Source organism: Pseudolabrys sp. (genome assembly GCF_050250095.1).
GTDB lineage: Bacteria > Pseudomonadota > Alphaproteobacteria > Rhizobiales > Xanthobacteraceae > Pseudolabrys.
The window spans coordinates 223,406-278,608 of sequence record NZ_JBFWPH010000002.1; the positions used below are offsets into that span (position 1 = coordinate 223,406).

Consider the following 55,203-nt stretch of genomic DNA (forward strand, 5'->3'; position numbering starts at 1 on the left):
GGGGCGGAGGCGGCTACGGGCTGCCCTAGTTCTTCGCAAAAACGCCGACGATCTCGATATGCGGCGAGTAGCGGAACTGGTCGACCGGTGTCACGCTTTTCAGCCGATAACCGCCGTCGACGAGAATGCGGGCGTCGCGCGCGAAGGTCATGCGGTCGCATGACACGGCAACGATGCTCGGCACTGTGCTGCGGGCCAGTTCGCGCGCCTGCGCCTCGGCGCCCTGACGCGGCGGATCGAACACCACGGCGTCGAAGCCCTTCAACTCGCTTGCGACGAAGGGCCGGCGGAACAAGTCGCGGGCGGCGGCTTCAAGCGGCTTCAATCCGCCGGTGTTCGTCGCGGCGGCTTTCAGCGCGGCGATCGCGTTAGCGTCGCTGTCGGCCGCGGTGACGCGGGCCTTTTCGGCAAGCTGCAGCGCGAAGGGGCCGACGCCGCAGAACAGGTCCGCGATTTTCCTGGCGCGGCCGGCGCCCTCGCGCACAAGCTCGGCGAGCACCGCTTCCGCCGTGGCAGTCGCCTGCAGAAATACGCCAGGCGGCAGCGTCACGGTGGCCGGGCCGACCTTGAGCGTCGGCGGTGCGCGCTGGATCACGAGTTCGCCGTGCCGCGTGATGCGGGCGAGGCGATGTTTGTTTGCGATTGCGGCCAGCGCCGTGCGCCGCGCCATATCGAGCGGACCGGAGCCGCGGACGTCGATATCGAGGCCGTTTTCCGTTGTCGTGGCCTGGATGTCGAGCGGCTTGCGGGCCGGCGCGATCACCTCCGCGATGGCCCATGCGGCGTTGATGATGCCATTGAGACCGGGCGCGAGAATGGGGCACTCGTCGATCGCGACGACATGATGGGCGCGCGGCGCGGCAAAGCCGACCTCGAGAATGTCGTGCGCGCCCCGCCTTGCATGCAACGTCGCCCGCCGCCGGCCCTCGCCATGCGCGTCGAGCGTTTCGGCGACCGGCGCGTCGAGGCCGGTCGAGCGCAGCGCTTCGATGACGAGATCGCGCTTCCACGCGAGTTGCCGGTCGAGCGCCCAGTGCTGCAAGGCGCAGCCGCCGCAGATCCCGAAATGCTTGCAGACCGGCACGACGCGCTCGGGGCTTGCCGTGTCCACGGCGAGGAGATGTCGGCGGTCCGGGTGGCCGGCGACCGGCTCCACCGTCACCGTCTCGCCCGGCAAGGCATAGGGGACGAACGACGGCCCGTCCGATGTGTCGGCAATGCCGTCGCCGCGCTGGCCGAGGCGGGAGATGACGAGACGTTCGGTCATCCCCCGGCTTACCACGAACCGCGGCGATGCGGAGTTCTCGCGAGGGGCATGATCTTGTCCGAGAACCGGATCCCACTTTTCGGGATCATGCCCTAGTGCGGCACCGGGGCGTGAGGCGCGGCCGGCATGACGCCACGCTGCGTCAGCACGGCAAAGCGCCAAACCAGCAGCACGGCATAAAGCAGCAGGCCGATGGTGAAGCCGGCCCAGACGCCGGCAACGCCGTAGCCGGCATGGAATGCCAGCGCGTAACAGCAGGTGAAGCCGACCACCCAGAAACTCGCCGCGGCAAACAGCATTGGCAGGCGGGTATCGTTAAGGCCCCGCAGTGCGCCGTTCGCCACCGTCTGGATGCCATCGGCGATGAAGAAGGTCGCGCCGAACACCAGCAGCGTCGCGACCAGCGCGGCGGTCGCCTCGCTTGCCGCGTCGCTCGCGTTCAGAAACGCCCAGGGGATCGCGTGCCGGCACGCGATGATGACGACCACCATGGCAGCCATGAAAACGGTGCCGAGCGCGATCGCCGCGATGCCGGCGCTGCGTACACCGTCACGGTCGACGCGGCCGACCGCGTGGCCGACGCGCACGGTCGCCGCCATCGAGATGCCGAACGGCACCATGAAAACGATGGCCGCGGTTTGCAGTGCGATCTGGTGCGCGGCAAGCTCCACCGTGCCGATCCATCCGACCATGATCGCGGCGCTGGCGAACAGGCCGTATTCCAGCAGGAACGAGCCGGAGATCGGCAGACCGACGACAATCAGTTTCCACATCAGCGGCCAGTCGGCGCGCCAGAGGCGGCCGAGTACGCGATATTTACGGAACGGCCGCTGCCGGTAGCAGACCCAGACGCAGGCGACGCACATGCCGAGATTGACCAGCGTCGTCGCGATGCCGGCGCCGAGCAGTTCGAGCTGCGGCAGGCCGAAAGCGCCGAAGATCAGCGCATAGGCGAGCAGCGCATTGGCCGGGATGGCGGCGAGCGTGATCCACAGTGCGGGCTCCGGCCGGTTGACCGCGCCCATGAAGCCGCGCATCGCGATGAACCACCAGCCGGGGATCAGGCTGAAGCCAAGCCCCAACAGATACTGGCCGGCAAGATGCGCGGTCGCGGAATCCTGCCCGAGCATGAGCAGCAGTCCTTCGCCGTGCCATTGCACGGCTGTCATCGGAACGCCGAGCAGCACCGAAATCCACAGGCCGACGCGCAACGCGCGGCGCACCATGCGCGGTTCACGCGCGCCGAAGGCCTGCGCGGCGAGCGGCGCGACAGCGGACACGAGGCCCATGCCGAGGACGAATACGGCGAACAGCACGATCTGTGCGAGCGCGGACGCGGCGACCGCCTGGCCGCCGAGCCGGCCGACCAGCACCAGGTCGCTCGTCATCATCGCGATCTGGCCAACCTGCGTCAGCGCGATCGGCAGTGCGAGACGGATCGTCTCGGCCGCCTCGCGGCGCCAGAAGGCTGCGCCGGCCGGTGGCGAAAGGCCGGCCGCGATGGGGGATTCAGCATGGGACATGCGCGCGAGTTCTAGAGGTGATTGCGGCGAACGGAAGGCTGCCTGCCGTCGCAGGCAGCGGTTTGCCGGCAAGTGTTGCGCGGCCGCCTCCATCATCGGAAGCGATGAAGTTGATCGCTTCGATTGATGCGTCAGCTCGCGTGCGCCGCACCGAGCAGGAATTCACGGTTGCCGTCCCCGCCCTCGATCGGCGAGGAGACGACGCCGTGCACGGTCCAGCCGAGACCGGTCACGAAGGCAGCGATGTCGTCGCAGACGGCGGCGTGGATCGCGGCATCGCGCACCACGCCTTTCTTGACCGCATCGCGGCCGGCCTCGAACTGCGGCTTGATGAGCGCGACAAGCTGTGCGTCCCGTTCGGCGAACTTGAGTGCCGGCGGCAGCGCGAGTTTTAATGAGATAAAGCTGACGTCGATGACGACAAGTCGCGGCGGCTCAGGGAAAGCCTCGGCGTCGAGCGACCGGATGTCGGTCGTCTCCATCACAACGAGCTTGTCATGACCTCGCAGGCTGGCGTGGAGCTGAGCGGTGCCGATATCGACGGCATAGATACGCGCCGCGCCGCGTTCCAGCAGGACTTGGCTGAAGCCGCCGGTCGAGGCGCCGACATCGAGACAGATACGATCCGCGGGATCGAAACCGAAATGGTCGAGCGCCGCGGCGAGCTTCACGCCGCCGCGCGACACATAAGGGTGCGCGGGCGTCGCGTCGATCGTCGCGTCGATAGGGATTTCATCGGAGGCCTTGCGCACCGGCTTGCCGTCGGCGCTGACCAGTCCTGCAGCGATGGCCGCCTGCGCCCTGGCGCGGCTGTCGAACAGTCCGCGCTCGACCAGCAAGCGGTCGGCGCGTCGGCGGGTTGTCATGGGTCTCGGCTCGTTTCGATCAGGCGAGCTTTACGGTCCCGGCGGCGACGTTCTTGCCAAGCGCTTCGAATACCTTGGCGACAATGGACTTGGCGTCGAGCCCGGCCTTGGCATACATCGCGTTCGGCGAGTCCTGGTCGATGAAGACGTCCGGCAGCACCATCGCGCGGAACTTGAGGCCGCGGTCGAATACGCCGTGCTCGGCAAGCGTCTGCATGACATAAGCGCCGAAGCCGCCGACCGAGCCTTCCTCGATGGTGATCAGAACTTCGTGGTCGCGGGCGAGGCGCAACACCAGATCGGTGTCGAGCGGCTTGGCGAAACGGGCGTCCGCCACGGTCGCCGAAAGGCCGAAAGCGGCCAGCTCATCGGCGGCCTTGAGACACTCGGCGAGCCGGGTGCCGTAGGACAGGAGCGCGATCTTGCCGCCTTCGCGGACGATGCGGCCCTTGCCGATCTCGAGCGGTACGCCTTCTTCCGGCATGGTGACGCCGACGCCTTCGCCGCGCGGATAGCGCAGCGCGGAAGGCCGGTCGTCGATCGCAACCTGCGTCGCGACCATGTGGACGAGTTCGGCTTCGTCGGCCGCCGCCATCAGGACGAAGCCGGGCAGGCAGCCGAGATAGGCGACATCGAACGCGCCGGCATGGGTCGGGCCGTCGGCGCCGACGAGGCCGGCGCGATCGAGCGCGAAACGCACCGGCAGCTGCTGGATCGCGACGTCGTGGACGACCTGATCGTAGCCGCGCTGGAGGAAAGTCGAGTAGATCGTCGCAAACGGCTTGAAGCCCTCAGTCGCGAGGCCGGCGGCGAAGGTGACGGCGTGCTGCTCGGCGATGCCGACATCGAAGCAGCGCGCGGGAAACGCCTCCGCGAACAGGTCGAGCCCGGTGCCGGACGGCATCGCCGCGGTGACCGCGACGATCTTGTCGTCCTTGCGCGCCTCCTTGATGAGGCTCTGCGCGAAGATCTTGGTGTATTGGGGCGCGTTGGACTTCGACTTCTGCTGAGCGCCCGTCGCGACGTCGAACTTGACGACGCCGTGATACTTGTCGGCGGAGGTTTCCGCCGGCGCGTAGCCCTTGCCTTTCTGCGTGACGACGTGGACGAGGATCGGCCCAATGTCCGCGTCGCGGACGTTGCGCAACACCGGCAGCAGATGATCGAGGTTATGGCCGTCGATCGGGCCGCAATAGTGGAAGCCGAGTTCCTCGAACAGGGTGCCGCCCATGACGTAGCCGCGGGCATGCTCGACGGCGCGGGTGATGGCGCGGTCGAGGGCTTTCGGCAGACGCTCGGCGAGCTGCTTGCCGACGTCGCGCAGCTTCAGGAAGGTGCGCCCCGAGCCGAGCCGCGAGAGATAGGCCGACATCGCGCCGACCGGCGGAGCGATCGACATATCGTTGTCGTTGAGGATGACGATCAGGCGTTCGTTGCGCGCGCCGGCATTGTTCATGGCCTCGTACGCCATGCCGGCCGACATCGCACCGTCGCCGATCACGCAGACGACGTTGTTGTTGCGGCCGGCGAGGTCGCGCGCCACCGCCATGCCGAGGCCGGCGGAAATCGAGGTCGAGGAATGCGCAGCGCCGAACGGGTCGTATTCGCTCTCCGCGCGTTTGGTGAAACCGGACAGGCCGCCACCCTGACGCAGCGTGCGGATGCGGTCGCGCCGGCCGGTCAGGATCTTGTGCGGATAGCTCTGATGGCCGACATCCCAGATCAGCCGGTCGTCGGGCGTGTCGAAGACATAATGGAGCGCAATGGTGAGCTCCACCACGCCGAGCCCCGCCCCGAGATGGCCGCCGGTCTTTGCCACCGCGTTGATCGTCTCCCGCCGCAGTTCTTCGGCGAGCTTCGGCAGCGCGGAATCCGGCAGCTTGCGCAGATCGGCCGGCGTGTGAACGCCATCGAGCAGGGGGGTATCGCTGGGCTCAGACACCACGGCTCCGAGGTGGGATAAAGGGGCTGTTTTCGAGCCCTGTCGGATTTGATTACACCACATCCGGCAGGTGCGGCAAACCGGCGATTCTCACGCCGGCCCAGCGGTTTGAGCGGACAAATCGGGCGATGTCGTGAAGCTCGCGTCCGCGCCGAAGCGCCCGAGCAACTGCCACTCGCCGGACGGCCAGTCGGCTACCGGCGCTGGACCGAGCAGATAGAGGAAATAGTCGTAAGAGGCCCGGCGGTCGTTCGCCATGATGAACTGGAAGTGCATCCGGAAGAAGTTGTTGCGGAAGCGCATATAGGTCTGCGGCTCGAGACAGTCGGCAAAGCGGACCGCGACGATGACCGGATTGTGGCGCGGCCCGTGCAGCGGTGTGTTCAGCGCCGTGACCGGGTCGAACTTGAAGACATTGATGACGTCCTTGCGCGATTGAAATTTGAGCCATGCAATCGACGGCGTGTTGGCGAGCCGCTCGATGGCGCGGCGGACTTCGTGGCCGGCCGGGTGCAGCGCCGCCGCCGGCATGATCGAGCCGAGGCTCATCAGCACGATCTTCGGACCGTGTTCGCCCAGCTTCGGATCGCGCTCGAGCGCGCGGTTGACCGCCAGCATCGCGACCAGCCCGCCGCAGCTGTGACCGACGATGACGATCTCGTCGGTATCGGCGGCTTTGGCGCGGGCAATGATGCGGTCGGCGAACTCATCGACGCGGCGGTCGAAATCGGTCCGCCGGCCCTTGATCTGGTCGCGGACGAACACCCACATCTGCGCGAGCTGAAGCACGAAATACTGTTTGAGAAGCGGGACAGCCGCGACGGCGACCGCGATCGCGGCCAGGGTTCCGGCCGTCCTGGCGATGCCGCTGCCATATGACGCGAGAAGTTCCGACACCACCGATGCGATGACGGCGGCAATGCCGAGCGTCAGCAGCATCATCAGCGCCGGGTACATGAAGAACAGCCCGAAGCGCCACGACGCGCGAAAAATCCGGAACAGCGCGCCCGACAACAGGAAGCTGCCATAGGTCGTGACGATGCCGGGTAATCTTGCGAGGAATGGTCTTGCGAGATCAGCCTGGGCGAGATCGTGCCAGGCCATCATCTCGTAGCGGGTTTCAACCTGCCAGTTCGGCGCGGCGGCGGTCATGGTCCAACGCGCGGCGTGTCCGGCCGGATCGACATCGGGCGCCGTCATCGTCGTTTGCAGAGGCCACAGCTTCAGGAAGCGGCGGAACTCCCGCTGGAACAGCGCGATGTAACCGTCGAAGCCTTGCGGATCGTAGCCCTCGACATAGAAAACGTACCGGCGTCGCACCATGTCAGCGGACAGCTCCTGGATTTTTGGTTTGTCGCGTTTTCTTGACGCGAACCGGAATCCACTTCGCTTGAAAACGCTCTAGTCGACCTCCATCGGCGACGTTCCGGCCGGTTTGCCGCCGGAGTCGAGCGTGATCTTCTCGACGCGGGCTTCGGCCTGCCGCAGCAGTTCCTCGCAGCGCCGCTTCAGCGCCTCGCCGCGCTCATAGATCGCGACGGACTCCTCGAGGGGAACCTTGCCGCCTTCCAGCCGCTGGACGATCGATTCCAATTCCTCGATCGCGCGCTCGAACGGCATTTTCTTGATGTCGGTATTGGTGTCGGCCATGGGTCGTGTCCGCGTGGTGTCTTGATCCGATCCTAGAAGTACTGAAGGCGTGGAGCAGGGGCAACCCGCCGTTTTTTTGCCTGGCCGACCGCCGGAAAACGCTTTATCCGTGCATCAGCGTCGAAACATGCGCGCCGACCGAGCGCGACAGGCCCTCGAGATCGTAGCCGCCCTCGAGCAGCGAGACGATGCGGCCCTCGGCGCACTCGCTGGCGACGTCCATCAGTTTGCGGGTGACCCAGGCGTAATCGGCCTCGACCAGATTGAGATTGGCCAGCGGGTCGCGCATATGCGCGTCGAAGCCCGCCGAGATCACGATCAGATCGGGGTTGAACTGGCGCAGCCGCGGCAGGATCGCGGTCTCGACCGCGTCGCGGAACACGTCGCCGCCGTCGCCCGCCGATAGCGGCGCGTTGACAATGGTGTTGAAATCGCCGCGCTCGCCGACCGCGCCGGTGCCGGGATAAAGCGGCATTTCGTGGGTCGAGCAATACATCACGCTCGGGTCGCGCCAGAAGATGTCCTGCGAGCCGTTGCCGTGATGAACGTCGAAATCGACGATGGCGACGCGCTCCAGGCCATGCTTCTTCTGCGCGTAGCGGGCGGCGATTGCGGCCGTGTTGAACAGGCAGAAGCCCATTGGGCGGGCCGTTTCGGCGTGATGGCCCGGCGGCCGGGCGGCGAGGAAGGCGTTGTCGACCTTATCGGCCAGCACCTCATCGACCGCGAGGGTCGCGCCGCCGACTGCGCGCAGCGCCGCCTCGAAGCTGCCGGGAGACATCACGGTGTCGGCATCGATGCGCACCATGCCTTCCTTCGGCGCGTGTTCGCGCATGGTTTCGACGAAGTCCATCGGATGGCAGAGCGCGACCGTATCGAGGTCGGACATCGGCGCCTGTTCGCGCAAGAGTGGCTGGAATTTCTCGTCCTCCAGCACGCGCTCGATCGCGCGCAGCCGGTCGGGGCGCTCCGGATGGCCTTGCGGCGTGATGTGATTGAGGAAGGAGGGATGAGTAATGAGAAGAGTAGACATTGCTGACCGCGTTTCCTTTCCGGGCAGTGTAGCAGAGTTGGGCGCGCGCGGGCGAATAAGGCCGGTCAGCGCTTCGCGGCGAGGCTGACGCCGGGCGGGGGCGGCACGTCCTCCGGCACGAAGAAGTCGGGCTGTAGCGGCTCGGTGGGATCGACGCGATAGCGGTCGAAATCGATGACGCCCTCGGCAGCGAGAAACGTGTCGTCGATCAGGAAGTGTCCGGTGAAACTCGCCGGTTTCTCGAAAATGCGCGCCGCGGCATCCGCGACAATCTCCGGCTTGCGCGACCGGCGCATCACCTCATCGCCGCCCAGCAGATTCCTGATCGCGGCGGTGGCGATGGTGGTACGCGGCCACAGCGCATTGACCGCGATGCCCTTGGAGCGCAATTCGCCGGCAAGGCCCAGCACGACGAGGCTCATGCCGAACTTCGCCATCGCATAGCCCGTGTAGGGCGCGAACCACCGCTCCTTCATGTCGAGCGGCGGTGAGATCATCAGAATGTGCGGACTGCCGGAATGCTGCAGATAGGGGAGCGCCAGTTTCGACACCATAAAGGTGCCGCGCGCGTTGATCTGGTGCATCAGGTCGAAGCGGCGCATGTCGGTGGCGGCGACCGGCGTGGTCTGGATGGCGCTCGCGTTGTTGACGACGATGTCGATGCCGCCGAAGGTCTCGGCGGTTCTCGCCAGTGCCTGCGCGACCGCTTCGTCGTCGCGAACGTCGACGACGAGCGGCAGCGCGCGTCCGCCGGCCTTGGCGATCTGCTCGGCAGCGGTGTGGATCGTGCCTTCGAGCTTGGGATGCGGCTCGGCGGTCTTGGCGGCGATGGCGATATTTGCGCCGTCCGATGCGGCGCGCAGCGCGATGGCGAGGCCGATACCGCGCGACGCGCCGGTGATGAACAGTGTCTTGCCCTTGAGCGACATGGGTTCGCCCGCCCGGTTATGCCAGCGCGGCGTCCGCGCCGTTGACGCTTTTCTCAGCCGTCGTCACGGCGCGCTCCAGCCCGTCCGCCTGCACGCAGATGTTCTCGGCGAGGAAGCGGGCGAGTGCGACGCGCGCGGCCGTATCGTCGCCGGACCGTAGCGCCACCATCGCCTCGTTGGCGATCATGCACCCGCCTGCCGAGTTGCCGAACAGCCGCAGATAGGGCGTTGCGCCGGCGAGCACCGAATCCGGGGACTTCTGCGACAGGATCCATTGCGTCGCGCGCTCGAGACTGTCGAGCGACTCGTTGAGCCGGGCACCCGTCTCGCCGAACGCCGGATCGTTCGTCTGCGACACTGCCTTGGCGGTGGCACGCAGCTCGGCGATCAGCGCCTTGACCGTTTCGCCGTTGTTGAGCGGCACCTTGCGGGTGGCGAGATCGATCGCCTGGATGCCGTTGGTACCTTCGTAGATCGCGGCGATACGCGAGTCACGATAATGCTGCGCCGCGCCGGTTTCCTCGATGAAGCCCATGCCGCCATGGACCTGCACGCCGAGCGAGGATACCTCGACGCCGATATCGGTCGAGAACGCCTTGGCGATGGGCGTGAGCAGGGAGGCGCGCTCATGCGCGGCCTTGCGCTCGGCTTCGGTTTTGGCGCGGTGCGAACGGTCGAGCGCGATGGCGGTCGCAAAGCAGATGCTGCGCGCGGCCCGCGTCAGCGCGCGCATCGTCAGCAACATGCGTTTGACGTCGGGATAGTGGATGATCGCCTGCGGGCCTTGCTTGCGATCACGCGCGTATGCGAGCGCCTGCTGGGTCGCGCGCTCGGCGATCGCGACGCCCTGCAGGCCGACCGCGAGACGGGCGCGGTTCATCATCGTGAACATGCAGAGCATGCCCTTGTGCTCTTGCCCGATCAGGTAGCCGACCGCGCCGCCGTCGTCGCCGTAGACCATGGTGCAGGTCGGCGAGGCATGGATGCCGAGCTTGTGTTCAATCGAATGCGCGCGGGCGTCGTTGCGCTTGCCGGGCGTGCCGTCGGCGTTGAGCAGGAGCTTCGGGATCAGGAACAGCGACAGGCCCTTGGTGCCGGGCGGCGCATCCGGCAGCCGCGCCAGCACGAAGTGAATGATGTTGTCGGTGAGGTCGTGCTCGCCGTAGGTGATGAATATCTTCTGGCCGAAGATGCGGTACGTGCCGTCGCCCGCGCGCTCGGCCCGCGTGCGTAATGCGCCGACGTCGGAACCGGCCTGTGGTTCGGTGAGCTGCATCGTGCCCATCCACTCGCCGCTGACGAGCTTGCCGAGATAGGTTTGCTTCAACTCGTCGCTGCCATAGGCGGCGAGCGCATCGACCGCCGCCATGGTCAGTACCGGACCGATGCCGAACGCCATCGAGGCCGAATTCCACATTTCGACACAGGCGGCGTTGACTGCGTGAGGCAGGTCTTGTCCGCCCCATTGCGCCGGGGCAGCGAGGCCGTTCCAGCCCGCGCTGGCCCATGACGTATAGGCGTCCTTCCAGCCGGGCGGCGTGGTGACGGCGCCGTCCTTGAACGGGGTACCGAACTTGTCGCCGACCGTGTTGAGCGGCGCGATCACGTCGCTGGCGAATTTGCCGGCTTCCTCCAGCACTGCATCGATGGTGCCGAGATCGAGATCGCCGAACAGTCCGCTTTCGACGGCTTCGGTGAAACCGGAGGCATTCCTGAGGGCGAAGGCGATGTCTGCAACCGGGGCGCGATAGGTCATGCCGGTAATCTAGGGCATGACCCCGAAAAGTGGGAACCGGTTTTCGGAGTAAGGTCATGCCCCTGTAAAAAGTCTTTCGGGGGCAGGGCGCAATCGCGGTTCTGCCGTGGTTTTCCACGCCAGATTGATCGGTTTTTGGGGTGCCGCTATGGTCCGCCGCGCCGCCGTGCCTGCGAACGTGCTAAGGCGGTGCTCATCCCGGATGGTCTGTTGGGGCGTAGCCAAGCGGTAAGGCAGCGGATTTTGATTCCGCCATTCCCAGGTTCGAATCCTGGCGCCCCAGCCAGCCAGTCCGGTCTCTCTGCTGGACTTCCGAATTGAATGCAGAAAGGCCGCAATTGCCGGCGAATTGCGTCACGATAGAGTCTCTGGTGCCTTTGAATTCTTACGAACTAGGGCCGCACGGGCTAATTGTCTCCGCGATAGCTGGCCGATATTCCCAAATTGGGGAGACGCGTGTTGGAGACTCTTTCGGTTCAACACTGGCCGGGGAGGGCGGTAGCGTTCTGCAGAAGTTTGAGCGAAACATTGTCTACTTCACGAGCCATTTGGCATAGGCGTCGACATCAATCATCGGCACCGTGCCGCTGAATTGCAGCTTCTCGATCAGTTTGAACAGAAACGCCGTCGCAGGCTTGCCCTCGGCCAAAAGCTGGTACCGCCCAGATTTCTCGTCGAAGACAAAGTGTCCGTGCGTTGCAACGCAGCCGATGTCGAGGCGGCCGTCACCCAGATTTGCTTCAAGCGCTTTCTGAAATGACGGGCCTAGCGGGGGACTCCAGTCGCTCTCGACTGTCAGTAGGCCGCCCATGATTGGGATGAGCGCTTTTGGTGGATAGGTGCCGCCCGCGTGGGGGATAGGCAGGCTTGTCCGATGCAGTGCCCGAACACTGGCCACCTTTTCTTGCGCATAGGTGACAAGCCCGGCATTCGCCGTCTGCTTGGCCTCGAACACGGCGTAAACACTTTCCGCCGGTATTATCGTCTGGCCCTGAAAGTTGAAGATGAACGGCGAGTACTGACGATCGAATACGACCACATCGATCTGCTGGCTAAATTTGCCAAGGCTGTCGACGACATGCGCGGTAGCCGCCTGGTAGCGCTTTGGCAGGTAGGTGTTCAGTAGTTCGAGCCAAACACCTTCGCTGGCGTCGCCCATAGTGCCGGGATGGCCGAACGCGGACCGCACGGTCGCGAGGCGCCGCTGGATGTCGTCATGCAGGGATGACAACAGTACTTGAAGAGACCAGTCCGCCATGCGCGTGCTCCTTACGAAAGGGGAAATTTCGGGCCGAACAGCGCACGCCACGCCTTCAACGCTTCGCCGTTCTGTCCTTGCCGCGCCTCATTGATTGCAAGGCTTGCCTCGCGGCTCGCGGCCCGCAGCAGTTCGCGCGCTCTCTTCTTGCGAGCCGCATCCATCCCATTGCTGATGGAAGGGCCAAGTCCGGCCGGGTCCGGCCACACGTCCATGATCCGGTCGGCCATGGTCGAGAATAGCGCTTGCAGCTCATAGTCGTAACGCCCGCCCCAGCCGCCGTGCAAGCACTCGAGCGCCATGACTTCGATGAGGAATGACGGTTTCACCGGCTTCTCGCCGTGACGCGGGTTGTTGTGCCAACTGTCGGCAGTTTGCTATATTTGAGAAAAATCCGTCTATCCGCGAAAAGTCAGATGAACTACTTGCGCCGGAGGCGGGCCGGATTTCTCCACCACGAGATGACCGTGGTCGGATCTACATAGTAGTTGGGAGCGATTTCACTCGCCGCCTGCTGGATCGCGTCGTCGCGGCGAAGCCCCTCGGCCTGTAGTTCGAGTCTGCGAGAATCAAACTGAGCAACGGCCGTCTGTTCCCACCGGCGCGACCACCAGTTTTTCCTCGGGCGATGTTTGGGCTTAAGCGACCGGCCCTGCAACTGTGCTTTCAGATCAGCCAGCATACGCTGAGCAATCGCCGGCGGCACCAACACCACGCTGTCGCCGCGGATGAAGGCTTCGCCTGCGGCGAGCGCGAGCGCGTGTTTCATCCCTTCAACATCGATCTGATCGAGCGGGCCCGCTTCGTCTTCGATTTCTGTCCATAGCGCCGTTGGACTGCGCGTCGGGATATTGAATCTGCGTTGGGCGGACATCGCTCAAATATATGTGGTGTAAGCTAAATTGCGATGTCTAGCGCCAACGCTGGCCGCAAAATGCTTATCCCCGCTATGGACCCGCTCGGCACACGGAATTCTGCTAAAACATCCGGTAGTTAGAAGCGGTCAAAGCTGATCGGGAGGGGGGCGATGCCATTGCGTGACGTGCTGACACGCATCTTAAGTGATTATCAGATCGCCAAATCGCAGCCGCTCGAGGGAGATCCTTTGGCGCAGTTTATCCGTGGCGATGCCGCAACTGCCGTGACGGCTGGGCTCGGCGAGCAAGCAACCGGGATGGTCGTGCAGGGTAGCCCGGGGCGGGGGAATTGGGCGGCTGTGCCCTGGGTTTCGGTGTTTGACCCAGTGATCACAACAAGCGCGACGCGTGGCTATTACGTTGTCTATTTATTTCACGGCAGCGAAGCTGTTGTCCATCTCTCGCTCAATCAAGGAACGACCGCGGTCCGCGAAGAGTTTGGCGCGACGGCCCGCGCGGTGCTCGCCGATCGGGCGCAGTTCATACGCCAGCGTATTTCAGAATTTCAGAGCGAGCTCCCGGTCACCGCGATTGATCTTGGTTCTGAGGCTCGCTTACCAGGTGATTATGTGGCGGGTCACGCCTTGGGCGTCAGCTATCATCTCGACACCTTGCCGGATGAAGCGAAGCTGCGCTCCGACCTTCAGAATGTAGTTCGCGCTTATCGCGCGCTGACGTTTCGCGGTGGCATTGAAGGCGATGTGGAGGCTCAGCAGAGTGAGATCACCGAGGAGTTTAGCCAGCCGGCGCTGGCCTCCGTGACCGAAACTCGCAAATATGTTTATCATCGTAAAATTGAACGCAATCGCACCGCTGCCAAAAACGCCAAGAAATTTCACGGTACCGTGTGCCAGGCCTGTGAGCTCGATTTTGCTAAGCGCTATGGTGCGATCGGCGAGGGATTTATCGAAACGCATCATCTCAAACCGATCAGCAAGCTCGAGGAGGGTGTTCCGGTTCAATATGACGTGGCGGCCGATTTTGCGGTGCTATGTGCCAATTGCCATCGCATGATCCATCGCACCGACGATCCCAGCGATCTGGTGGCTTTTCGAAAGCGTCTTCAGGGCGAGTCTTAACATCCGTGATGGCGATGGAAAGGCGGACCTGCTAGCCTGTTGAAGACCATAATGGATGCGCGAGATGGTTCGGGGCGTGGCTGTTTCGACGATCGCAATGACAGCGATTTTGGGCGTCACGCTGGCAGAAGCTGCCTGTGGCACGCGGGGCGGGCCAGGTTATCGCGGCCCTAATGGCAAGTGCGTCGGTTGGGCCCAGATTGGACGCGTGTGTGGCAACCCGCCGACATTGAGATGTACGGCGGAGCGTGAGCACCCTGACGCGGCGACCGCGGCGGGGCTCGGTCAAAAGATTGAGGGCTTGCGCCCGATGAACCGCCAGGAGCGGAAATGACCCGCCGTCCAAGCGCGCTTCCGGGGCGTTTAGGCCAGCAGATCCTGGGGGCACCTCTTTTGTCGGCGACAGAGCAGGACAGAATTGCGGCCGACATGAAAGCGCTTGCCACCTTGCTCGGACAGAATGAGCCTGGAGAGCTGCCACCGAAGCCGATAACGCAGCCGACACATGCTCCGGACTGATCGGGTTATGGCGCAGCATCGAGGTGCTGACAGCTTTGAATCAAATTGCGCCGTGGATTCGCAGAATGAAAGATTATGGGAAGCCGTAGCAGCGCAACCCTATCCAGGCTAAGATATTCCGCCAGTGCGCACCCTGCGGAAAATCATCTTTCGCTTGGTCAGTTGCGCCGCCCCAGCGTAAATCTGGGCTCAACGAGCCTACATCGGCGGGATGCCCGCTTTGGTGATGATCTCGCCCAACTTGACGGTTTCCGACGCCATGAACTTCGCCAGTGCTTCGGGTCCGCCGGCGGTCGGTTCGGCGCCTTGTTCGGTAAAGCGGGATTTTAACGCCGGGTCCTTCATCGCTTCGGCGAGTGCCTTGTAGAGCGTGTCGATGATCGGCTTCGGTGTGCCGGCCGGCGCCAGCAAGGCCAGCCACGCGCCGGTCTCGTAATTCTTGACCCCGGCCTCCGCCGCCGTCGGCACGTCGGGCAGGGCGGTCATCCGCTTGTCGCTGGTGACGGCGAGCGCGCGCGCGTCGCCGGACTTTAGCAAGTTGAGCACGTTCGGCAGAAGCTGAAATCCCAGCGGAACCTGGCCGGCGAGAAAATCCGGGGTGTACTGGGCGATGTTGCGGTAGGGCACGTGCGTGAGCTGCGCCCCCGTGAGTTGCTCGAAATAGACCGCGGCCAGATGTTGCGAGCTGCCGACGCCGACAGTGCCGTAATTGAGCTGCTTCGGATTGGCTTTCGCGTAGGCGACGAGCTCCGTGAGCGTTTTCGGCGGCAGCTTGGAATTGATCACGATGACGTTCGGCAGAATCGCGAACAGGGAAATCGGCGCCAGTTCCTTTGCCGGATCGTACCCGAGCGTCTTGAACAGGGTCTTGTTGGCCGCCAGAGGTCCGGACGTGCTCATCAGGTATATCCGTCCGGCGCGGCCTTGGTGGCGGCGGCCGTGCCAGTGTTGCCGCCGGCGCCGGGGCGGTTGTCGACCACGAATTGCTGGCCCAGAGACTTGGACATCTCGTTCAGCAGGAGACGGGTGACGACGTCGCTCGCGCTGCCGCCAGCGAAGGGGACGATCACCTGGATCGGTCTGGTCGGGTAGCTCTGGGCGCGCGCCGTGACGACGGCGGCGACGGAGAGGGCGAGGCAGAGAGCCTTTAGAAGTCTTGTTCGCACGGCGGTTCCTCCAGGCTTGTTTGGTTTGATCCAATCACACGGCAAGGGTTGCCATCAGTCTTTCGCAATCGGCTTTGTCGCTGGCGCGGCCGCTTACGACGATGCGCCCGCGTTCGATCACCGCGAAGCGGTCGCACACCGCGAGTGCCTGATGCACGTTCTGCTCCACGAGCAGGATGGTGCAGCCGGCTGCCTTCATTTCCTGGATGATGGCGAACAGGTCGGCGACGATCATCGGCGCGAGACCTTCACTCGGCTCGTCGATCAGCAGAAGGGTCGGCTTGCCGATCGTGACGCGCGCCATCGCCAGCATCTGCTGTTCGCCGCCCGACAATGTCGTGCCGTTCTGATTGCGCCGCTCCGACAGGCGAGGGAACCGCTCGTAGGTTCGTTGTAGCGCGGCACGGCTTTCTTTGGACGAGCGTCCGGGCACTTGTAGGAAACCTAGCGTCAGGTTCTCCTCGACTGAAAGGCCGGGGAAGATGCGCCGATCCTCCGGCACGAACCCGACGCCACGCCGCGCGATGCGGTCTGCGTGCAAGCCGTGGATCGGCTCGCCGTTGAATTCGATGGCGCCTTCGGTCGGCTTCACCCAGCCGGCGATGGTCTTGAGCAGCGTTGTCTTACCCACGCCGTTGCGCCCGAACACGCCGAAGACTTCGCCCTCGCGCAGCGTGAGGTCGATGCCCTGGATGATGTGGCTCGGGCCGTAATGCGTATGGAGGTTGCGGATCTCGAGCATGGTCAGGCGTGCCCGAAATAGGCGGTCTGCACCGCCGGGTTGCTGCGCACCTCGGTGGGCGCGCCTTCCGCCAGCACTTGGCCCTGATGCATGACGATAACATGATCGGAAAGGCTCATCACCAGCCCAATATCATGCTCGATCAGCAGGACCGTCACGTCGCTGGCGAGCGACCGGATCAGCGCCGCGGTATCCTGCGTGTCGCCGTGACTCATGCCTTGGGTCGGCTCGTCCAGCAGCAGCACCTTCGGTTTGCAGGCGAGCGCGACGGCGACCTCGAGCCGCCGCTGCTCGCCATGCGACAGGTCGCCGGCCAGGTCGAAGGCGCGGCCGGCGAGGCCGAATCGCTCGAGCAACTCATCGACCCGCGCCTGCGCCGTGCGGCTCGCCCGCACCGGGCGCCACGCCATGCTCAGCGGCTCGAGGATTTGCGCCGCCAAGCGCAGGTTTTCGGCCACCGACAGTTCGAAGAATAAATTGGTGATCTGGAACGATCGCGCGAGCCCTGCCGCTTGCATCCGGTAGGGCGGCTGCGCCGTGTAGTCGATGCCCTCGATCAGCACATGGCCGGTCCGCGGCCGCAGCGCGCCGGAGATCAGGTTGAACAACGTCGATTTGCCCGCGCCGTTCGGGCCGATCACGGTGGTGATGCGGTTGCGCTCAACCGTGAAGCTTACCGCGTCGACGGCGCGCAAGCCACCGAAGTTCACCGACAGGTCGCGCACTTCCAGGATCGGCGCAGTCATGGCTTCGGCCTCCGACCCAGCATCCGCTCCACCGCCGGCCGCACAATGCCCATCATGCCCTTGGGCAGGAAGATAACCGCGCCCATGAACATGAGGCCGATGACGATCAGGTGGTGCTCGGTGTAGCTGCCGATCACCGACTTAAGCACCGTGAGCAGCACGCTGCCGTAGAGGGCGCCGACCAGGGTGCCGACGCCGCCGGTGACCACGGTGATGACGGCGTTTCCCGACGTAGCGAAGAAAAAGAGCTCCGGCGACACGAAGCCGCGCAGCATTGGATAGAGCGCGCCGGACAGCGCCGCGATCACAGCTGCGAGGACGTAAGCCGTGAGCCGCATGGTCATCGTGCGATAGCCGAGGAAGGGGATGCGCGCCTCGTTGGCGCGTGAGGCAATTAGCAGGCGGCCGAACGGCGTGTCGAGCAGGTAAGCCGACAGCGCGTAGAGAATGACGATCAGTGCCAGCACGAAGATGAAGAATCCGGCCGGCGAGGCGCTCGACACCGAAACGATGCCGAGGTTGATCTCGATGACCGGCACCCCGATCAGCCCGTCGGAGGCGCCGAGCGCACGCGTGTTGTAGACGACCTTGGCGGCGACCTGCGCCATGCCGAAGGTGATGAGGGCGAAATAGACGCCGCGCACGCGGTTGACGATGAAGCCGCCGATCAGCCCGGCCACAGTCGCCGCAACGGCGGTGGCGCCGAAAGCTGCCCAGAAAGAAGGAACGGCCATCAGCACTAGCGCCGACAGATACGCGCCGAGGCCGAAATAGAGCGCCTGGCCGAGCGACAGGAGGCCCGTATAGCCGAGCAGGATATCGACCGACAGCGCGAGCCCGCCGAAGATCAGCGCTTCGGTGGCGAGCCGCAGATAGAAGGTATCGCCGACGGCGACGCCGATACCGGCGCAGATCAGCGCGGCGGCGACCAGAACAGCGGCGAGCACATGGCTCGCCCGCATCGACCGCGTGAGGGCGTCAACCATGGCCGAGCCTGCCGAATAGGCCTTGCGGCCGCACCATCAACATAATGACCATGATCCCGAAGACGATAGGGTCGGACCACACCGGCGAGATGTAGAGCGAGACGATCGCCTGCACCTGCGTTAGCACGAGGCCCGCCACCACCACGCCGGCGATTGAGCCCATGCCGCCGACGATGACGACGGTGAAGGCCATCAGGATGAAGTCGCGGCCCATGGTGGGAAAGACGGAATAGAGCGGCGCCAGCAGCACGCCGGCGAGGCCGGCGAGCGCAACGCCGAAGGCGAAGGCGCCGGCATAGACATGCTGCACCGGCACGCCGAGCGACGCCGCCATGTTTCGATCGTAGGCGGCCGCACGAACCATGGCCCCCAGCCGCGTCTTGTAGACGACCAGCGCCACGCCGGCGATGATCGCGGCGCCGACCAGGATCAGGAATAGCCGGTAGGACGGAATGAAGATGCCAAGCGCCTCGACCCCGCCAACGATCGGCGTCTCGGGCTTATAGGGGTTCGGCCCAAACACCAGGCGGAAGACGTCTTCCAGCACCAGGCCGAGGCCGAAGGTCAGCAGCAGGGTCGTGACGTGACGCTCACCGGAATGGAATACGCGCTGGATCAGCCCGCGCTCGACGATGTAGCCGACCGGCAGCATCAGCAGCGGCACCAGCATCAAAAGCAGCCAGAAGGGCAGTCCCACGGCGGCGAGCGCCAGCGCGATGAAGGCGCCGAGCGCGTAGAATTCGCCGTGCGACATGTTGATGACGTCGAGCAGGCCGAAGATGATCGTGAGGCCGAGCGCGACGAGGATCACGGCCACGCCGAGCACGAGGCCGATGAGCATCTGCGGCGCCAGTACGAACTGGAAATATTCGATCGCCGCAGACATCATCGTGCCTCGTGACCCGCGTTATCCGCTTAGAACTTCGTGCAGGCGTCGGGGCCGATGGCATCTGAGCCGTTGACCTGTCCGACAATCTTGAACTTGCCGCCGGTGACGCGGACGACATACATCGTCTGCGCCGCCTGGTGGTCTGCGCCGCGCAGCGTCTTCTCGCCCTGTGGCGTCATCCACTTGAGGTCCTTGAAGGCCGCGCGCACCTTGTCGGTGTCGGTGCTCTTGGCCTTCTCGACGGCGGCCTTGTAGGCGTAGATCAGGCCGTAGGAATCCGCACCGTACAGATCGGGGTCGATCTTATTGGCCGCCTTGAAGGCCGCGACGAACTTCTTGTTCTCCGGCGTGTCGATTTCCGCCGAATAGCCGACGCCGGTGACGAAGCCTTCCGCCGCCTTGCCGATGGCGCCGAGGTTCTGGGCCGTCACGGTGCCGGAAGCGCCGACGACGGTCAGGTTGTTGAGCAGGCCGAATTCCTGCAACTGCGTGAACAGGCGCACGGTGTCGTTGCCGGCGACCGAGGTGTAGAGCACCTGCGGCTTGGCGGCGCGGAGCTGGCCGAAATATTGCGTGTAGTCCTTGCTGTCGAGCGGCGCGAAGACCTCGCCGGTCGAGTTGGCCCCGACCTTTTCCGCGCTCGACTTGAAGGCGGCCACGGTGGAGCGGCCCATCTCATAGTCGGGGCCAAGGTAGAACACCTGCGCCTTCGGCTTCTCCTTCGACAGCCAGACGGCGAGCGCTGCCGATTGCTGGCCGGCGCGCGCGTTCACGCGGAAAACGTTTGGAGAGCATTTGTCGCCGGTGATGGAATCGGCGAACGACACCGTCGTCGCAATCAGCTTGCCGGCGCGCTCGGCGACCTGCCCGACGGCCAGCGTCGAACCGGAATTCACCGTGCCGGTGAGGAAATCCACCTTGCCGACCTGGAACAGCTTGTCGGCCTTCTGCACCGCCACCGACGGATTGGCTTCCTCGTCTTCGAAGGTCAGCTCGACCTGGCGGCCCATGATGCCGCCACTCGCATTGACTTCCTTGGTCGCCAGCTCGAGGCCCCATTTCACCTGTTGGCCGATGCCGGCATAGGTGCCGGAGAGCGGCGTCACCACGCCGATCTTGATCGGATCGGCGGCGTAAGCCGCGCTCAAGGCGGTCGCCGACATCAGCGCCGCCAGAATGGTCGTCTTGGTATGCGTCATGTTTTCCTCCGGTTGGGTTTTGTTTTCAGGTGCCTTTGAACTTCGCGGGGCGCTTGCCGTGGAACGCCTCCACGCCTTCGCGGAAATCGTCAGACTGCCGCAGCCGGCTGTAGCAATGCCCTTCCAACTCGACTGCAATCGAGAGCGTCGAGTCTTCCGTGTCGTTGAGTAGTTTCTTGGCCGTGCGCTGGGCGAGCGGCGAGAAGGTCAGCAGTTCGTCGACCAAAGCGTCGGTCGCCGCCTCCAGTTTAGCGTCAGGCACGCATTCGGTCGCGATGCCCCAATCGAGCGCCTGTTTGCCGGGTATGCGCTTGGAGCGCATGACGATGTCCTTGGTGCGCGTGATCCCGACGATCTTTTGCAGGCGCGCCGAGCCGCCGGAACCTGGGATCTGGCCGAGCTTCTGTTCCGGCAGCGCGTAAAAGCAGGTTTCCGAGACGATGCGGAAGTCGCAAGCGAGCGAAATCTCGAAGCCGACGCCGAAGCAGTAGCCGCGGTTGGCGGCGATCACCGGCTTGGAGCAGCGCGCGGGGGCGGCGATGTTCCAGGCGAGCTTGGAGACGTGCTCGGGCGAGGCTTCCATGAAGCCCTTGATGTTGCCGCCGCTGGAAAAGTGCTCGCCGATGGCACGCAGCACGATGATCCGAACGCGCTCATCCTCGTCTAGCGCCTCGAAGACGAGGCGCAACTGGTCGCGCTGCGTCATCTCGATCACGTTGAGCGGCGGGCGGTGCAGGATAATATCCGCGCGCTGCTTTTCGGCGTTCAGTTCGACCTTGAAGCCGTTGAGCGTAGCCAGGCGCGGGTCGTTGAAAGTCATCGTTGTCATGCGGCTGTTCCCTGTGAGCGTGTGGTGCCTTCGGCTTCGAATTCGCCCGCGACGAGCTTGCGGCGCAGGAGCTTGCCGACCGGCGATTTGGGGATTTCATTGACAAAGACGTATTGCCGCGGGCGCTTGAAATTGGCGAGCCCGGACGTGCGGCAGAACTGGTCGAGGTCGTCGGTCTCGACCGGGCCGCGGCGCTTGATGAAGGCGGCGATGATTTTGCCCCAACGGTCGTGCGGCAGGCCGACGACGGCCACCTCCGACACGGCCGGATGCAGCGACAGACAGCTTTCGATTTCGACCGGCGAGACGTTTTCGCCGCCGGTGATGATCATGTCGTCGACACGGCCGGTGACGAACAGGTCGCCGTCCTTGTCGACGTATCCGGTGTCGCCGGTGAAGTACCAGCCCTGCTTGAGCGCCTTGGCATTGGAGTCGGGCCGGCGCCAATAGCCTTCGAACGCTTCGTCGCTGAGCAAGAGCGCGATGACTTCGCCCTCTTCGCCGACGGCGGCGAGATCGGCGGGGGAATTCGCGTTGAGTTTCACCACCCGGACGCGTTGGTTGATGCCGGCGCGGCCAGCGGAGCCGGGTTTGGCCGGCGCATTCTGGTCGATGGTGAAAGTGTAGATTTCCGACGAGCCGTAATGGTTCACGAACAGGTCCGGCTTGAAGGCGGCGTTGAGCTCCTTCAGCAGGCCGTCCGTCATTGGGGCGCCGGCGAAACCGAGCTTACGTACCGAGCTGACGTCGGTTTTCGGGAACACGTCGTTATGAATGAGGTCGTGATAGAGCGTCGGAACGAGGTAGAGATTGGTTATCTTCTCGTCGGCGATCATCCTCAGTGCCTGGATGGCGTCGAAGCGGGGCAGGCAGACGAAGGTGCCGCCGATCAGGGACATTGCCAGCAGAGAGCGTACGCCCATGGTATGGTAGAGCGGCATGACGCCGAGGGTGCGCTCGCCATTGGCATATTGGTTCTGCGCGACGTGGGCGACGGCCGCTGCGCGTTCGGCGCGCTGCCGGCGCGGCACGCCTTTCGGCTTGGCCGTGGTGCCGGAGGTGTAGAGCATCACTGACCAGGCATCGGCGCCGACGCGCGGCACGGCGTCGGCAGCCTCGCGTTCCAGCATGGTGGAGAATTTGATCTCGTCGCCCTCGGCGGCGCCGAGTGCAATGCGGGTGAGCGATTTCGCTTCGCTCGACTGGCGCAGCGCCTCGGCCGAGACCTGCTCGAACACGATCGCCTTGGCTTCGGAATTCTCGACGCAGTAGTCGATCTCGTCGGTCTTTGAGCGCCAGTTGATCGGCGTGATGACGATGCCGGCGAACTGGCACGCCCAGTGGATGGTCGCCGCCTCCCAGCGGTTTTGCAGTACCGTCACAAGATGGTCGCCCGGCATCAGGCCGATGTCGTCGAAGGCCGCCGCCACCGCTGACACGCGCCGATACCATTGCGCGTAGTTGAGACGGACCGAACCGTCGACGATGGCGAGCGCGTGGGGATCGCGCTCGACGCTGGAGAGAAAGCTATTGCCAAGGTCAAGCATTGGCAGGGACCTCCCGCAATCTTTTTGCTGCGTCCATGGCCGCAGCCAGGATCGGTACGTAACCAGTGCAGCGGCACAGATGGCCTCCGAGGAACACGCGTAAGTTTTCTTCGGTCGGGTTCGGCCGCTGCCGGAGATAGTTGTCGAGCGACATCAGGATGCCGGCCGTGCAGAATCCGCATTGCAGCGCATGATGGCGGCGAAAAGCCTCCTGCAATATGGACAGGCGGCCCGGCTCCGGCGCCAGCGCTTCGACGGTGCGGATGGTCGCGCCGTCGGCTTGAACGGCGAGTGTCAGACAGGCGCGCGCCGGCACGCCGTTAATTTCGATGGTGCAAGCGCCGCAGACGCCGTGCTCGCAGCCGACATGGGTGCCGGTCATGCCCAGCTCATGGCGGAGGAAGTCGGTGAGCAGCATGCGGGGCTCAGCCTCGGCCTCGACGGCGCTGCCGTTGAGGGTGAAGCGCACGCGGTGGCGGCGCTCGGCGCTCAGGCGAGGCATCGGCGCGCCTCCTCGATGGTCGCACGGCCCATGCGGCGGACGAGTTCGCGACGATAGGGGGCGGTGGCATGCAGGTCCTCGCGCGCGTCCAACTCCCAGGCGAAGGCATCGATCGCATCGTCGAGCGGGCTTCCGTCGAGCGCCGGAAAGTCGCGCCGCTCGGGCTTGTCGGCGACGCCGCCGACGGCGAAGGTGATGCCATCCGGCGAGACCACGGCGGCGCAGGCGACGATGGCGAAATCGCCGTGGCGGCGGCCGAATTCCTGGAAGGCGGTGCTGGTGTCGGGGCGTTTGGCCGGCAGCACGATGGCCTCGATCATTTCGTCGTCGGCGCGTGCGGTCGACATCATGCCGGTGAAGAAATCGGCGGCGCTGACGCTGCGGCGCTTCCGGTGCGAGGACAGCGCGACGCTGCCGCCGAGCGCCAGCAGCACCAGCGGGATCTCGGCGCTCGGATCGGCATGGGCGACCGAGCCGCACAGCGTGCCACGGTTGCGCGTCTGCGCATGGCCGACCCAGGGCAGGGCGGCGGCCAGCAGCGGCGCCTTCTCGGCGACGTCGCGCGAGGCCAAAGCCTCGGCCTGCCGCACGCCGGCGCCGATGCGGAGAGCGTCGCCCTTGGCGGCGATGTCTTTGAGTTCGGCCAGATGCATGATGTCGATGAGCACTTTCGGCCGTGCGAGGCGCATCGACAGCATCGGAACCAGCGTCTGGCCGCCGGCGATGACGCGCGCCTCCCCGCCGTATTCGGCGAGCGCCGCATGCGCCTCAGCCACGCTTTCGGCGCGGATGTAATCGAAGTTGGGGGGCTTCATGCGCCCCTCCCGAACAGGCGGGCGAGGTAGCCGGGCTTCTTGCCGCCGGTGTGGCGGGCAAGTGCGGCGAAGAACTGGCGGATGACGATCCTGGCCGCGCCGTCGAGCAGGCGGCCGCCGATGGCGGCGACCTTGCCGCCGACCTCCGCGTCGTATTCGTAAGCGAGCGTGGTGCCGCCGTCGTCGGTAGCGGCGAGCGTGATGCGGCCCGTGCCGCCTCCGTTGCCGAGCGCGCCGGTGACGACGCCCGTGAGCGTTACAGCTTTCGGCGCCGTCAGGTCCGACAGCACGATGTCGGCCTTGTAGCGGCCGGTCACCGGCCCGACGCCGAGCGTGACCTCGGCGCGGAAGTGCGTATCGGACAGTCTCTCGACGCCGTGGCAGCCTGGAATGATCGCCGCCAGCGTTTTCGGATCGAGCAGCATCGCCCAGACTGCTTGCGGCGGCGCTGCGGCTTGGGCTTGCCCGCTGCCATGCAAGGTGCGGCCCTTGCCGGCCACGGGCTTGGCTTGCGGCTTGCGCGGCGTCCTCTCGGCGCCATGCAGATGGGCGGCGATCTTCGCCGGCGACAGCGGCAGGTTAATTTCCGCGACGCCGAGCGCGTCTGCCACCGCGTTGGCGATGCAGACTGGCGTGCTCATGCAGTTGCCTTCCCCGACGCCCTTGGTGCCGAGCGGCGTGAACGGCGAGGGCGTCTCCAAGTGCAATATCACCGGGTTCGGCACTTCCATCGCGGTCGGCACCAAGTAGTCGGCGAAAGTGCCGGTGAGAAAGCTCCCGTCCGGCCCGTAGGCATATTCTTCGTAGAGCGCCGCGCCGAGCGCATGCGCGAAGCCGCCGGTAATCTGCCCCGCCACCATGCCCGGATGCAGGATGCGACCGCAGTCGTGCATGGTTACGTACTTGTCGATGCGCACGGCGCAAGTGGTGCGGTCGATCTCGACGCCGCAGAAATCGAAGATAAAGGCGTGGCAGAGCGAGGAATTGATCTCGTCGTTCGCGCTCGGCGGCGTTAGCTCCGGCGGCGTCCAGAAGACGGTCTCGCGTAGCGCCTGGTTCTCGACAGGCACCAGCCCGGGTGACCAGTGGCTCGCGGCGGCGAGGCGCGAGAACGCCACGGCGTTGTCGGGATTGCCACGCGCACGAGCTTTGCCGTCGGCGAATTCGACCTCGTTCGCCGCGACGTTGAGTTGCGCGCCGGCGATACGCGCGAGCTTGGCCTTGATCTTGCCGGCTGCAAGATGCGCCGCGCCGCCGGTCGCGGCGGCGAAGCGACTCGAATAATTGCCGGAAGCGATCGACCAGGCGTCGCGCGCAGTGTCCATTTCGGTGATGACGCGGATGTCAGCGGGCTTGAGGCCGAGTGCGTCGGCGACGATCTGCGCCAGCACGGTGCGGTGGCCCTGGCCCTGCGGCACCGAGGCGACATGCACCGAGACGCCGCCAAGCGGGTCGAGCGCCACGGTGGCGGTCGCTTGCGCGCCGTTCTTGGGGCCGGCCTTGCGGCGCTCCTCCGGCGTTAGCACCGTGGTGATGTATCCCATGTTCGACACGCTGGGCTCGACCGCGGCGGTGAGCCCGATGCCGTAGACCCTGCCCTGCGCGCGCGCCTCTTTCTGCTTCTCGCGCAGCGCGGCAAATCCGCCGTCGGCGAGCGCGTTCTCGAAGGCCTTGGCGTAATCGCCGGAATCGAGCGTCGCGCCGGTCGCGGTCTTGTAGGGGAATGCGCCGGAGGGAATGAGGTTGCGGCGGATCACCTCGACCGGGTCGAGGCCGAGCTCGATGGCGATGCGCTGCATCAGCCGCTCGAGCGCGTAATAGACCTGGGGGCCGCCGAAGCCGCGGTTGAGGCCGGTCGGCGCCTTGTTGGTGAGCACGACGCGGTTGCGCACCGACACGTGGCGGATGTCGTAGGCGCCGGTGAGGTTGCCGTGCATGCGGTAGAGGGTCGCCGGCTCGGGCGCGCGGATATGAGCGCCGACGTCCTCCACCTGGTCCCACGCGAGCGCGCGCACCCGGCCGTCGGCGTCGACGGCGGCGTCGAGCACGGTCACGCGGTTGGTCGCCGAGACGGAGGCGGCCAGATGCTCGAGCCGGTCCTCGACCCACTTCACCGGCCGGCCGGTGGCGCGCGACGCGACCCCCATCAGCACGATGTAGGGGAACACGCCCTGCTTGACGCCGAAGCTGCCGCCAGAGTCGGGTGGCGTGCGCAGGCGGAAACGGCCGCCGGGCACCTTCAGCGCCCGCGCCATCACCGCGTGCAGGCTGAACGGACCCATGAAATTCGCGAGCACGTCATAGGCGTCCTCGCCGACGTCGTATTCGGCGACGACGCCGTAGGTCTCCATCGGCGTGCAGGAATTGCGCGGGTAGCGGATGGTCACCGACACGCGGTGCGCGGCGTGCGCGAAGGTGCCCTCGGGGTCGCCGTAGCAGAAGGAGCGCTCGCTGGCGAGGTTGCCTCGCAGGCCTTCGTGCAGGACCGGCTGCGCGGTGTCGAGCGCGGCGAGGGGATCGACGACCGCAGGCAGCGCTTCGTAATCGACCTCGATCAGATCGACGGCGTCTTCGGCTACGTAGCGGCTCGCGGCGACGACCACGGCGACGGGCTCGCCGACATAGCGGACGCGGTCGGTCGCGATTGGCCAGCATTCGATCGGCGCCTTCACGCCGACGACGAGGCTCGCGCACAGTTTGGTGACGTCTTCGCCGGTCAGTACGGCCGCGACGCCCGGTGCCTGGCGCGCGGGGTCGGCGCGGATCGCCTTAACGCGCGCGTGGGCATGCGGCGAGCGCAGGATGGCGGCGTGCAGGGTGCCGGGCTTGACGCCGAGGTCGTCAATGAATCGGCCGCGGCCGGTTAAGAGCGCGGCGTCCTCCACGCGCTCGACCGATTGGCCGCACCACATCGCTGGCGTTGACATGTCCCTGGCGTTCCTCGGCGTGCTCTTGGCGGCACGGTTTCGAAGAAAACGCTGTCATATCAGGCGGCGAGGTACGATCCCCTGCCGTCTCACCACTTACCAAACAGTCTCATTCGGGCCCGCGGCGCGCGCATCACGCGCTGACCGGCGAGCCCATGCGGGCGACGCGGCGGAATTCGCTCGGGCTGACGCCGGCGTGGTCGCGGAAGAAACGGGTGAAATGTCCCTGTGCGCTGAACCCGAGCTTGTCGCTCACGGCGGACAGGCTTTCCTCGCTGTAGACCACCGATTTTACCGCCAGCTCCATTCGCACCAAATTGAGATAGACGTGTGGCGTCATGGAGGTTGAGCGCTCGAACAGACGGTAAAAATGCGCACGCGACAGGCCGGCTTCCTTGGCCAGCGACTCCACGTCGCGCGTCGTCTGCGGGTCGAGCCGGATCAGGTTGACCGCGCGCCGGATGCGCCAGTCGAAACGGCTGCGGTCATTCTCGATGTCCTGCAGGCGGCGTGAAATCGTTTTCCAGGGCGTGAATCGCTCGATCACCGAGATCATCAGATCCGACAACAACTGCTCTTGCGTTGAATTGGCGCCCGGATCGGCCAGCATCACGGCGGCCAGATCCATCGCCAGGCGGCGGATGCGCGGGGATACTTCGCCGGCCGGCTTTTCGAAAAAGCCGGGCAGTCCGCTCGCTGTCCAGTTCGGCCGGAAATTCTTCAACCAACTCGGCTCGATGTAGAGCGCGAGGATGATCGTGCGCGGGCGGTTCTGGTCGTGCACATAGGCGTGCGGCTCCCAGGTATTGACCAGCACGGCTTGCGTGTCGGTCAGCAGCACCAGGTTGTTGCCAACGGCGAATTGCGTGTCGGCGCCGTCCGCCTTGATCAGCACGTGGCAATGCGGGTGCGCATGCCGCACGAGCGAGCGGTCCATGTCGAGCAGGGCGACACGGCCAAACGCGCCATGAGCGATGCGCAGCGCTGTCGACATTAAGGGCCCTTGCACTCCGGAAGAGGGGAGGTGCTCATCCCAGCAAATACGAATGATGCCATTCTCGCTTAAATCGCGCCCCACGCAAAGAGGCGAAATGACGCTGATTTAAGTAGGTATTCCGGGGGTTATCGCGGCGCCAATGCCCGACGCCCGCGCCGGCCAGACGAACCGATCCAGGGTATGAAGCGCCGCCGCGCCGATACCGGCGCGCGGCGCGGCTAGATCATTCTCGCTACCAACGGCGCGCCGCGGCGGTAATCCGCGCTGCACAAAGCGCTAGAGAATACTTCCAAAAGGGATTATCGGGACGCCCTTTTGAACGACAAGAGCTTCAGCAGCAAGTTCCTCGGCCTCGACTGAACCATCAACGACGGAGTGACATGTGGGACGCCTGAGCGGCAAGGTAGCCATCGTAACTGGCGCGGCGCAGGGCATCGGCGCGGCTTACGCCAAGGCGCTGGCGGCGGAAGGCGCAAAGCTGGGGCTTTGCGATCTCAAGGCGCCCGATGCGGTGGTCAAGGAGATCACAGCCGCGGGCGGCGAGGCATTGAGCCTGGCCTGCGACGTCACCGATGCGCGCGCGGTGGCAAATCTCGCCGCCGAGACCGAGCGCGCCTTCGGCGGCATTCATATCTTGGTCAACAATGCCGGCATCTTTGCCAGCCTGGCGCTCAAGCCGATGAGCGAGATCGACAGCAAGGAATGGGATCTGGTCATGGCGGTGAACGTGCGCGGCTCCTTCGAGTGCGCCAAGGCCGTGTTGCCGGTCATGCGCCGGCAGAAATACGGCAAGATCATCAATATCGCATCCGGCACGGTGTTCAAGGGCGCGCCGATGCTATTGCACTATGTGTCGTCGAAGGGTGCGGTGGTGGCGATGACGCGGGCGCTGGCACGCGAGGTCGGCGGCGACGGCATTCGGGTGAACTGCCTCGCGCCCGGCCTAACCATGAGCGAAGGCGTGCTTGCCAACAGCGATTGGGCCGGCGCGGTGGTCGCCAACAACGTGGCAAGCCGTTGCATCAAGCGCGACGCGACGCCCGAAGATCTCACCGGCGCCGTCGTATTCCTGGCCTCGGCGGAGAGCGACTTTATGAGCGGCCAAACCATGGTTGTCGACGGCGGTTCGGTGACGCATTGAGCCGGCGGCGCACTTCCCGCCGCTCACGTTCCGAAAGCGTCGTCCGGCGATGAATGCTTCAATTTATCATGCCTGGGCATCAAGTCGCCCAGTCAGGACGCCAAGAGCTTCAAGCAAATAATAGTCACCCCATATCAATTCGTTCGCCGGGGCCACGCCGTTATTGGGATCGAAGCACCCGTCTGCAAGGATGCCAGGCGGGCGCTTATCGGCAGGCGTCGTCGGCGTGAGATGTCTCTGGACAAGGGCCAGAACTGTGTCCTGTGCGACTTGGGCGAGATGTGCGGCCTTGTTGCGATCCGGGTGCAAGGCGGACAGCTTCAGCAGCGCGGCCGCCGCGATGGCTGTTCCAGATGTGTCGCGTTTGGTGTCCGCGGTCTTTTGAACGCTAAAGTCCCAATAGGCCACGAGATCTGGGGGAATGTTTTCGATCCACCAATCGGCAACCTTCTCGGCGAGGGCAAGGAGCCGCTTTTCCTCCGGCGCAAGCATCGCGCAGAGCGAAAATCCAAGCATTGCCCACGCCTGAGCGCGGGTCCAGATCGCAGAGGGCGACGAACCCTTGTGCGTATAGCGGCGGACGACGCGACCGTTTGCCGGATCGAAGCTGGCCGACTGGATGACCGAGCCGTCCGGTTGCACGCAGAATTCGGCATTTTTGTAAGCATGCGCGAGCGCGATCTTGCGGATGTTTTCATCCCGCGTCGCATTCGCCGTCCATAAAAGGAGGGGGCTGGCGATGACACCGTCGATATTGCTTTCGTCATCGCCGACTTTGTGGGCTTCCTCGGCCTCGGTTCCAAGCGGAATCAAGCCGACCGTCGGGTTGAAGGCTTTCGCCAAGGTCTGGCCGGACCTCACGGCGATTTCGTACGCGGCGCTGCTGTTCGCCAGCTGTGCGCCAAGCACGGCGCCATAGTAGAACAGAAATCCGCGAAATACCGATTTCGAATGTATTCTGGGCGCGAGCCTTCTCAGTGCGTCTTCCGCCGCATGAAAATAAGCAGGCTCGTTCCAGTATCGGCCGGCCAGCCACAATTCTCCGATCCAAAATCCACCAGTCCAGAATCCATCCGCCGACGTGACCCACTGGCCTGTAGTCGGGTCGGCATAATGGGGAAAGCCGGGCAGCGATGACTGCATCGTTTCGTCGATGCGGACTTTCATCCGGCCGAGTGCATTCTCCCAAATCGGGGTGGAAGCGGCGATGTCGTGCGTTGGATTCATTATCGATCAACCTTGCAGGCTGGTGTCGGATGCCCTCGTGCGCAGAGTTCTGCTTCAATGCTCGCCGGCATGCACAATACTCATCTTACGATGCTGGCGCCGCGAAGGGCCTGGATCTCTTCCGGCGAAAATCCGAAGGAAGCGAGAACGCCGTCGCTGTCCGCGCCAAGTGCCGTCGGCTGGCGATAGACTTTCGGCGGCGTTCGCGAAAGCCGAACGGGATTTCCCGCGAGCCGAGCCGCCTTCTGCCCGGGAATCGGGACGTCCCAGATCGTGCCGTTATGGATTGTCTGCGGATGATCGACGACGTCGGCGACGTCGTTGACCGGCGCGCACAGAATGTCCACCTTCGCCAGCCGTGCCATGCAGTCCGCCGATTTGAAGCGGGCAAACACCGGGACGAGCATTTTTTCGATCTCGCGGAGGTGCTGGATTTGCAGATCCGTCGTCGCGAACTTCGGATTTTGACTGAGGTCTTCAATTTCGAACGCGCTGCAGAGTTTTTGCAGGGGATTATCCCGGAACAGCGTCAGCACGGTCAGCCAGCCGTCTTGCGTGCGATAGACCATGGACTGCCGGAGCCAGCTGGTGCGGTATCCATAGATTTCCTGGCTCGAAATTTCGAGCGTCTGCATCGCCAAGGCGACGTCGAAGAGCGAGGTCGAAACCATCTGCCCGCGGCCGGACCGCTGTCGTTCGACCAGCGCGGCAAGAATTCCCTGCGTCAACGACACGGCGGTGACGTAATCGACCGCTGGCGTGTTGTTGAGACGCGGGGATTCGCCGGGCTCTACGCCGCTCATGGCCAGCCCGCTAAACGATTGAGCCAGCATGTCCTGGCCGGGAAGATCGGCCATCGGCCCGCTCTCGCCGAAGGCCGAGCCGGCGGCGTAAATCAACCGAGGGTTGCGCCGGTGAATATCGGCGAATCCAAGTCCCAGACGTTCCATCACGCCGGGACGAAAATTATGCAGCAACACGTCGGCGCGGTCGACCAACCGCAGCAGCGCGTCACGGCCTTGAGCTTCCTTGATGTCGAGGCACAACGTCCGCTTGTTACGGCAGAGCGCCGCATAGTAGCAGCTCATTTCGCCGCGATCCCGGCCGACGGTATCGAGCGTGCGAAGGATGTCTCCAGGCGCGGGACGCTCGATCTTAATGACATCGGCGCCGAAATCGCCAAGCATCTGCGCAGCCAGCGGAACCTGCATGACCATGCCGAGCTCGAGCACGACAATGCCGTCCAGGGCCATCGCCGACGAGGAAGGCTGAGGGGCTACAGGGGCGTCCATGCCGATTGCTCCAGATACTGGTCGTATAGTAAGTAAAAATCAGACGCGTGTAAAGCAACAGCTCCCTGGAAGGCCCGGCGGTTTTTGCGACAAAATATAATGAAGGCCGCCTCGTTTGCGGAGCAAAGGGTAATGAGATGATCGGGCAGGATCGTTCGACGTGGACCGTTCGGGAAATCGCCTTGCGTCAGCTTGCCGAGTGCGGGGACCGCATTTTTGCGCAGGAGGTCGATGGCAAGACTGAGACCTACCGGACGTTCATCGGGCGCGGCATCGCATTATCCCATTTCCTGCTCGAATGTGGCGTTCAGAAGGGCGACACGGTGGCGATATTTGCCGGCAATAGCTTGCCGGGTCTGCATGCGTGGCTCTCTGCCGGGCTGATCGGGGCCGTCGAAGTGCCGATCAATCCGAGTTACCGGGCGGATATTCTGCGGCATATCCTGACCTTGGCTAAGCCCGGTGTGATCATCGCGGATAGAGATGCGCTGCCGGCCCTGGCGGAGCTCGATGAGCATCTCGAATTTGTGCGGGATATTGTCGTCATCGGCGATTCAAGAACAGCACCGGCAACGGTTAAAACGAGGAGGCGGCTTCACGACTATTCCCGGATCGTTGCGCGGGCGTTGGAGGCGCCCGCTGCTTCCATTCGTCCGTCGGACACGGCTTCAATTATGTTCACGTCCGGAACGACCGGTCCCTCCAAAGGCGTGATGATGCCGAACGGCCAAGTATGCCTGCTGGCGCTGCAAGCGATCCAGGCGACCGGCATGAACGGGGATGACGTCTTCTATTGTGTCCACCCGACAAATCATATTGCCGGAAAATATATGGGCGTATTTGCGATTTTCGCCTCGGGCGGCCGCCTTGTCCTCGACCGGCGATTTGAGGCGGCTTCCTGGCTGGACCGCGTCCGGCGCTATGCGGCGACGATCAGCATCGCGCACGGTCCTATGATCGAGATGATTCATCAGACCCCGGCAAGCGCCCATGACCGCGACCATGCGATGCGCCGGCTGATGTGCTGTCCACTGCCGAAGCAGATTGCCGGTGAGTTCGAGGATCGGTTTGCTCTGCGCGGGGTCGAGATGTGGGGAATGACCGAAATCGCTTGCCCCTGCTGGACCTCGCTGGCGGCGACGCGGGTCCCGGAATCGTGCGGCCGCGCGCTATCGGATTGGTACCACGTCGCCATCGTGGATCCGGAAACGGATGAAATCCTTGGCCCGAACATGATCGGCGAGATCGTAGTCAGGCCTCGTTACCCCTGGACGACCATGCAGGGCTATCTTGGAATGCCCCAGGAAACGGTCGAAGCTTGGCGCAACATGTGGTTTCATACGGGGGACGCGGCCCGTGTCGACGCCGACGGCAATTTTTTCTACGTCGACCGCATCAAAGACCGAATCCGTCGCCGCGCGGAGAACATCTCGTCTTACGATATAGAAACTGCCGCGAAGCAATTCCCCGGCGTTCACGAAACTGCCGCAGTGGGCGTGCCGTCCGATTATGCAGGCGACGACGACGTCAAGCTGTGTGTCGTATCGGATCCGGCGGTCGAGGCGTCGCCGCTTGCCCTCTTGCGGTTTCTGGCGTCTCGCCTGACGCCGGCGATGGTCCCGCGCTACATCGAATTCCTGGATGCGCTGCCGCGGACGCCCACCAACAAGGTGAGGAAGCGCGAATTGCGCGATAGCGGAGTTACATCCCGCACGTGGGATCGCCAGGCCGCCGGCGTGAAGCTCCGGGAATTGATTGAAGAGGCGTCGGCTAGCGAGCGCGCCGGATAGGCTTGGGACGAGGCTTTAAACCAAGCCCCTGGAGAAACACTGTCCGCACGACCCGCACCAATTTTTCGCCGTCAATTTCTCTTCGATGATATTCCAGCATCATGCCGTCGTGAGTGGCGACCACGGTGGATGCGATTTCGCGGGTCGGCAGATCCTTCGGCAGTTCTCCGCGCATACGGCCGGCTTCGATGATCTCCTCGAGGACGCGATATATCCGGTTGTAGATGGCCACGATCCGCTTGCCGATCGCGTCCGACCGGTGGCGGAACTCGATCGATATCTGAATCAGGCACAACAGTTCGTAAGGGCGCTCGATTCCGTGCCAGGAGCCGAAGTGGAAATACGCGACGATCTTGTCGAGCGCGGTCCCTTCAGCGCTAGTCAGATGGGCCGCGAGGGAATTGACGATATGGTCTTCGGCGATATCGAGAAGATGCAGCAGCAGCCGTTCCTTGCTGGTGAAATAAAAGAAGATGGCCCCCTTCGTCATCCCCACCGCCTCTGCAATTTCTTGCAAAGTCGTCGCATGATAGCCCTTCATGACGATGAGCTGGAACGCCGCCTGTGAAAGCCGCTGGATGCTATCCTCGCGGAGTTCGGCATTCTTTGCGGCTTTTCTGGGCGGCAATATACCGTCTCCTCTAATTCATTATCGAAACCCGCGGCCGGGCGAATAGAGGCGACGGCCGGGCCGCCGAGTTAATATCAAAGCGGCGGCCATGCCAGTCCAGTTATCTTCTCGGATGAGGCGGCAGCGATCCGTTGGGCGTGCTCAGTCGGATATCCGACGCTGCACAATATTTCAACAGTCTTGTCGGCGAGGTCGATCGGCTGGGGTGAACCGGGCGTCGCCGACAGGATTGGAGCGACGATCGTCCTGTCGTGCGGCAGATTCGCATGCCGCGCGCCATTGTGCGGATGGGCGAGGGCTTCGCCCGGGTCCAAAACCGGCGAAACACAGGCATCGCGCCCGTCGAAGACACCGGCCCAGACGTCGCGCGGACGTGTGGCAAAGCTGCGTTCGAAACGAGCGGTGAGTGCCGGCCAGATTGAACGATCCAAATGGTTGGGCGGCGGCGCATCGGCATATTCCAGCGTTTGCCACAGATTCTCGAAAAAGCGTCGCTCGAGGGCGCCGACGGCGATAAACCGGCCATCGGCGCATCGATAGCAGCGGTAGAATGGCGCGTTGCCGGCGACCAAGCCATCGCCGCGCGCCTGTAGCACCGGCTCGCCCCAGTCGGGAAAATGCATGGTCATCATCGACATGCAGCCGTCGACCATCGATGCGTCGACGTATTGACCTTCGCCGGACGTCGCGCGCGCATAGAGCGCGAACATGATGCCGAGAGCGGCAAAAAGACTGCCGCCGGCGAAGTCGGCGAGCAAATTGAGAGGAAATGCCGGAACGTCGGTTTCCGGGCCGAACGCGCCAAGCGCGCCGGAAATGGCGAGATAGTTCAGGTCATGCCCGGCCTCTTGCGAAAGGGATCCACTTTGGCCGTAGCCGGTCAGCGAGCAATAGACGAGGCGCGGATTGATGCTGCGCAGCGTCTCGTAATCGATGCCCAATCGCCCGGTAACGCCCGGTCGATAGCCTTCGACGACGACGTCTGCGGTCTTGGCAAGACGATGGAATGCGTCGCGGCCGTCAGGGCTTTTGAGGTTCAGATTGATGAAGCGTTTTCCGCGCGCCAATGCGGCGATCGGCAGGCTGCCGGCCCCGCCTCCGATCACGATGACCTCGGCGCCCATGTCGGCCAGCAGCATCGTGCAGTACGGCCCAGGCGCCAGGCGCGTCAAATCGAGGATGCGGATGCCTTGCAAAGCCTTATGCCGCGGTAGTGCGGAATCATTGCGAGGCGCGGCATTTGTTTGCTGGACCATTGCCATTATTCCTCGCGTCAGCGGCGTCATTAACCCATCGGGGTATGTGGAACGCAGAACTACTGTTTAAGTCGGACGAAATTTGTCACGGCTAGGCCATGGCCTCGGCGAAAAGGCGTTCGTAGTCCTGGGCGCTGGCAGGCCGCGGGTTGGTGGCCGACGAATGATCGTTCACCGTGTCGGCAAGCTTAGCCGCCGTGTGAGACGGGGTCAGGCCCATGGCGGAGAGACTTTTGGGCAGGCCTAAATCGCTATTCAGCTTGACGATTTCCGCGGACAGGTCGGCGCCGTCCGGCAACCCCATGGCGGCCTTCAGGGCGCGATACTTGGCGTCGTTGGACGGCGCGTTGAAGCGGAGCACGGCCGGCAGGATGACCGCGTTCAGCGTGCCATGATGCAATCGCGGCGAGGACAAACCTCCGAGCGCGTGCGACATGGCGTGGACAGCGCCCAGGCCCTTCTGGAAGGTCATGCCGCCCTGCAGCGCGGCCATCATCATCTCGGTCCTGGCCTCGATATCTTTGCCGTTATGCGTTGCCTTTCTGATGAAGCGAGCGGCGCGGCTAAGCCCGTCGAGCGCGATGGCATCGGCGGGCGGATTGTAGCGAGGGCTCAAATAGGTCTCGATGCAGTGGGTCACGGCGTCCATGCCGGTCGCGGCCGTGAGCAGCGGCGGCAACCCGAGCGTCAGCTCCGGGTCGCAGATGGCGACGTTCGGGATCATGTGCGGCGAGATAAAGCCGAGCTTGCGGCCGTCGTTGAGCGTAATGAGCGCCGCGCGCCCGACCTCGCTGCCGGTGCCCGCCGTGGTGGGGACGGCGATGACCGGCGGCTTGCGCGCCGTGATTTTGTCCAATCCGCCCAGGATCACCGCATATTGCGCCAGCGGCTCCGGATGAGTGACCAGCAGGGCGACGGCCTTGGCAAGGTCCAGCGGCGAGCCGCCGCCAAGCGCGACGATCGAATCGCACGAAGCGGCGCGGAACAGGTCGCGCGCTTCCAGAGAGGCTGCTTCAGTCGGGTTTTCCGGCGTTCCGTCATAAACTGGCGGTTCACCCGGCAGCCCACCAGCATTGATCACATGTTCGACCAGCCCGGCCGCAACGAGCCCCTTATCCGTTACGATAAGCGGACGCTTGACGGAGAGCAGCCGCAGTTCATCGGCAATCGTTTTGACGGCGCCGGCATCGAATTGAATTCTGGTCAAATAGGTGATGAGGCTCATGGTCTCTATTCCAATCCGTCATAGACATGCTTGGCGATGATCAGCCGCTGGATCTCGTTCGTCCCTTCGTAGATTTGCGTGATCTTGGCATCCCGCATCATCCGCTCGACCGGGAAATCACAGGTGTAACCGGCGCCGCCATGGAGTTGCACCGCCTGGGTCGTCACCTCCATCGCCATGTCGCTACACAGCAACTTCGCCATGGAGGCGAGCGAACGAGCGGCCGGATCCTTCGCTGAGAGCGCGTGTGCCGCGCGGTAGAGCAGTGAGCGAGATGCTTCGATCTTGGTGGCCAGATCGGCGACAATGCCGCGGATCATCTGGAAGCGCGATACCACCTGTCCGAACTGCTCGCGGCCGGTGGTATATTTTACCGCCGCCTCGAACGCGCCTTGTGCGATCCCGAGCGCCTGAGCGCCGATCAGGATGCGGGTGTACGATAGGGAATCGGTGATGTAGTTGTAGCCCTTCGCCGGATCGCCTACGCAGCGATATTCGGGAATGCGGCAATTGTCGAAGATCACGTCGGCCGTCGGGCTGCCGCGAATTCCGAGCTTCTTTTCCTTCTTTCCGAACGAGAGGCCCGGATCGTCCTTGTGCACGGCAAACAGGCCGAACGTTTTTTCGCCGGTGCGTGCCAGCACGGTATACCAGTCCGATCGCGTCGCATTGCTGATGAAGCGCTTTTGCCCCTTGAGAACCCACTCGTTCCCGTCCTTCTCTGCGCGCGTCTTGAGAGCGAACAGGTTGGAGCCGGTCTGCGGCTCCGTCAGGCATATCGAAAAGACGGTATCGCCCTTTGTGGCGGGCCGAATGACCTCTTCGCGCAGTCTCTCCGACCCGTGCTTCGCGATCGGCACTGATCCAGCCCAGATGACCATCAAGGTGAGCGAGGACGAAGCGCAGACGCGGCCGAGCTCTTCGAGCGCGATCGACTGGATGAGCACATCGCCGTCCTGCCCGCCGATCGCCTCCTCGAACGCCAGGCCGACGAGGCCGAGTTCTTTGAATGCCTTCAGCGATTCTTCGGGAAAACGTGCCTCTTCATCGTAAGCACGCGCGTGCGGCTCAATTTTCTCGGTGGCAAGACGCCGGACATTTTTCCGGAAGTCCTCGTAAATCTCACTGTCATTCATCATCGCACCTCGTCGATCTTGCTGGTGACGCTCCGCTTCCCGGAAAGAAGTAACATACTATCCGTATGGTATGGAAGCTCGTTAATTTGGGAAGGTCAGTTCTCGCCTTTCGGCCGCAGGATCAGCTTTCCCTTCGCCTTCCGGCCGGTCATCAGTCTCATCGCTTGCTCGATGCCTTCCAGCGGAAACACCGCATCGACATGCGCCGAAATCCTGCCGCCGGCACACCACGACATAAGCGTCGATAGATTGGCACGGTAACGATCGGGTTCACGGTTCACCCATCCGCCGAAATTCACACCGACGACATCGCAGTTCTTCAGCAGGATGATGTTGGCTGGAAACCTCGGAATTTCCCCGCCGGCAAAGCCGACAACCGCAAACCGGCCACCCCAGGCCATACAACGCAAGGTTGGCTCGGCGTAGGCAATGCCGACTGGATCGTAGACTATATCGACGCCGCGCTCGCCGGTTAATCGGCGCAATGCCTGTCTCAGGTCCTCCTGGGCATAATTTACCAAATCGTCCGCGCCATGCTTGTGCGCCAGCGCAAGCTTCTCGTCGGAGGACGCGCAGGCGATAACCCGCGCACCCATCAGCTTGCCGACCTCCACCGCGGATAACCCGGCGCCGCCCGAAGCACCGAGCACCACGAGCGTCTCGTCCTTTTTGAGCCGGCTGCGGTCCTTGAGCGCATAGAGCGAGGTGCCGTACGTCACCGGAATACCGGCGGCGCGGTCGAAATCGAGAGAGTCGGGCAGCTTTACCAGCCGCGCGGCGTCGACCGCGATGCGCTCACATGCCGCACCGAACCCACAAAAGCCCGCGACACGGTCGCCGGGTTGAACGTGTGTGACGCCTCCGCCGATCTGGTCCGCAACGCCGGCGAATTCGCCGCAGGGCGAAAACGGAAGCTCCGGCTTGATCTGATATTTCCCCGTAATGAGCAGCGTATCGGAGAAATTGAGTGCCGCTGCCTTGACGGCCACGACGACTTCGCCGGGCCGCGGTGTTGGCGCCGGCAGGTCGGCGACCTCGAGATCGTCAGGACCGCCAAGACGGGTGCAAAGAACGGCCTTCATCAGTTTCCCGCGGCTACAAAAACGCATTTGCATACTGACCGACTGGTATGTAACATGGGCCTCAACAATATGCCAGTGCGCGAAAATCGTGATCGGGCTGCCGAGCAAAACTTGGGACAAGGGCAAACGATCGTTTTCGCCGACAGATGGCAAGTCGTGTCATGAGGAAGCGGCGCGTCAATGCGTAATGATATCATTCTTGAAGCCGGCGGCCTGACCAAGGACTTCGCCGGCTTTGTCGCCGTCAACGGCGTCGACCTGCAGGTTCGCCGCGGCACCATTCATGCCCTGATCGGCCCGAACGGCGCCGGCAAGACCACCTGCTTCAATCTGCTCACCAAGTTCCTTCAGCCCACGCGCGGCCGCATCCTTTTCAAGGGCGAGGACATCACCGCCATGCAGCCGGCCGACGTGGCGCGGCTCGGACTGGTGCGCTCGTTCCAGATATCGGCGGTGTTCCCGCACATGAGCGTCCTGGAGAACGTGCGCATCGCCTTGCAGCGCGCGCGCGGCGGCTCGTTCGATTTCTGGCGCTCGACCGCGGTGCTCGACACTTTCAACGAGCGCGCCATGGCGCTGATCGCCGATGTCGGGCTGTCGTCTTTCGCCGACTGGGTCGCGGTGGAACTGCCTTATGGCCGCAAGCGCGCGCTCGAGATCGCCACCACGCTGGCGCTCGATCCCGAGATGCTGCTGCTCGACGAGCCGACCGCCGGCATGGGCCACGAGGACATCGACCGCATCGCGCAGCTCATCAAGCGCGTCGCCGCCGACCGCACCGTGCTGATGGTCGAGCACAACCTTTCGGTCGTCGCCGATCTCTCCGACCACATCACCGTGCTCACGCGCGGCCGCGTCCTGGCCGAAGGCGACTACGACAGCGTGTCGACCAACGCCGAAGTGCGCGAGGCCTACATGGGGGTGGGGCATGCTTGACGTCACCGCCCCGCTGCTCGCGGTCAACGACTTGCAAGCCTGGTACGGCGAGTCGCACATATTGCACGGCGTCGCTTTCGACGTGCGCGAAGGCGAGGTGGTCACGCTGCTCGGCCGCAACGGCGCCGGCAAGACGACCACGCTGAAGTCGATCATGGGCATCGTCGGCAACCGCACCGGCTCGGTGCGCTACGAGGGCCACGAGCTCATCGCCCGCACCTCCGACCAGATCGCGCGCGCCGGCATCGCCTTCTGTCCCGAGGAGCGCGGCGTGTTCGCCAGCCTCAGCGTCGAGGAGAACCTGCTCTTGCCGCCGGCGGTGAAGCCGGGCGGCTTGTCGCTCGAGCGCATCTTCGAGCTGTTCCCGAACCTGAAGGAGCGGCTCGGTTCCAGCCAGGGCACCAAATTGTCCGGCGGCGAGCAGCAGATGCTGGCGATCGGCCGCATCCTGCGCACCGGCGCGCGGCTCCTGCTGCTCGACGAGCCGACCGAGGGACTGGCCCCCGTCATCATCCAGCAGATCGGCAAGACCATCCGCGCGCTGAAAGAGCAGGGCTTCACCATTCTCTTGGTCGAGCAGAACTTCCGCTTCGCCTCGACCGTGGCCGACCGCTACTACGTGATGGAGCACGGCCGCATCATCGACCAGTTCGCCAACAGCGAACTGGATGCCAATGTCGAGAAGCTTCATGACTATCTCGGCGTCTGAAAAATAAGCGTGCCACTCGGCACGACATCAAGGAGGAAGATCAAGATGAATCGCGTGATAAGTTTGGCAGCACTGGCTACCGCGCTCGCCTGCACATCGGCGCAGGCGCAGCAACTCAACGTCAAGATTGGCGTACTGACAGATATGTCGAGTCTCTATGCCGATCTTAGCGGCCCCGGCTCGGTCGCCGCCGCCAAGCTGGCGATCGCCGACTTCACCAAGGCCAATCCCAACGTGAAGGTCGAGCTGGTCTCCGGCGACCACCAGAACAAGCCCGACATCGGCTCGCAGATCGCCAACCAGTGGTTCGACGTCGACAAGGTCGACATGATCATCGACACGCCGAACTCCGGCGTGGCGCTGGCCGTCAGCCAGATCACCACCACCAAGAACAAGGTGTTCATCGTCTCCGGCGCCGCGGCCTCCGACCTCACCGGTCCGAAGTGCACCGCCAACACCATCCATTGGACCTACGACACCTGGATGCTCGCCAACGGCACCGGCAAGGCGCTGGCGAAGACCGGCGGCGACACCTGGTTCTTCCTCACCGCCGACTACGCCTTCGGCCATGCGCTCGAGCGTGACACCATGGCGGCGGTAGAGAAGAACGGCGGCAAGGTGGTCGGCAAGGTGCGTCACCCGCTCAACACCAACGACTTCTCATCCTTCCTGCTGCAGGCGCAGTCGTCGAAAGCCAAGGTAGTCGGCCTCGCCAACGCCGGCGGCGACACCATCAACTCGATCAAGGCGGGCGCCGAGTTCGGCATCGTCAAGGGCGGCCAGAAGTTCGCCGGTCTCCTGGTGTTCGCGAGCGACGTGAATGCACTCGGGTTGCAGAACGCCCAGGGCCTGACACTGACGGAAACCTGGTACTGGGACATGAACGACACCAACCGCGCCTGGACCAAGCGCTGGCAGCAGGAACGAGCGGGCAAGTTCCCGACCATGGTGCACGCCGGCGTTTATTCGGGCCTGACCCACTACCTCAAGTCTGTCGCCGCGGTGAAGAGTGCCGCCGACGGCAAGGCGGTGGTCGAGCAGATGAAGAAGACGCCGACCGACGACGTGCTGTTCGGCAAGGGCACGGTTCGCGCCGACGGCCGCAAGGTGCATCCGGCTTATCTGTTCGAGGTGAAGGCGCCGTCGGAGTCCAAGTACCCCGGCGACTTCTACAAGGTGCGCGCCACCATCCCGGCGGAAGAAGCCTTCCGTCCGCTCAACGAAGGCAACTGCCCGCTGGCGAAGGGCTGAGCCACGCGAAGCGTGTCCCGGACGCGGTGCGGCATGAAATGACGCACCGCTGATCCGGGACCCGAGCGCAGAAAACCACGCATGTTGGAAATCTTCGGCATTCCTTCGACCGCTTTGTTCGGCCAGTTGCTCATCGGCCTGATCAACGGCTCGTTCTATGCGCTGCTCAGCCTCGGGCTGGCGGTCATTTTCGGCATGCTCAACATCATCAATTTCAGCCACGGCGCCCAGTACATGATGGGCGCCTTCGCGGCCTATCTACTACTGCAATATACCGGCCTCGGCTACTGGCCGGCGCTGATCGTCGCGCCGATCCTGGTCGGCATCACTGGCGTCATCGTCGAGCGGCTGTTCCTGCAACGGCTGTACAAGCTGGACCATCTCTACGGCCTTCTGCTCACCTTCGGCCTGGCGCTGATCTTCGAAGGCTTGGCGCGCAACAAGTTCGGCTCGGCCGGCCTGCCTTACACGCTGCCGGACTCGCTGCGCGGCGGGCAGAATCTCGGCTTCATGTTCCTGCCCAACTACCGCGCCTGGGTGATCGTCGCCTCGCTCGGCATTTGCCTCGGCACTTGGTTCGTCATCGAGTGGACGCGGCTCGGCGCCTATTTGCGCGCCGCCACCGAGAACCCGACGCTGGTGCGCGCCTTCGGCATCAACGTGCCGCGCATGATCACGCTCACTTATGGCTTCGGCGTCGCGCTTGCCGCCTTCGCCGGGGTGATGGCGGCGCCGATCTATAACGTCTCGCCGCAGATGGGCTCCGAATTGATCATCGTCGTCTTCGCGGTCGTGGTGATCGGCGGCATGGGCTCGATCCTGGGCGCCATCGTCACCGGCTTCGGCCTCGGCGTCATCGAGGGGCTGACCAAGGTGTTCTTTCCCGAGGCGTCCAACACGGTGATCTTCGTCATCATGGCGATCGTGCTGCTGGTCCGCCCGGCCGGCCTGTTCGGACGGAGGGCGTGATGGAACGCGTGGTCGATCCGCTCGCCGGCAAGCCGTCGCTCTGGCGCACGCAGGCCCAGGCCATTGTTTTCGTCGCGATGGTCGCCGGGCTGATCGCGGCGCCGTTCTTCACCTATCCCTTGTTCCTGATGCAGGCGATGTGCTTTGCGTTGTTCGCCTGCGCCTTCAACCTGCTGATCGGTTATGTCGGCCTCCTGTCGTTCGGCCATGCGCTCTATTTCGGCTGGGCAAGCTACATCTCGGCGCATGCCGCCAAGGTCTGGGGGCTGACGCCGGAGCTCGCCATTCTGGCCGGCACCGCGATGGCGGCCTTCTGCGGCCTGGTTGCCGGCGCACTCGCCATCCGCCGCCAGGGCATCTACTTCGCCATGATCACGCTGGCGCTGGCGCAGATGATGTATTTCTTCGCGCTGCAGGCCAAGTTCACCGGCGGCGAGGACGGCATCCAGGCGGTGCCGCGCGGCTATCTGTTCGGCCTCATCGACCTGCGCAATGAGATGACGATGTACGTCGTCGTGCTGGCGATCTTCCTCGGCGGCTTCCTGTTCATCTACCGCATCATCCACTCGCCATTCGGTGAGGTGCTGAAGGCCATCCGCGAGAACGAGACGCGCGCGATCTCGCTCGGCTACAAGACCGACCGCTACAAGCTGGTCGCCTTCGTGCTGTCGGCGACGCTGGCCGGGCTTGCCGGCGCCACCAAGGCGATCGTGCTGCAGCTGGCCTCGCTCACCGACGTCAACTGGCCGATGTCGGGCGAGGTGGTGCTGATGACCCTGGTCGGGGGGCTGGGCACCATCTTCGGGCCGGTGGTCGGTTCCTTCGTCATCCTGCTGATGCAGTTCAAGCTCGCCGCCGTCGGCGAATGGGTGCTGGTGATCCAGGGCGTCATCTTCGTCGCCTGCGTGCTCCTGTTCCGCCGTGGCATCGTCGGTGAAATCGCTCACAAGCTACGTATTAAGCTCTGAAACTCCCGTTATCGAGGTCTTTCAGAAGACCGATCGGAACACAGGATATCGCGGTCAAAACGGAATTCTCGCATGTACACCGAGCTTTCTCTTTTCATCGACGGAAAATGGCTTAACGGCGCAGGCCGCAAGGGCGAGGATGTGATCAACCCTGCGACCGGCAAGGCGCTCGGCTCGCTGCCGCACGCCAGCAAGGCCGACCTCGACGCCGCGCTGGAAGCCGCCCAGAAGGGCTTCCTGGTCTGGAAGGCCATGTCGGCCTACGACCGCGCCAAGATCATGCGCAAGGCCGCCGACCTGCTGCGCGAGCGCGCCGAGCGCGTCGCCACCGTGCAGACGCTGGAGCAGGGCAAGGTTTTCGCCGAGTCGCGCATCGAGGTTTTGACCTCCGCCGACATCATCGACTGGTACGCCGAGGAAGGCCGCCGCGCCTACGGCCGCATCGTGCCGGGCCGGCAGAAGGGCGTGCGCCAGATCGTGCTGCAGGAGCCGGTCGGCGTGGTGGCGGCGTTCACGCCGTGGAACTTCCCGACGCTCACGCCCGTGCGCAAGATCGCCGGCGCGCTGGCGGCCGGCTGCTCGATCATCATCAAGGCCTCGGAAGAGACGCCGGGCGGCTGCTTCGAACTGGTGAAGTGCTTCGCCGACGCCGGCGTGCCGGCGGGCGTGCTCAATCTCGTGTTCGGCGTGCCGGCCGAGGTGTCCGAGCACCTCATTCCGTCGCCGCTGGTGAAGAAGATTTCCTTCACCGGCTCGATCCCGGTCGGCAAGCATCTCGCGGGGCTGGCCGCCAAGGGCATGAAGAAGGCGACCATGGAGCTTGGCGGCCATTCGCCGGTCGTCGTCTTCGCCGACGCCGATCCGGAGAAGGCGGCTGATACCATCGCCGCGTTCAAATATCGCAACGCGGGCCAGGTCTGCATCTCGCCGACGCGCTTCTATGTGCAGGAGGCGAGCTACAGCAAGTTCGTCGCGCGCTTCACCGAATACGCCAAGAACATCAAGCTCGGCGACGGCCTGGAGAAGGGCACCACCATGGGCCCGCTCGCCAATCCGCGCCGGCTCGACGCGATGGAGTCCTTCGTCAACGACGCCAAGGGCCGCGGCGGCAAGATCGCCGCCGGCGGCTCGCGTCACGGCAACCAGGGCTTCTTCTTCCAGCCGACGGTAATCACCGACGTGCCGGACGACGCGAAGGTCATGACCGAGGAGCCGTTCGGGCCCTTGGCGCCGATCGTGCCGTTCAAGACCTTCGACGAAGTGGTGGAGCGCGCCAACGCGCTGCCGTTCGGGCTCGCGGCCTATGCCTTCACCTCGTCGGGCGCGACCGCGACCGCCATCGGTGACGCCATCCAGTCCGGCATGGTGGGCGTCAACAGCGTCGCCATCTCGACGCCGGAGACGCCGTTCGGCGGCATCAAGGAGTCGGGCTACGGCTCCGAAGGCGGCATCGAGGGCCTGCAGGCCTACATGAACACCAAGTTCATCTCGCAGGCTTAACTGGGATTGCTGATCTTATTTTACCGTTCGCTGTTTCGTATCTGAAATTCGCTGTTCTCGGCTTAGGGAATTTTGAGCTAAAGCACTGAATTCGTAAACGCCTCTGCTCCATTTTCTCCGGAAATGGCCGCTTGGTTGCGAAAATCCCTGTTAAATTCCCTGTTGCAGGGAATGATGAACGGAGACTGGTTCGATCCGCACTGCCTCGCCAGCCAGCCGGTCCGGCAGCGACCATATTATTCCAGCCGACCGTCCAAAAAAGCCGAAAGCCTCCGTGCAAATATCGGAATGCGCTCCGGACCAGGGTCGGGTCGCATTGCGCGAGCACCGGTGCCAGATCAACGTTTGATGTTAGGGTCTCGGCACGCAACCGCGGTTGCAAGCGAGCCGGCCTGAATCTCCCGCTGGAAGGCGCTCGGAAGTCAGATAAAGTCTGCCGGCAGGAATGAATTCGCGATGAGGCTGGCGTTCAGCCTACGGACGAGGAGGAGGTAGATCATGACGGCTATTCACGGCTATGTGGCCCCGACCGCCAGCGCCGACGAGTTCGGCGTGCATTCCCTCGATCAGTTCGTCCTGCAGGTTCCTGACGCCAGCGTCGCTCAGGACTTCTACACGAATTTCGGCCTGGACGTGCCGCGCGTGGACAACAGGCTGTTGCTCAAGACCTTCGGGCACGACCATGGCTGGGGATCGGTGATCGAAGGCGCGAAAGAAAAGCGCATGCATCACCTGTCGTTCGGCTGCTATGCCGAAGATATCGACCGGCTGAAGAAGCGCATCGAGGGGCAGGGGATCAAGCTGGTCGATCCGCCGCCGGGCTTCGAAAGCAACGGTTTCTGGTTCCGTAACCTCGAAGGCGTCCTGATGGAGATCAAGGTCGCGCCGAAGGTGTCGCCGGATCAGAAGGCGCAGAGCGAGTGGGTCACGGTCGGCCCTGGCAAGGCGGCGGCAACGGTGCGCGAGAAGTCGCCGCTGGTGCGCCCGCGACGTCTGTCGCATGTGCTCATCTTTACGAGCGACGTGCTCGGCTCGATCAAGTTTTACGAGAACACGCTCGGCCTGCGGCTGTCGGATCGCGCCTCGGATCTGGTGGCGTTCATGCATGGAATTCATGGCAGCGACCACCACCTGCTGGCTCTGGTGAAATCATCCGCGCCCGGGTTCCACCATTGCAGCTGGGACGTTTCGAGCGTCAACGATATCGGCGTCGGCGCCATGCGCATGGCCGACAAGGGATGGCAGAAAGGCTGGGGCCTTGGCCGCCATGTGCTCGGCTCCAACTACTTCCACTATGTCATGGACCCGTGGGGCAGCTTCTCCGAGTATTCCTGCGATATCGACTACATCCCCAAGGAAGATCGCTGGCCTTCCGCCGATCACAAGCCGGAAGACTCTTTCTATCTGTGGGGGCCGGAGGTGCCGCGTGAGTTCGTGCTCAACCGTGAGGCGGGCGAGAACTGATAGCCGTTCCCTTCGGTCGTGAGCGGCGGTCGGCTTTTGCCACCGCCGTCTTCGCGGCCCGGCGGCGTGGAGACGTCACGCCGGCGCGGCGGCGGCAATGCCTTCCAGCGCATCGCTCTTGCGCACCATGACGCGGCGGCGTCCGGTGTCGACGAGGCCCACGCTTTCCCAGGCGCTCAGCACGCGGCTGACGGTATGCAGCGTCGTTCCCGACATTTCAGCGAGATCCTGGCGTGACAGCGGGATCGATATTTCAATGCCGTTCGGCGTCGTGCGGCCGGCATGCTTGGCGAGCCGGAGGATTGCATGGGCGATCCGCTGCTCGACGCGCTCGGTCGCAATTTCGCGCAGCCGTATCTGCATCTCATGATAACGGGTGCCGAGCGCGGCAAGCGCATTCAGAGCGATGCTGGAATGCTTCTCCATCAGCGTCCGGATCGTGCCGGCGCTCCAGCCCATCAGATGGGTTTCCTCGACCGCGATCGCGGAGCCTGGATGGTTCGCGCCGCTGGACAAGGCCATGAAGCCGACGAACTCGCCGGGGCCGAGGTAGCGGATGATGATCTGTTGCCCGTCCGCTGTCGTCTGTGTGGCGCGTAGCCGGCCGACGACGACGATATAGGTCGCGGAAGTGGGGTCGCCCTGGCTGAACAGCACGTCGCCGGCTGCCAACCGCTTCTTGAAGGCGGCGTCGCGGGCCTCGATCAGGATGCGGTTGTCTGCGCCGCGAAACAGTTCGGTCCGCGCGAGGATCTGAAGATCGAATTCCGCCTGCCGTTCCATCGATACTTTCGCACACCCGTCCGCGTTTCTGGCGTCGCGGCCTCCGGCATACTAGCATGCGTCATCGACGGGAGCGTCAAAGACTGTAAAGACTGTCTGCCATGTTGACTGTCAACAAAACCGATCTGGTGCGGCATCATGTACCCGTGACAATGGCGGATCGCTTTGCGTTCCGCCTTGTCGGCGGGTTGTCCACGGTCGCGTCGGTTCTGTTCAGCAAGCGCTACGGCAACCGCGCGGTGGTGCTTGAGACGGTTGCGGCGGTGCCGGCGATGGTCTCGGCGACGCTGCTCCACCTGCGCTGCCTGCGCCGGATGGTCGACGATCACGGCTGGATCCGGACCCTGATGGTGGAAGCGGAGAACCAGCGCGCCCATCTGATGTCATTCGTCGCCATCGCGCGTCCGAGCGGCTGGCAACGCTTCCTGATCGTGCTGGCGCAAGGGGCGTTCTACAATTCGTATTTCCTGCTGCATCTCTTGAGCCCGCGCACCGCCTACCGCGTCGCCGGCTACATGTCCGAACAGGCGATCCAGGGTTACACGCGCTATCTCGAAGATCTCGAGTCGGGCGTCCAAACCGACATCGAGGCGCCGGCCTTTGCCATCGACTACTGGCATCTGTCGCCGCAGGCCAAAATCAGCGAGATGCTCGTCTCCATGCGCGCGGACGAGGCGATCCACCGGGACATCCAGCATGCGTTCGCGGATGCGCTGGTCGCCGGCAAGCTGCTGCCGGATTTGCCGGCCACCGATCTCGACGCCGGCTCAAGCATCGGCCTTGACGAGAAGCGGCTGGACGCCTCTTGAACGGCAATTTTCCGCAGCATCATTGTTGTCGTATTATGAAGTAATATCAATATGTTAACTGTAGTTCATCCCGCGAAGCGGGCAGTTTGCGCTGGATCAACGTCGCGGTGCGTTGGCTCCCGTAATCGATCAGATGCGGACGCTTAAACCGCAAACACGGCCGGGACGACATGCTTGGACAACTGACAATCGGTGAACGGCAGGCCGCGCTGGCCATGCTCGTCGTGCTGGCCGTTGTGGGCCTGGCGATGGCTGCGGCAGGGTATGACGACCCGTTCGGCGGGCAGGGCGCGATTGTCCTCGTCGCTGCGCTCGCCGGAATCTTCGGCCTGATCTCCGTCTATTACCAGCCCGCGCCCACCCCCGAGCGACTCGAGCGCTACTACGACGATCCGACCAAGGCCGGCATCGTCATCGCGATGATCTGGGCGGTCATTGGCCTGTTCGTCGGCGACTGGGTCGCGTGGCTGCTGGTCAATCCCGATCTCACCTTCGACGCCGCCTGGTCGAGCTTCGGCCGCATCCGGCCGGTTCACACCACCGCGGTGATCTTCGGCTTCGGCGGCAACGCGCTGATCGCGACGTCACTCTATGTTCTCCAGCGCACCTCGCGGGCGCGGCTACCCGACCAGTTGAGCCCGTGGTTCGTCGTCTACGGCTACAACCTGTTCTGCATCCTTGCCGTGACCGGCTATCTCGCCGGCATCACCCAGTCGAAGGAATATGCCGAGCCGGAGTGGTACGCCGACATCTGGCTCGTCGTGGTGTGGGTCGTCTATTTCTCGATCTATCTGCGGACGCTGGCTCGCCGCAAGGAACCGCACATCTACGTCGCCAACTGGTACTACATGGCCTTTATTCTGGTCGTGGCAGTTCTGCACATCGTCAACAATCTCGCTGTGCCGGTGTCCTTCGCCGGTATGAAAAGCTATTCGCTGTTCTCCGGCGTACAGGATGCGATGACACAGTGGTGGTACGGCCACAACGCGGTCGCGTTCTTCCTCACCGCCGGCTTCCTCGGCATGATGTATTACTACCTGCCCAAGCGCGCCGGCCGGCCGATCTTTTCCTACCGGATGTCGATCATCAGCTTCTGGGGCATCACATTCTTCTACATGTGGGCCGGCTCGCATCACCTGCACTACACGGCGTTGCCGCATTGGGTGCAGACGCTCGGCATGACCTTCTCGGTGATGCTGCTGGTGCCGTCCTGGGCCTCCGCCGCCAATGCGCTGCTGACGCTTAACGGCGCCTGGGACAAGGTGCGCGACGACGCCACGTTGCGCTTCATGATGGTCGCCGCGGTGTTCTATGGCCTCTCGACGTTCGAGGGCTCGTTCATGGCGATCCGTTCGGTCAATTCGCTGTCGCATTACACCGACTGGACCGTCGGCCACGTTCATGCCGGCGCGCTCGGCTGGGTGGCGATGATCACCTTCGGCTCGATCTACGCCTCGGTGCCGTGGCTGTGGAAGCGCGAAGCGATGTATTCGGCGAGGCTCGTCGAGGCGCATTTCTGGCTCGCGGTCGCCGGCACCATCATCTACGTCTTCGCGATGTGGAATTCCGGCATCATCCAGGGGCTGATGTGGCGGACCTATAACGAGAGCGGAACGCTCGCTTACTCGTTCGTCGACTCGCTGGTGGCGATGCACCCGTATTACATCGCGCGTGCGATCGGCGGCCTGTTGTTCCTGCTCGGCGCGCTGATCGGCTGCTACAACATCTGGATGACGATCCGCACCGCGCCGCGCGCGGCCGATGAACCGGTGTCCGGCCGTCCCGACTCCGTCCTTGCGGGCACACCCGCGCTGCAGCCGGGAGAATAGCGCCGTGTTCGGATATCATTACCGGCTGGAACGCAAGGCGATCGGACTCGTGCTCGCCATCATCGGCGTCGCTTCGATCGGCGGCATCGTCGAGATCGCGCCGCTGTTCACCATCCATCAGACGGTCGAAAAGGCTCCGGATATGCGGCTCTACACGCCGCTCGAACTGGCCGGCCGCAACATCTATATCCGCGAAGGTTGTTACGCGTGCCATTCGCAGATGATCCGCACGCTGCGCGACGAGGTTGAGCGCTATGGGCCTTATTCGCTCGCGGTGGAATCGAAATACGATCACCCGATGCTGTGGGGCTCCAAGCGCACCGGTCCTGATCTGGCGCGGCTCGGCGAAAAATACTCCGACGCGTGGCACGTCATTCACCTGAAGAACCCGCGCGACGTCGTGCCGGAATCGGTGATGCCGGCCTATGCCTGGCTCGCCCGCAACGAGTTGAAGACGTCCGATCTCGGCGCGCATTTGAAGGCGCAGCGTGCGGTCGGCGTGCCTTACACCGACGCCATGATCGCCAATGCTGCGGTGGATGCCTACGGCCAGGCAACGCCGGACTCGCCCGGCGCCGAAGGTGTCGCCGAGCGTTACGGCAAAGCCACCACCGTGCGTGTCTTTGACGGCGAGCCGGAACGGCTGACCGAAATGGATGCGCTGGTGTCCTATCTTCAGATTCTCGGGCGCCTGACCGATGCCGCGCACAAGCCCGTGACCGCGGCGAAGGACTAGATCATGGATCTTACCCACGACATTACGGTCTGGTTTTCCAAATCGTTCGGCCTGTTCTATCTGCTGGCGCTCTCGGCGGCCGTTCTTGTCTATGTCTATTGGCCGTCGAACAAGGCTCGCTTCGACGAGGCTGCCACATCGATCCTGCGCGAGGAGGACCGGCCGTGGCGGTAGAAGAACGCGACCCGCATACCGGCTACCTGACGACCGGCCATGAGTGGAACGGCATCACCGAACTCAACACGCCGGTGCCGCGCGCAGTCTATTTCTTTCTCATCACGACCTTTCTGTTCTCCGTCGGCTACTGGATTCTCATGCCGGCCTGGCCGCTGGGCGTCAGCTTTACCAAAGGTCTTCTCGGCATCGATCAGCGTGAAATCGTCACGCAGTCGCTGCAGGAGGCGGCGCTCGAGCGCAGCGCGTGGACCAAACGCATCGAGGCGGAGAGCTTCAATCAGATCCGCGCCGACGCCGGGCTGATGAAGGTCGTGCGAGAAACCGGCCGCACGCTGTTCGGCGACAACTGCGCGGCCTGCCACGGCACCAATGCGAAGGGAAGCAAGGGCTTCCCCAATCTCACGACGTCGGCCTGGCTCTGGGGTGGCAGCCCCGAGAAAATCGCCGAAACGATCCGCGTCGGCGTGAATTCGGGGCATGCCAACGCGCGCAGCTCGCAGATGCTCGCATTCGGTCGCGATCAGGTTCTCAAGCGCAACGACATCGATAATGTCGTCGCCTACGTGCGATCGCTTTCCGCGGCGGTTGCCGTCGGCGGGATGCAGGCCAAGGCGGTAGAGGCGGGGCGGGCGGTGTTCGCCGCCAATTGCGCTTCCTGTCACGGCGACGAGGGCAAGGGAAATCCCGAACTCGGGGCGCCGGACCTGACCGATAACGTCTGGCTCTATGGCGGCGACGAGGGTTCGATCTACGCGACCGTGTGGGGCGGCCGGCAAGGTCTCATGCCGAGCTGGGAGAGCCGTCTGTCGGCGCTCGACCGGAAGATCCTCACGCTTTATCTCGTCGACCTGCGCGCGGTGAAACCATGAACGCGATGGCGGCATTGTTCGGACGCAAGACGGCGGTCCGGCTCGCGGTCGGCGCCGGACTTGCGCTCATAGCCGCCGCCAACTGGCATCTCGTCTATGTCGCGACCGCTTCACAGCCCGGCTGCGTGCCGCATCTGCGGCAGAGCGACGGCGGCGCCGACAGTTTTCGCGCGGCGGTGTCATCATGCACGGTGAAATGATGTCGATCGTTTGGTGTTTCGTACAGCGGAGGCAGGCATGACCACCATTCCGGCGGTTCTGCCGCCCGTCCCGCGAGAGAAAGCCTGGACCCGGAATCTCCCGGCGTCGGCCGCGTTCGGCTGGCTCGCCGCCGGCTGGCGCGATTTCGTGACGCATCCGGCCGCGAGCCTCAGCTATGGCCTGCTGGTCTTCGCGGTGTCTGCCGCGATTGTCACCGGACTATTCGCTTTCGGCCTCGATTACATCCTGTTTCCGGCATTTGCGGGCTTCATGGTGGTCGGCCCGCTGCTCGCGATCGGCCTTTATGAAAAGAGCCGGCGGCTCGCGGCCGGTGAGCCGGTCAGTCTTGCGAGGATGATCTTCGTCAAGCCCGCGTCCAACGGGCAGGTGCTGTTCACCGGCGTTCTGCTGTGCCTGTTGATGCTGCTGTGGATGCGCGCCGCCGTGATCATCTACGCCCTGTTCTTCGGTCTGCGGCCGTTCCCCGGTCTCGATCACATCGCGCCGATGCTTTTCACCACGCCGGTCGGGTGGGCCATGCTGGTGGTCGGCAGCGCGGTCGGCGCGCTGTTCGCGGCGTTCTCCTTCGCGATCAGCGCGGTGTCGATCCCGATGCTGCTCAACGAGCGCATCGATGCGTTGACCGCGATGGGCTCGAGCGTGGCTTATACCTGGAACAATCTTCCGGCGATGCTGACCTGGGGCATCATCGTGCTTGTGTTGTTCCTGCTGTCGCTTGCGACCGGCCTCGTCGGCCTGATCGTCGCGTTCCCGGTGCTCGGTCACGGCACCTGGCACGCCTATCGCGCCATCCGTCCTTCGTCCGAGGGGCGGTCATGAGCTGCTGTGCGGCCGGCCCGGACATCGGTTTGGCCGCGCGTGAAGCCGCCGGCGAGGAGATCCGGCTCGCGAGCCGCGCGGTTGATGACGGGCGCCGGCAGACCGATCTCTCCGTGCCGGATATCCATTGTGGCGCCTGCATGCGTCGCGTCGAGAATGCGCTCGCCCGGCTGCCGGGCGTCGAGCAGGCGCGGGTCAATCTCTCGACGAAGCGTGTCGCGGTGCGCTGGCGTGGCGACAACCCACCGCCGCTGATCGAGACGCTGCAGGCCATCGGCTACGAGGCACATCTTTGCGATGCCGCGGCGGAAGGGAAGGATCGCGCGCTTACCGAGTTGGTGCTTGCGCTGGCGGTGGCCGGGTTTGCCGCGAGCAACATCATGCTGCTGTCGGTCGCGGTGTGGTCCGGCGCGGAGGGCGAAACGCGCGACCTGTTTCACGGCTTGTCCGCGCTGATCGCGCTGCCGGCGCTGGTTTATTCTGGCCGCATCTTCTTCCGTTCGGCGTGGAACGCGGTGCGCCACGGCCGCACCAACATGGACGTCCCGATCTCGATCGGCGTTCTGCTCGCGTTCGGTCTCAGCCTTTATGAATCGATCGTTCACGGGCCACATGCCTATTTCGATGCGGCGACCATGCTGCTGTTCTTTCTGCTGATCGGCCGCACGCTCGACCACATGATGCGCGAACGCGCCCGCGTCGCCGTCGCCGGGCTCGCGCGCCTTGCCGCGCGCGGCGCGCTGGTGCTGGAGGCGGACGGCACGCAGACCTACCGCCCGCTCGAGGAGATCGTGCCCGGCATGTCGTTGCTGCTGGCCGCCGGCGAGCGTGTGCCGGTCGACGCGCGCGTCGCGAGCGGCCGCTCGGAGATCGACTGCTCGCTGGTCACCGGCGAGAGCCTGCCGCAGCCGGCCGGCGAGGGCACGCTGCTGCAGGCCGGTACGCTGAACCTCACCGGGCCGCTCACCGTTGTCGCGACGGCGGCGGCGAAGGACTCGTTCCTCGCCGAGATGATGCGGATGATGGAGGCTGCCGAAGCCGGCCGCTCGCTGCATCGGCGGATTGCCGATCGAGCCGCGCGGCTCTATGCGCCGGTCGTGCATCTCACCGCGCTTGCGACCTTCCTCGGCTGGATGGTGGCGACCGGCGACCTGCATCGCTCTGTCACGATCGCAATCGCCGTGCTCATCATTACCTGTCCCTGTGCGCTCGGCCTCGCAGTGCCGATGGTGCAGGTCGCGGCTGCGCGGCGGCTGTTCGAGAATGGCATCATGATCAAGGACGGCGGCGCGCTGGAGCGGCTCGCCGAGGCCGATACCGTGATGTTCGACAAGACGGGCACACTGACGCTGGGCCGTCCCCGGCTGGTCGATGCCGACGGGCACACTGCCGAGACGCTCGGCGTCGCGGCGGCGATTGCTTTGCATTCGCGGCATCCTTATTCGCTGGCGCTCGTCGCCGCGGCCGGCGGGGCAGGCCTTGCGCGGACATTCGATAGCGTCAGCGAACACCCCGGTTGCGGCCTCGAAGCTGCGAGCGGCACGACGGTCTACCGGCTCGGCCGCCCGGACTGGGCGCTGAACGATGCATCATCCGCGGCGGCAGCGTCCGCCAATGTCGTGTTGGCGCGAGACGGGCAGTTGCTTTCTGCATTCCGCTTCGAAGACAGGCTGCGTGGCGACGCGCGGGCCGCGGTATCGGCGCTCGCCGCCATGGGCATCGCGGCCGAGGTGCTGTCCGGCGATCATGAGAAGGCTGTGGGAAGCATCGCCGCCGTCCTTGGTGTTGGTCATGCCGCGCGCGTTTCGCCGGGCGGCAAGGTCGCCCACATTGCGGCGCGCGCCGCCACGGGCCGCAAGGTGCTGATGGTGGGGGACGGGCTCAACGACGCGCCGGCGCTCGCCGCCGCGCATGTCTCGATGGCGCCAGCAAGCGCGGCGGACATCGGCCGCAACGCCGCCGATCTCGTCTTCCTGCGCGAGAGCCTCATCGCGGTGCCTCAGGCCATCTCGATAGCCAGGCAGGCTGGCCGGCTGGTCCGCCAGAATCTCGTGCTCGCGGTCGCCTACAATATCGTTGCAGTGCCGGTTGCCGTTGCCGGCGAAGTGACGCCGCTGATCGCCGCGCTCGCGATGTCGGGATCCTCCATCCTGGTTGTCGCAAACGCGCTGCGCTTGCGCGGTATCCGGAAGGCGGCTGTGCCGGTGAAACGCGGCGTTGTTTCGCTGGCTATCGCCGCCGTAGAGGGGCATCGGTGATCGATTATTTCTACCTGATCCCCATTGCACTTGGGCTTGG

53 protein-coding genes and 1 tRNA gene (2 of these 54 only partly in view) are annotated in these 55,203 nt (G+C 64.2%); 21 read left to right on the plus strand and 33 right to left on the minus strand.

The annotated features are described in order from the left end of the window. Positions 1-29 carry the 3' end of a DUF1194 domain-containing protein gene (locus AB7F10_RS06390; protein ID WP_428559513.1) on the plus strand. Its footprint begins 826 nt before the window's first position, so 29 of the gene's 855 nt are visible here — the last part of the coding sequence; its start codon lies beyond the left edge, outside the window; it ends in the stop codon at positions 27-29. Here the strand turns inward: AB7F10_RS06390 and AB7F10_RS06395 are convergent. The 9 genes from AB7F10_RS06395 to AB7F10_RS06435 all read right to left on the minus strand — a co-directional run bounded on the left by AB7F10_RS06395 (position 26) and on the right by AB7F10_RS06435 (position 10,966). Further along, a complete protein-coding gene (locus AB7F10_RS06395; protein ID WP_428559511.1) occupies positions 26-1,267 on the minus strand; it encodes a class I SAM-dependent RNA methyltransferase in 1,242 nt (413 codons plus the stop codon). The genes AB7F10_RS06390 and AB7F10_RS06395 overlap by 4 nt on opposite strands. Before the next feature lie 92 nt (positions 1,268-1,359). Continuing rightward, positions 1,360-2,790 (minus strand): MATE family efflux transporter, encoded by a 1,431-nt coding sequence (locus AB7F10_RS06400; RefSeq protein ID WP_428559509.1) that lies wholly within the window; start codon positions 2,788-2,790, stop codon positions 1,360-1,362. Positions 2,791-2,921: 131 nt separating this feature from the next. After that, positions 2,922-3,656, minus strand: coding sequence for a TlyA family RNA methyltransferase (locus AB7F10_RS06405; RefSeq protein ID WP_428559506.1), 735 nt, complete (start codon positions 3,654-3,656; stop codon positions 2,922-2,924). Between the two features lie 19 nt (positions 3,657-3,675). After that, positions 3,676-5,598: a 1-deoxy-D-xylulose-5-phosphate synthase gene (gene dxs / locus AB7F10_RS06410; protein ID WP_428559504.1), complete on the minus strand. Its 1,923-nt coding sequence runs from the start codon at positions 5,596-5,598 to the stop codon at positions 3,676-3,678. A 90-nt stretch (positions 5,599-5,688) separates the two neighbouring features. Further along, positions 5,689-6,921 (minus strand): hypothetical protein, encoded by a 1,233-nt coding sequence (locus tag AB7F10_RS06415; RefSeq protein WP_428559501.1) that lies wholly within the window; start codon positions 6,919-6,921, stop codon positions 5,689-5,691. Between the two features lie 78 nt (positions 6,922-6,999). Next, entirely contained in the window at positions 7,000-7,248 is a 249-nt protein-coding gene (locus AB7F10_RS06420; RefSeq protein WP_428559499.1) for an exodeoxyribonuclease VII small subunit, read from the minus strand. A gap of 103 nt (positions 7,249-7,351) precedes the next feature. Next, positions 7,352-8,281, minus strand: a complete 930-nt coding sequence (locus AB7F10_RS06425) for a histone deacetylase family protein (protein WP_428559497.1) — start codon at positions 8,279-8,281, stop codon at positions 7,352-7,354. A gap of 65 nt (positions 8,282-8,346) precedes the next feature. Continuing rightward, the gene (locus AB7F10_RS06430; protein ID WP_428559495.1) at positions 8,347-9,210 is read right to left on the minus strand and encodes an SDR family oxidoreductase; all 864 of its coding nucleotides are present in this window, start codon (positions 9,208-9,210) and stop codon (positions 8,347-8,349) included. A gap of 16 nt (positions 9,211-9,226) precedes the next feature. Continuing rightward, positions 9,227-10,966 (minus strand): acyl-CoA dehydrogenase, encoded by a 1,740-nt coding sequence (locus AB7F10_RS06435; RefSeq protein WP_428559492.1) that lies wholly within the window; start codon positions 10,964-10,966, stop codon positions 9,227-9,229. Between the two features lie 211 nt (positions 10,967-11,177). Here AB7F10_RS06435 and AB7F10_RS06440 point away from each other — a divergent pair. Continuing rightward, positions 11,178-11,252 (plus strand) — tRNA-Gln (locus AB7F10_RS06440). 246 nt (positions 11,253-11,498) lie between these two features. Here the strand turns inward: AB7F10_RS06440 and AB7F10_RS06445 are convergent. The 3 genes from AB7F10_RS06445 to AB7F10_RS06455 all read right to left on the minus strand — a co-directional run bounded on the left by AB7F10_RS06445 (position 11,499) and on the right by AB7F10_RS06455 (position 13,098). After that, positions 11,499-12,224 (minus strand): DUF6602 domain-containing protein, encoded by a 726-nt coding sequence (locus tag AB7F10_RS06445; protein ID WP_428559490.1) that lies wholly within the window; start codon positions 12,222-12,224, stop codon positions 11,499-11,501. Between the two features lie 11 nt (positions 12,225-12,235). Beyond that, positions 12,236-12,553 (minus strand): hypothetical protein, encoded by a 318-nt coding sequence (locus tag AB7F10_RS06450; RefSeq protein WP_428559488.1) that lies wholly within the window; start codon positions 12,551-12,553, stop codon positions 12,236-12,238. 92 nt (positions 12,554-12,645) lie between these two features. Continuing rightward, complete coding sequence (locus AB7F10_RS06455; RefSeq protein WP_428559486.1) at positions 12,646-13,098, minus strand: hypothetical protein; 453 nt, start codon at positions 13,096-13,098, stop codon at positions 12,646-12,648. Between the two features lie 153 nt (positions 13,099-13,251). Between AB7F10_RS06455 and AB7F10_RS06460 the strand changes: the two genes are divergently transcribed. Next, positions 13,252-14,220, plus strand: a complete 969-nt coding sequence (locus AB7F10_RS06460; protein WP_428559484.1) for an MrcB family domain-containing protein — start codon at positions 13,252-13,254, stop codon at positions 14,218-14,220. Between the two features lie 717 nt (positions 14,221-14,937). Here AB7F10_RS06460 and AB7F10_RS06465 read toward each other — a convergent pair. The 13 genes from AB7F10_RS06465 to AB7F10_RS06525 form a co-directional block, all read right to left on the minus strand. Continuing rightward, positions 14,938-15,639, minus strand: coding sequence for a Bug family tripartite tricarboxylate transporter substrate binding protein (locus tag AB7F10_RS06465; protein ID WP_428559482.1), 702 nt, complete (start codon positions 15,637-15,639; stop codon positions 14,938-14,940). Beyond that, the gene (locus AB7F10_RS06470; protein ID WP_428559480.1) at positions 15,639-15,905 is read right to left on the minus strand and encodes a Bug family tripartite tricarboxylate transporter substrate binding protein; all 267 of its coding nucleotides are present in this window, start codon (positions 15,903-15,905) and stop codon (positions 15,639-15,641) included. The genes AB7F10_RS06465 and AB7F10_RS06470 overlap by 1 nt, the downstream gene beginning before the upstream one ends. A gap of 34 nt (positions 15,906-15,939) precedes the next feature. Continuing rightward, positions 15,940-16,647, minus strand: a complete 708-nt coding sequence (locus AB7F10_RS06475; protein ID WP_428559478.1) for an ABC transporter ATP-binding protein — start codon at positions 16,645-16,647, stop codon at positions 15,940-15,942. A gap of 2 nt (positions 16,648-16,649) precedes the next feature. Continuing rightward, entirely contained in the window at positions 16,650-17,393 is a 744-nt protein-coding gene (locus AB7F10_RS06480) for an ABC transporter ATP-binding protein (RefSeq protein WP_428559476.1), read from the minus strand. Next, the gene (locus tag AB7F10_RS06485; RefSeq protein WP_428559474.1) at positions 17,390-18,379 is read right to left on the minus strand and encodes a branched-chain amino acid ABC transporter permease; all 990 of its coding nucleotides are present in this window, start codon (positions 18,377-18,379) and stop codon (positions 17,390-17,392) included. Before AB7F10_RS06485 ends, AB7F10_RS06480 begins: the two co-directional genes overlap by 4 nt. After that, positions 18,372-19,268: a branched-chain amino acid ABC transporter permease gene (locus tag AB7F10_RS06490; RefSeq protein WP_428559471.1), complete on the minus strand. Its 897-nt coding sequence runs from the start codon at positions 19,266-19,268 to the stop codon at positions 18,372-18,374. Before AB7F10_RS06490 ends, AB7F10_RS06485 begins: the two co-directional genes overlap by 8 nt. Positions 19,269-19,294: 26 nt before the next feature. Beyond that, entirely contained in the window at positions 19,295-20,467 is a 1,173-nt protein-coding gene (locus AB7F10_RS06495) for an ABC transporter substrate-binding protein (protein WP_428559469.1), read from the minus strand. Between the two features lie 25 nt (positions 20,468-20,492). Continuing rightward, entirely contained in the window at positions 20,493-21,296 is an 804-nt protein-coding gene (locus AB7F10_RS06500) for an enoyl-CoA hydratase/isomerase family protein (protein ID WP_428559466.1), read from the minus strand. Next, on the minus strand, positions 21,293-22,843 hold the full coding sequence (locus tag AB7F10_RS06505; RefSeq protein ID WP_428559464.1) for an AMP-binding protein: 1,551 nt from the start codon (positions 22,841-22,843) through the stop codon (positions 21,293-21,295). Before AB7F10_RS06505 ends, AB7F10_RS06500 begins: the two co-directional genes overlap by 4 nt. Continuing rightward, positions 22,836-23,345 (minus strand): (2Fe-2S)-binding protein, encoded by a 510-nt coding sequence (locus AB7F10_RS06510; protein WP_428559462.1) that lies wholly within the window; start codon positions 23,343-23,345, stop codon positions 22,836-22,838. Before AB7F10_RS06510 ends, AB7F10_RS06505 begins: the two co-directional genes overlap by 8 nt. Then, positions 23,333-24,160, minus strand: a complete 828-nt coding sequence (locus AB7F10_RS06515) for an FAD binding domain-containing protein (RefSeq protein WP_428559460.1) — start codon at positions 24,158-24,160, stop codon at positions 23,333-23,335. The genes AB7F10_RS06510 and AB7F10_RS06515 overlap by 13 nt, the downstream gene beginning before the upstream one ends. After that, positions 24,157-27,087, minus strand: a complete 2,931-nt coding sequence (locus AB7F10_RS06520; protein WP_428559458.1) for a xanthine dehydrogenase family protein molybdopterin-binding subunit — start codon at positions 27,085-27,087, stop codon at positions 24,157-24,159. Before AB7F10_RS06520 ends, AB7F10_RS06515 begins: the two co-directional genes overlap by 4 nt. A gap of 133 nt (positions 27,088-27,220) precedes the next feature. Continuing rightward, positions 27,221-28,081 carry an AraC family transcriptional regulator gene (locus tag AB7F10_RS06525; RefSeq protein ID WP_428560027.1) on the minus strand — a complete coding sequence of 287 codons (861 nt, stop codon included), beginning with the start codon at positions 28,079-28,081 and terminating at the stop codon, positions 27,221-27,223. A 385-nt stretch (positions 28,082-28,466) separates the two neighbouring features. On the opposite strand from AB7F10_RS06525, the gene AB7F10_RS06530 reads away from it, so the two are divergent. Continuing rightward, positions 28,467-29,225 carry an SDR family NAD(P)-dependent oxidoreductase gene (locus tag AB7F10_RS06530; RefSeq protein WP_428559455.1) on the plus strand — a complete coding sequence of 253 codons (759 nt, stop codon included), beginning with the start codon at positions 28,467-28,469 and terminating at the stop codon, positions 29,223-29,225. A 66-nt stretch (positions 29,226-29,291) separates the two neighbouring features. Here AB7F10_RS06530 and AB7F10_RS06535 read toward each other — a convergent pair whose 3' ends face one another. Together AB7F10_RS06535 and AB7F10_RS06540 are read right to left on the minus strand one after the other, a co-directional pair. After that, positions 29,292-30,452, minus strand: a complete 1,161-nt coding sequence (locus AB7F10_RS06535) for a hypothetical protein (protein ID WP_428559453.1) — start codon at positions 30,450-30,452, stop codon at positions 29,292-29,294. 80 nt (positions 30,453-30,532) lie between these two features. Beyond that, the gene (locus AB7F10_RS06540) at positions 30,533-31,744 is read right to left on the minus strand and encodes a CaiB/BaiF CoA transferase family protein (protein WP_428559451.1); all 1,212 of its coding nucleotides are present in this window, start codon (positions 31,742-31,744) and stop codon (positions 30,533-30,535) included. A gap of 137 nt (positions 31,745-31,881) precedes the next feature. On the opposite strand from AB7F10_RS06540, the gene AB7F10_RS06545 reads away from it, so the two are divergent. After that, a complete protein-coding gene (locus AB7F10_RS06545) occupies positions 31,882-33,534 on the plus strand; it encodes an AMP-binding protein (protein WP_428559449.1) in 1,653 nt (550 codons plus the stop codon). On the opposite strand, the gene AB7F10_RS06550 is transcribed toward AB7F10_RS06545, so the two are convergent. The 5 genes from AB7F10_RS06550 to AB7F10_RS06570 all read right to left on the minus strand — a co-directional run bounded on the left by AB7F10_RS06550 (position 33,515) and on the right by AB7F10_RS06570 (position 38,864). After that, positions 33,515-34,162: a TetR/AcrR family transcriptional regulator gene (locus AB7F10_RS06550; protein ID WP_428559446.1), complete on the minus strand. Its 648-nt coding sequence runs from the start codon at positions 34,160-34,162 to the stop codon at positions 33,515-33,517. The two genes, AB7F10_RS06545 and AB7F10_RS06550, sit on opposite strands and share 20 nt — an antisense overlap. A gap of 77 nt (positions 34,163-34,239) precedes the next feature. After that, positions 34,240-35,421: a CaiB/BaiF CoA transferase family protein gene (locus AB7F10_RS06555; RefSeq protein WP_428559444.1), complete on the minus strand. Its 1,182-nt coding sequence runs from the start codon at positions 35,419-35,421 to the stop codon at positions 34,240-34,242. Between the two features lie 91 nt (positions 35,422-35,512). After that, entirely contained in the window at positions 35,513-36,646 is a 1,134-nt protein-coding gene (locus tag AB7F10_RS06560) for an iron-containing alcohol dehydrogenase (protein WP_428559441.1), read from the minus strand. Positions 36,647-36,651: 5 nt separating this feature from the next. Next, positions 36,652-37,782, minus strand: a complete 1,131-nt coding sequence (locus AB7F10_RS06565) for an acyl-CoA dehydrogenase family protein (RefSeq protein ID WP_428559439.1) — start codon at positions 37,780-37,782, stop codon at positions 36,652-36,654. Between the two features lie 95 nt (positions 37,783-37,877). Next, positions 37,878-38,864 (minus strand): NADPH:quinone oxidoreductase family protein, encoded by a 987-nt coding sequence (locus AB7F10_RS06570; RefSeq protein ID WP_428560024.1) that lies wholly within the window; start codon positions 38,862-38,864, stop codon positions 37,878-37,880. 180 nt (positions 38,865-39,044) lie between these two features. Here AB7F10_RS06570 and AB7F10_RS06575 point away from each other — a divergent pair, with 180 nt between their 5' ends. The 7 genes from AB7F10_RS06575 (at position 39,045) to AB7F10_RS06605 (ending at position 46,661) form a co-directional block, all read left to right on the plus strand. Further along, complete coding sequence (locus AB7F10_RS06575; RefSeq protein ID WP_428559436.1) at positions 39,045-39,800, plus strand: ABC transporter ATP-binding protein; 756 nt, start codon at positions 39,045-39,047, stop codon at positions 39,798-39,800. Beyond that, positions 39,793-40,509, plus strand: coding sequence for an ABC transporter ATP-binding protein (locus tag AB7F10_RS06580; RefSeq protein WP_428559433.1), 717 nt, complete (start codon positions 39,793-39,795; stop codon positions 40,507-40,509). The genes AB7F10_RS06575 and AB7F10_RS06580 overlap by 8 nt, the downstream gene beginning before the upstream one ends. 45 nt (positions 40,510-40,554) lie before the next feature. Then, positions 40,555-41,760, plus strand: coding sequence for an ABC transporter substrate-binding protein (locus AB7F10_RS06585; RefSeq protein ID WP_428559431.1), 1,206 nt, complete (start codon positions 40,555-40,557; stop codon positions 41,758-41,760). 81 nt (positions 41,761-41,841) lie between these two features. Further along, the gene (locus AB7F10_RS06590) at positions 41,842-42,729 is read left to right on the plus strand and encodes a branched-chain amino acid ABC transporter permease (protein WP_428559429.1); all 888 of its coding nucleotides are present in this window, start codon (positions 41,842-41,844) and stop codon (positions 42,727-42,729) included. Continuing rightward, complete coding sequence (locus AB7F10_RS06595; RefSeq protein WP_428559427.1) at positions 42,729-43,697, plus strand: branched-chain amino acid ABC transporter permease; 969 nt, start codon at positions 42,729-42,731, stop codon at positions 43,695-43,697. The genes AB7F10_RS06590 and AB7F10_RS06595 overlap by 1 nt, the downstream gene beginning before the upstream one ends. 72 nt (positions 43,698-43,769) lie before the next feature. Continuing rightward, entirely contained in the window at positions 43,770-45,197 is a 1,428-nt protein-coding gene (locus tag AB7F10_RS06600; protein WP_428559425.1) for an NAD-dependent succinate-semialdehyde dehydrogenase, read from the plus strand. Positions 45,198-45,695: 498 nt separating this feature from the next. Then, positions 45,696-46,661 carry a VOC family protein gene (locus tag AB7F10_RS06605; protein WP_428559422.1) on the plus strand — a complete coding sequence of 322 codons (966 nt, stop codon included), beginning with the start codon at positions 45,696-45,698 and terminating at the stop codon, positions 46,659-46,661. A gap of 75 nt (positions 46,662-46,736) precedes the next feature. Here AB7F10_RS06605 and AB7F10_RS06610 read toward each other — a convergent pair whose 3' ends face one another. Beyond that, entirely contained in the window at positions 46,737-47,444 is a 708-nt protein-coding gene (locus AB7F10_RS06610; RefSeq protein ID WP_428559419.1) for a Crp/Fnr family transcriptional regulator, read from the minus strand. Positions 47,445-47,545: 101 nt separating this feature from the next. Between AB7F10_RS06610 and AB7F10_RS06615 the strand changes: the two genes are divergently transcribed. The 9 genes from AB7F10_RS06615 to ccoS all read left to right on the plus strand — a co-directional run. Beyond that, complete coding sequence (locus AB7F10_RS06615) at positions 47,546-48,253, plus strand: alternative oxidase (RefSeq protein WP_428559417.1); 708 nt, start codon at positions 47,546-47,548, stop codon at positions 48,251-48,253. Positions 48,254-48,423: 170 nt separating this feature from the next. Continuing rightward, positions 48,424-50,082 (plus strand): cytochrome-c oxidase, cbb3-type subunit I, encoded by a 1,659-nt coding sequence (gene ccoN / locus AB7F10_RS06620; RefSeq protein WP_428559415.1) that lies wholly within the window; start codon positions 48,424-48,426, stop codon positions 50,080-50,082. A 4-nt stretch (positions 50,083-50,086) separates the two neighbouring features. Beyond that, complete coding sequence (ccoO, locus tag AB7F10_RS06625; RefSeq protein ID WP_428559412.1) at positions 50,087-50,818, plus strand: cytochrome-c oxidase, cbb3-type subunit II; 732 nt, start codon at positions 50,087-50,089, stop codon at positions 50,816-50,818. A 3-nt stretch (positions 50,819-50,821) separates the two neighbouring features. Then, on the plus strand, positions 50,822-50,992 hold the full coding sequence (locus tag AB7F10_RS06630; RefSeq protein ID WP_428559410.1) for a cbb3-type cytochrome c oxidase subunit 3: 171 nt from the start codon (positions 50,822-50,824) through the stop codon (positions 50,990-50,992). Further along, on the plus strand, positions 50,983-51,864 hold the full coding sequence (gene ccoP / locus AB7F10_RS06635) for a cytochrome-c oxidase, cbb3-type subunit III (RefSeq protein WP_428559408.1): 882 nt from the start codon (positions 50,983-50,985) through the stop codon (positions 51,862-51,864). The genes AB7F10_RS06630 and ccoP overlap by 10 nt, the downstream gene beginning before the upstream one ends. Continuing rightward, positions 51,861-52,064, plus strand: a complete 204-nt coding sequence (locus AB7F10_RS06640) for a hypothetical protein (RefSeq protein WP_428559406.1) — start codon at positions 51,861-51,863, stop codon at positions 52,062-52,064. The genes ccoP and AB7F10_RS06640 overlap by 4 nt, the downstream gene beginning before the upstream one ends. 37 nt (positions 52,065-52,101) lie before the next feature. Beyond that, positions 52,102-52,905 (plus strand): DUF2189 domain-containing protein, encoded by an 804-nt coding sequence (locus AB7F10_RS06645; RefSeq protein WP_428559403.1) that lies wholly within the window; start codon positions 52,102-52,104, stop codon positions 52,903-52,905. Continuing rightward, positions 52,902-55,163, plus strand: a complete 2,262-nt coding sequence (locus tag AB7F10_RS06650) for a heavy metal translocating P-type ATPase (protein ID WP_428559400.1) — start codon at positions 52,902-52,904, stop codon at positions 55,161-55,163. The genes AB7F10_RS06645 and AB7F10_RS06650 overlap by 4 nt, the downstream gene beginning before the upstream one ends. After that, positions 55,160-55,203, plus strand: partial view of a cbb3-type cytochrome oxidase assembly protein CcoS gene (gene ccoS, locus AB7F10_RS06655; protein WP_428559398.1) — the start only. It continues 97 nt past the right edge of the window; only the first 44 of its 141 coding nucleotides appear in the window; it begins with the start codon at positions 55,160-55,162; its stop codon lies beyond the right edge, outside the window. Before AB7F10_RS06650 ends, ccoS begins: the two co-directional genes overlap by 4 nt.

What these genes read in the sequence shown, in the direction of transcription:
- AB7F10_RS06395 (WP_428559511.1), bottom strand. Translation starts at nt 1,267, where the DNA reads ATGACCGAACGTCTCGTCATCTCCCGCCTCGGCCAGCGCGGCGACGGC.
- AB7F10_RS06400 (WP_428559509.1), bottom strand. Translation starts at nt 2,790, where the DNA reads ATGTCCCATGCTGAATCCCCCATCGCGGCCGGCCTTTCGCCACCGGCC.
- AB7F10_RS06405 (WP_428559506.1), bottom strand. Translation starts at nt 3,656, where the DNA reads ATGACAACCCGCCGACGCGCCGACCGCTTGCTGGTCGAGCGCGGACTG.
- AB7F10_RS06415 (WP_428559501.1), bottom strand. Translation starts at nt 6,921, where the DNA reads ATGGTGCGACGCCGGTACGTTTTCTATGTCGAGGGCTACGATCCGCAA.
- AB7F10_RS06420 (WP_428559499.1), bottom strand. Translation starts at nt 7,248, where the DNA reads ATGGCCGACACCAATACCGACATCAAGAAAATGCCGTTCGAGCGCGCG.
- AB7F10_RS06425 (WP_428559497.1), bottom strand. Translation starts at nt 8,281, where the DNA reads ATGTCTACTCTTCTCATTACTCATCCCTCCTTCCTCAATCACATCACG.
- AB7F10_RS06430 (WP_428559495.1), bottom strand. Translation starts at nt 9,210, where the DNA reads ATGTCGCTCAAGGGCAAGACACTGTTCATCACCGGCGCGTCGCGCGGT.
- AB7F10_RS06435 (WP_428559492.1), bottom strand. Translation starts at nt 10,966, where the DNA reads ATGACCTATCGCGCCCCGGTTGCAGACATCGCCTTCGCCCTCAGGAAT.
- AB7F10_RS06445 (WP_428559490.1), bottom strand. Translation starts at nt 12,224, where the DNA reads ATGGCGGACTGGTCTCTTCAAGTACTGTTGTCATCCCTGCATGACGAC.
- AB7F10_RS06455 (WP_428559486.1), bottom strand. Translation starts at nt 13,098, where the DNA reads ATGTCCGCCCAACGCAGATTCAATATCCCGACGCGCAGTCCAACGGCG.
- AB7F10_RS06460 (WP_428559484.1), top strand. Translation starts at nt 13,252, where the DNA reads ATGCCATTGCGTGACGTGCTGACACGCATCTTAAGTGATTATCAGATC.
- AB7F10_RS06465 (WP_428559482.1), bottom strand. Translation starts at nt 15,639, where the DNA reads ATGAGCACGTCCGGACCTCTGGCGGCCAACAAGACCCTGTTCAAGACG.
- AB7F10_RS06475 (WP_428559478.1), bottom strand. Translation starts at nt 16,647, where the DNA reads ATGCTCGAGATCCGCAACCTCCATACGCATTACGGCCCGAGCCACATC.
- AB7F10_RS06480 (WP_428559476.1), bottom strand. Translation starts at nt 17,393, where the DNA reads ATGACTGCGCCGATCCTGGAAGTGCGCGACCTGTCGGTGAACTTCGGT.
- AB7F10_RS06485 (WP_428559474.1), bottom strand. Translation starts at nt 18,379, where the DNA reads ATGGTTGACGCCCTCACGCGGTCGATGCGGGCGAGCCATGTGCTCGCC.
- AB7F10_RS06490 (WP_428559471.1), bottom strand. Translation starts at nt 19,268, where the DNA reads ATGATGTCTGCGGCGATCGAATATTTCCAGTTCGTACTGGCGCCGCAG.
- AB7F10_RS06495 (WP_428559469.1), bottom strand. Translation starts at nt 20,467, where the DNA reads ATGACGCATACCAAGACGACCATTCTGGCGGCGCTGATGTCGGCGACC.
- AB7F10_RS06500 (WP_428559466.1), bottom strand. Translation starts at nt 21,296, where the DNA reads ATGACAACGATGACTTTCAACGACCCGCGCCTGGCTACGCTCAACGGC.
- AB7F10_RS06505 (WP_428559464.1), bottom strand. Translation starts at nt 22,843, where the DNA reads ATGCTTGACCTTGGCAATAGCTTTCTCTCCAGCGTCGAGCGCGATCCC.
- AB7F10_RS06510 (WP_428559462.1), bottom strand. Translation starts at nt 23,345, where the DNA reads ATGCCTCGCCTGAGCGCCGAGCGCCGCCACCGCGTGCGCTTCACCCTC.
- AB7F10_RS06515 (WP_428559460.1), bottom strand. Translation starts at nt 24,160, where the DNA reads ATGAAGCCCCCCAACTTCGATTACATCCGCGCCGAAAGCGTGGCTGAG.
- AB7F10_RS06520 (WP_428559458.1), bottom strand. Translation starts at nt 27,087, where the DNA reads ATGTCAACGCCAGCGATGTGGTGCGGCCAATCGGTCGAGCGCGTGGAG.
- AB7F10_RS06525 (WP_428560027.1), bottom strand. Translation starts at nt 28,081, where the DNA reads ATGTCGACAGCGCTGCGCATCGCTCATGGCGCGTTTGGCCGTGTCGCC.
- AB7F10_RS06535 (WP_428559453.1), bottom strand. Translation starts at nt 30,452, where the DNA reads ATGAATCCAACGCACGACATCGCCGCTTCCACCCCGATTTGGGAGAAT.
- AB7F10_RS06540 (WP_428559451.1), bottom strand. Translation starts at nt 31,744, where the DNA reads ATGGACGCCCCTGTAGCCCCTCAGCCTTCCTCGTCGGCGATGGCCCTG.
- AB7F10_RS06545 (WP_428559449.1), top strand. Translation starts at nt 31,882, where the DNA reads ATGATCGGGCAGGATCGTTCGACGTGGACCGTTCGGGAAATCGCCTTG.
- AB7F10_RS06555 (WP_428559444.1), bottom strand. Translation starts at nt 35,421, where the DNA reads ATGGTCCAGCAAACAAATGCCGCGCCTCGCAATGATTCCGCACTACCG.
- AB7F10_RS06560 (WP_428559441.1), bottom strand. Translation starts at nt 36,646, where the DNA reads ATGAGCCTCATCACCTATTTGACCAGAATTCAATTCGATGCCGGCGCC.
- AB7F10_RS06565 (WP_428559439.1), bottom strand. Translation starts at nt 37,782, where the DNA reads ATGAATGACAGTGAGATTTACGAGGACTTCCGGAAAAATGTCCGGCGT.
- AB7F10_RS06570 (WP_428560024.1), bottom strand. Translation starts at nt 38,864, where the DNA reads ATGAAGGCCGTTCTTTGCACCCGTCTTGGCGGTCCTGACGATCTCGAG.
- AB7F10_RS06575 (WP_428559436.1), top strand. Translation starts at nt 39,045, where the DNA reads ATGCGTAATGATATCATTCTTGAAGCCGGCGGCCTGACCAAGGACTTC.
- AB7F10_RS06580 (WP_428559433.1), top strand. Translation starts at nt 39,793, where the DNA reads ATGCTTGACGTCACCGCCCCGCTGCTCGCGGTCAACGACTTGCAAGCC.
- AB7F10_RS06585 (WP_428559431.1), top strand. Translation starts at nt 40,555, where the DNA reads ATGAATCGCGTGATAAGTTTGGCAGCACTGGCTACCGCGCTCGCCTGC.
- AB7F10_RS06590 (WP_428559429.1), top strand. Translation starts at nt 41,842, where the DNA reads ATGTTGGAAATCTTCGGCATTCCTTCGACCGCTTTGTTCGGCCAGTTG.
- AB7F10_RS06595 (WP_428559427.1), top strand. Translation starts at nt 42,729, where the DNA reads ATGGAACGCGTGGTCGATCCGCTCGCCGGCAAGCCGTCGCTCTGGCGC.
- AB7F10_RS06600 (WP_428559425.1), top strand. Translation starts at nt 43,770, where the DNA reads ATGTACACCGAGCTTTCTCTTTTCATCGACGGAAAATGGCTTAACGGC.
- AB7F10_RS06605 (WP_428559422.1), top strand. Translation starts at nt 45,696, where the DNA reads ATGACGGCTATTCACGGCTATGTGGCCCCGACCGCCAGCGCCGACGAG.
- AB7F10_RS06610 (WP_428559419.1), bottom strand. Translation starts at nt 47,444, where the DNA reads ATGGAACGGCAGGCGGAATTCGATCTTCAGATCCTCGCGCGGACCGAA.
- AB7F10_RS06615 (WP_428559417.1), top strand. Translation starts at nt 47,546, where the DNA reads ATGTTGACTGTCAACAAAACCGATCTGGTGCGGCATCATGTACCCGTG.
- ccoN (WP_428559415.1), top strand. Translation starts at nt 48,424, where the DNA reads ATGCTTGGACAACTGACAATCGGTGAACGGCAGGCCGCGCTGGCCATG.
- AB7F10_RS06630 (WP_428559410.1), top strand. Translation starts at nt 50,822, where the DNA reads ATGGATCTTACCCACGACATTACGGTCTGGTTTTCCAAATCGTTCGGC.
- AB7F10_RS06640 (WP_428559406.1), top strand. Translation starts at nt 51,861, where the DNA reads ATGAACGCGATGGCGGCATTGTTCGGACGCAAGACGGCGGTCCGGCTC.
- AB7F10_RS06645 (WP_428559403.1), top strand. Translation starts at nt 52,102, where the DNA reads ATGACCACCATTCCGGCGGTTCTGCCGCCCGTCCCGCGAGAGAAAGCC.
- AB7F10_RS06650 (WP_428559400.1), top strand. Translation starts at nt 52,902, where the DNA reads ATGAGCTGCTGTGCGGCCGGCCCGGACATCGGTTTGGCCGCGCGTGAA.